Raw genomic sequence first — 53,984 nt, forward strand, 5'->3', positions numbered from 1 at the left:
ATTGTAGAGCGTCTTGTGCGGCCCATAGTCCTTCGGTGCATCACACCAGCGTAGCCCGTTGCGATTGACGAAAATGATGCCGCTGAGCACCCGCCGATCATCGACCCGAGGCTTGCCATGGCTCTTGGGAAAGAACGGTTGCAGACGCGCCATCTGCTCATCCGTCAGCCAGTACAGGTCGCTCATCCACTCTCTCCTCACGGAGCCTGAATCAGATCGCGCCTCCCACATCAATGGGTCCTGACCCTAGGGACGATCAAGCAGTAAGCGAGGCCTGCCGCCGGCCCGTGCTCTACTGCGCTGGCGTGTGCCACGCCGCTCCGCGGAACCCCGTCGCCGGGTTTCCGCCCGTGCGGGTGACGATCAGACTAGGCCACAAAGGGCCGCCCTCGCGGGCAGGCGTTGCTCATGCGGGGAACCGCTCCAATGCTTGAGCGCGGTTCTCCCGCCGCCGTCCTGATCGGCCGTTGGGGCATGGCGCTGTCCCTTGTCGTCGGCGCCGTCCTGGCCGGTCGCCTCATCCGTGCTTTCCCCTACCTGCTCCCCAACCGCCTTCCCGGCCTGGTCCTCTACGAGCTGGGGCCAGCGCTGATCCTCGGGGTGGCGATCGGGGCCGCCATCGCCATCACGCACGACTTGCGCCCCGGCATCCGGGCGCGGCTCGCGCTGTTCGCGCTCGCCGCGCTGGTCGCCGGCGCCGTCACGCTGGCCGTCGAGTTTGACGCAGCCTTGCAAGGACGTTGGCTATGAGGAAGCAGCAACGGTTCGTCGCCATCGAAGGGCCGGTCTCGTATATCATCGGTTTTCACGACACGACCGACGTAAGCGTGACCCAACACACGACCCACCGCGCAGACCCCGCCGTGCCCATTTCGCATCCCGGTGATACGATCCACCGGACCGGCCTGACCCGCGCGGAGACGCATACCTTCGTGAATACCTCCCGCGAGTTCGCGATGCTGTTCGAGGTCAACGGCCACACGCTCAAGCTGTGCGCGAGCGACTATATCGCCTTGGCCGTCGGCGACCGCGTTCGTGCCGTATGCGAGCCCATTCCGGACTGCCCCATGCTGGTCCGCGACTGGCATAATCAGACGCGGGGCATCCGCTTGCGCGACCTTCCCACCCCGCTCGCCAGCGTCGCGACGGAGATCTGCTTCAGCCTGATCCTGCTCGTCATCGGCTTGGGAGCGGTCTTCCTGTCGGGCGATGACGGGGACGCGCGCACCTTCACGCTGATCGGATGCGGCCTCGTCGCCTTTGCCGCGCTATGCGCCCTATCGGCCAATCGTGGCGCAGCGCGCACCGCCCGAACCCACGCCGAACTGGATCGCCTTACACGACGATGAGGTGTGCCACGTGGCACACCTATCTGCGCGGTGCGCCGCAACCTACTTCTTGGCAGGCGCCGGAGGCGGCGGCGGCGGTGGTGGGGCGACCGGAGCCCGTGGCGCCGGAACAACGCCCGTTTGAGGCTGCGACACGCCCCCCGGCGGCAACGGCGCGCGTGGCGGCGGCGCTATCCCCCTCGATCCGCCCGATCGGGATGGCGGCGGTGCTGGCGGAGGGGCTGGCTTCTCGCTCATTGATACTGACCACGTTCGCTGTGACAAAAGAGAACAAACATAGAAGAGCGGCGGGAAATGACCATAGCGCGAACCCGTTGAGACGTTCGGACCAAGCCGCTACCGGCGGGATATCGTCGTAGAGGGCAGCTCGCCGCGCATCGACCGCCTTACGCGCCGTCGCGAAGCTCACCGTCAGGGCAAGAAGCCCCAAAACATCGATCGCCCATCCGGCAACCAAGGCATACGGCCACACCGCCTTGGCAAGCGGAACCGCGCTTCCTACAAATGACACAGAAGCGGCAAATAGCGCCGTGTGTGCAAGTGCAACAAAGCTGTCGCGTGCAGCTTCGTTTTGAGCATGGGCGGTATCCAGAGCTTGCAGCTCATGCTTAAAGTCGTCGGGCGTTCGCTGATTCATTATCGAAATAGAACCATAATGGAGGATGTTGGAAATGGCTGATAAGAAAGTGCTCTTCATCGCGTTCGCCATCGAGGATGAACGGCAGCGTGACTTCCTCAAAGGGCAGTCGCTCCATCCGCGGCAGCCATTCGAGTTTATCGATATGTCGGTGAAGGAGCCATACGACAAAGACTGGAAGGATCGTGTCCGCACGCGGATCAAGCGCTCGCATGGTGTGATCGTTCTGGTCAGCAAGAACTCGGCAGCCTCGACGGGCCAGAAGTGGGAAATCCAGTGCGCCCAGGAAGAGGGCAAGCCGATCCAAGGCATCTACGCCTATAAGGATGATCGCGCCTCGATCGCGGGCGTCAGCACCGTTGCCTGGAGCGACGCCAACATCACCAACTTCATCGATTCACTCTGAGCCGGAGGCGACGGTGCGCAAGGCCCTGATCGTCGGTATCGACCATTACGAGAAAATCGGGAACCTCAGCGGGTGCGTGAACGACGCGCACTCGGTGAAGGCCATGCTCGAGCGCCACGCCGACGGCACCGTCAACTTCGCTACACCTAAGCTCCTGACCGGCACCGGTCCCGGCGATCTGGTCGATCGCGAGGAGCTGAAGGCGGCTGTCCGCGAACTCTATGCCGACGACGCGGACATCGCCCTGTTCTACTTCGCCGGGCATGGCTTCATCGAGGACACCGGCGGCTACCTCTGCACCAGCGACAGCCGCAGCGGCGACGATGGCCTGCCGCTTTCAGACATCATGACGCTCGCTGCCAATTCCGGGGCGAAGAACAAGATCATCATCCTCGATAGCTGCCATAGTGGCGCTGCCGGGGAACGTCCCACCCATCCCGCTGCGGAAATCCGCGACGGCATGACCATCCTCACAGCGTCCACCGCCGAGCAATATGCGATGGAGGTCGAAGGGGGCGGTGCCGGCGTGTTCACCAGCCTGTTCGTCGACGCGCTCGGCGGCGCCGCCGCCAACCTGCTGGGCGACGTCACGCCGGGCAGCGTCTATGCTCATATCGACCAGTCGCTTGGGCCGTGGAAGCAGCGCCCGGTGTTCAAGACGAATGTCAAAACCTTCGTGTCGCTGCGCAAGGCGGCACCCCCGATCGCGCTGACCGATCTTCAGGCGCTGGCGAAGCATTTTCCGACCGCCACTTACCAATTCCCTCTCGATCCGGCATTTGAGCCCGAGCGGTCGGAGGAGCAGAAGAACGACCCCTCCATTCCACCGCCGGACCCGGAGAAAACCGCGATATTCGCGGTGCTCCAACGGTATGTGAGGGTCAACCTCGTGCGCCCCGTCGATGCACCGCATATGTGGCACGCAGCGATGGGCAGCAAAGCCTGCGAGCTGACTGTATTGGGCGAGCATTATCGAAGTCTGGTGGAAAGCGGGCTGATCTAACATGGCAAAGCCTCTCGCCGCTGACGCCCGTAAGACCTTGGTCGAACGCCTCGCCGCGATCGAACATGAGCGCTGGTCGCATTGGCAGCGCTACATGCACGGCAAGGCGACCAAACAGGAGGACGGCTCGTTGCTGATCCCCGCCGATCTTGTCGAACGCTGGGAAAAGCAGATTGCGACCGACTATGCCGATCTTCCCGCCGATGAGCAGGAGAGCGACAAGGAGCAGGTGGAGCGATACCTGCCCATCATTGAGGACGCCTTTCGCTCAGGGGAGTAATCAGCGTCCGTTCTTGACAACACCAGGCTCATCGCTCATATCTGTTGACGGACGCGGCTCACGGGCTGCCCCAATTCCGAGGCCCACGCTTAGCGTGGGCTTTCGCGATTCTGGGGACCTGCATGCTGTATTTCGCTTATCTCGACGAGTTTGGCCACATCGGCCCGTATGTCGCGCGCGACGATCCCGCCTACAATGACAGTCCCGTTTTCGGGCTCGGGGGCATGATCCTCCCCTACTCATCCGTGCGGCAATTCTCGACCTGGTTCTACCAGCTCAAATGCAACATGCTGGCTTGGGAGATCGGGCAAAGCGGCCAGCATCCCGCGACATGGGAGAAGAAGGGCTCGGCCCTCTTCACCAGCATGAACGTCGAGAAATACCGGCAGGTTCGCACGGCGGCCAATCGCATCCTCAACAAGATCCGCGCAAGCGGCGGGCATGTCTTCTACGTTGGCCTCGAGAAGAACCGCCCCGTCGCGGAGTTTAAGGCGCAGGCGCTTTACCTCACGGTCCTGGGCGAGGCGATGAAGCGCCTCAACCAATATGCCGATCAGAACGACGCCGATATGGTCATCGTCATGGACGAGCATCAGGATCGCGACGCCATCCTGACTCGCGCGAGCCAAGCCATGTATGGTGGCCCCTCCCCCCGGCGTCGCATCATCGAGCCGCCCTTCCAAGTCGAGAGCGAACGCTACCAGACATGCCAGTGCGCCGACTGGCTATGTGGTCTGGTCGGCCGCGTCGGCGCCTATCAGGCGCGCCCCGACGAATGGGCTGACATGGCTTGGTCGCAGACCTACTTTCAGGACCGGCTCGACGCGGCATCGGTGCGAAGCTCGATCCGCCTGCAAACGGCCGCTACCGAGGTCGAAACGGTGGAAGCCCTACCCGCCGTCGTCGATACAGGTCTCGCACAGCCTGCACCGGGCAACGACGACACGCCGGCCTGACTCCGGCGGGTCAATCCGCCGGCATATCACTCGGCCGGGTCGGACGCATCGTTCCAGCGATGAAGAGGGGTGTGCCACGTGGCACAGCTACGCCAGCAAGGAACTGGTTCCCGAGCTGGGGCCGCGTTCGTCAGCTCGACGATCCAGCCACCCGTGTACGTGGGATCTATACGCCGCTTCGCAAAGCCATTCCCGTAAGGAGGACAAATGCCCGCAGGCCCTGGAACATCTTCCTCACCGCGTGAACTCGTCACCAAGGCGTTTGACTCCGCCTTCGTGATCGCCACCATATTAGCGGCCATCTATTTTGCCGGGTGGACCTACAGACAGGCCTATTTCGGCCGTTTTGCCATCGATCCGACCAATCTTGGCGGTTCGAACATTGCAGTTGCGGTGGAGGGCCTCGGTGCCATTATCACCACAACCGGCGCGTGGCTTACAGCGATCCTGCCGCTGCTGATCGTGACGGCGCTTACTTTGATTGCCGGCAAGCTCTTCGACCGCGCCAGGGCTGCATCGCATAGGCCGCCGTTTTTTGATCCTCTGACATTGTTTATGGCTCGGGTGGGGTGCGGGACCATTGTCATCCTCATTGTGGTCGCCGCTGGCCATGTTGCAGGTACGATCCGAGCGAAAGACCGCATAGGTAACATCACCCGAGGGGAGGTGTGGATTTACCATCTCGAAGGAAAGCAGGTGTCAGGTATCACGCTGGGGCAATCCAACGACATGACATGGGTTCTCACCAAAGAGGGTGTGCGGCCCCTCAAAACGGCAGAGATCCAGCTTATAGATGGCGCTCTATTCAACAGGGTTGCTACAGAACGCTAACGTCTAGGATCAGCGTGAAGCCGGGTGCGACCCTGCAAGCACCGCTCCTTTCGCTCTCTGCGCCGACCAAGCCGCCGTACCGCCGTCTCGGCCCTATTGGGTGACGATCCTCGCGTGAAAGGTGTGCCACGTGGCACACCTGATCGAAGCGCCTAGGGCGCGGCGTAAGCCCGTTCGCGCCGCTGCCCTCCCCCGGAGGCCATCCAGCGCCGGGGAACACCAAGGGCGGCTGCCCTTTCGTTCCCGAACGACAATCGACCGCCCGTGTAATCCGCCAAGCGTGGCACTCGACGCCCTGCAGGGCGTCGGCCACGCTAGGGCGGCTCGCCCGCGCCAGCGGTAGATTCTCGCCCTCCCTCCCCATCCCGTTCCTCGCCGGAAAGGCAGAGCCGGTTGCTGTTGCGACCGGCTTTCAGCCTCAGAGGAAAGGAAGACAATCATGGGACGGATCACCGACAACCGGGCCGACATCTATCAGGAAATCACCGATCAGATGATCGCCATGATCGAGGCGGGCACCCGGCCTTGGTCGAAATCGTGGAACGGCAGCACCGCACCCACCATCCCGCTGCGCTCGACGGGGGTTCCCTATCGCGGCATCAACGTCCTGACCCTTTGGGTTGCCGCCATGACGAAGGGCTATGCTTCCCCGCATTGGCTGACCTTCAAGCAGGCGCTCGCGCTCGGCGGCTGCGTCCGCAAGGGCGAGAAGGGCTCAACCGTCGTCTATGCCAACAAGATCGAGGTGAACGCCGACAGCAAGGCACAGGAGGGCGCAGAGCGAGGCGAGGATGGCAAGCGTCAGGTGGCGTTCCTCAAGCGCTACACCGTCTTCAATGCCGAGCAGATCGACGGCATCGAGGCGAAATATCCTGCCCCCTTGCCCGTCATCACCGCGACCAATCCCGACCAGCGCGACGCCGAACTGGACACGCTCTTTGCCCGCGTGCCCGTCACCCTCAAGCACTTCGGTTCCCAGCCCTATTATCAGCCGAGCGGCGATCATGTCGTCATGCCGCAGTTTGCCGACTTCCACACCAGCGACGACTATTATTCGACCCTAGCGCACGAGCTTTGCCATGCGACGGGGCACGTTGACCGCCTTGCCCGCCCCTCCCTCATTTCCACGAAGCGCGAGGACTATGCTCGCGAGGAACTGGTCGCCGAGCTTGGGGCCGCGTTCGTCAGCGCCACCATCGGCATCAAGCTCCACGATCGCGAGGACCACGCCGCCTATCTGGCGAACTGGCTTCAAGCGCTCCGCAACGACAAGAAGTGCATCTTCACCGCCGCACGGCTCGCGCAGGACGCGTCCGACTGGCTGTTGAGCCGCATGGCGGTCGAGACAGCGCCCGAACTGGAGGCGGCGGCGTGACCGCCGCCGACGATCCCGGCCCCGACGGGGGCCGGGGCGTGGCGGCGCGCATTGTCTTTGACCCGAGCGTCGCCACGGTGAGCGAGGAGGAGTTTAACGAGCTGGTCGCGATCATGCGCGATGGCCCAAATGCGAAGCCGCTGACCCCCGAAGCGCAATGGCGGCGCGACTATCACAAGGCGATGTTCCACCGCCGCCTTGTCGGCGTACAACCCGACCTGTTCGGCGGGAAGCCGGTAACGCATATGTACAAGGCCGCCCCCGGGCCAGTCAGCGACTGGAAACCGGAACCGGTCGAGGAGAAGCTGTCCCGGATCGCGCGCGATCCCCAAGCGACGTTCGGCATCGGCCGACCGGCTCTTTCGCCGGAGGAACTGGCCGTCGTCATCGACGGCGCAGCCAATTGGCTGCGGATCGCGCAGCGGGTCCGGATTGCGGGCGCTTTCGCATCCTATGACGGGCGCGCGGAACGCCGCATCGGTCGGAAAGGCGTGATCTGGCGCTTGTGCAGCCCGGTGTTTGCAGGCCACACCTATGTTTATCTCGATCCGACCGGCGCCGAGCGGGTAGAGAAGATCGTGATGGTGGAGCTGCGCGACGTCGAGCCGATCGATGATGCGCTGTTGGTCCCCGTCCCCTTCCACGCTTGAAGGAGCAGAAGCGAATAGTCATGAGCCCACCCCAACGCCGCCCCGCAATCCGGGCTGTCAGCTTCGAGGACGTTGGCGAGGCCATTGCCCGCCTGATCGTCGTCGCCGGGTCCGATACCGGCCAAGCCTCGCGTGCGGCCGACTTCCTGTTGGCATGGTGGGACGGCAGTGCATGGGGCCATTTTCCGGTCCTTCACCTCTGCAATTGCGATCCCGGCATCTCGGAAGACATGCTCATCGTCATGGCGCATCTGGCGGCCGAGCCGTCCGTCTATCCCGATGCTTGGGGCTACCGCGACGCGATGGCGGCGCTGGTCGAGCAGTGGCGGCCCGCATGACCCCGCTGCGCACCGCCATCGACATCATGACGGGCTTGCCCATCGATCGCGATACACGCCGCGCGCGGCTACTCGCCGCGCGCCGCAAGCCGGTCGGAAGCATCCCCCGGCGCGGCATCCTGTCCGGCCATTGGGATCGTGGCAATGTCGTCGGCGCGTTCCGGGGAGGACGCGGCAGCTTTATCGCGGACTAGCTGCGAAATCGCGCGCCGCTTCCCCGCCAAGCGAGCAAGCGGCGCGCTGGTTTGAGGTCAGGCGGTGAGGTGCTGGTAGAGGATCGTGCCGCCGATGAGGATGAGCGTCAGCCCGCCCAGCATCTCTGCATAGCGGCCGATATACCGTCCCGCGTGCTTGCCGAGCATGACGCCGATCGTGGCGACGACCGTGGTGATCCCGCCAATGATGAGGCACGCGGTCAGGATATTGACCTGCATGACCGCGAGACTGACACCCACCGCCGTTGCATCGATGCTGGTGGCGAGCGCGGTAACGACCAGTCGCCACACGCCGGTCTGAGCGCGCTGACCCGCGTCCACGTCGCTTTTCGTCGCTGCATGGATCATATGCCCGCCGACGCCGAAAAGCAGGAAGAAGGCTATCCAATGATCGACTGCCGCGATCCAAGTGCTCAGCGCCAGGCCGATCGCCCAGCCAATCGCCGGCGTGATCGCCTCGAAGAAGCCGAACACGGCGCCGACACGTAAGGCATCGCGCCAACGATTGCGCTGATTGGTCGCACCCTTCCCCACCGCCGCAGCGAAGGCGTCGACCGACAAGCTGGCGCCAAGAGCGCCGAGCGTTAGCAAACCCGTCATTGATATACGTCCAAGGGCCGTCAACCGAACGACGCAATCCACCTCCGGCCACGAGAGAGGTAGCGCATCGTTGGTCTCGCCGGGCAGATCAAAATCTGCTGCCATCGCCACGAACCGGAAGGTTCAAGGATGTTGACGATGGCCCCGCAACAGCGGGTAGCTACTCCCCAAGAGTGAGACGCCCGTATCCCCTGGGGGGCATATGTACAAGCCGAATCCGATCAACCCTGTCCGATTAGGCGATCACCAGTATTTGGATATCGCCCGGAACTGCTCCACCGCCACCTTTGTCCCCTCGCCCTCTTCGGCGTGAACCAAGCAGTGATCGATATGATCGTTGATGAGCGCGCGCTTGGCGCTGGCGATCGCGTTCTCCACCGCCTGAAGCTGCTGCGCGATATCGACGCACGGCCGTTGCTCTTCGATCATCCCGACGATGCTTTTCAGGTGCCCGGTCGCACGGTTGAGCCGCTTGATGATCGCGGGATGATTGGAATGATCGTAATGGGCCATGTCACCCTATAAGACAAACGGACGAACTTTGTCGAGCAACCCCCCGGGGGGATAGACTCTATCCCCATGGGGGGATATGGACCTGCCCGAACTTCACGTCCGATCGGTCGCGACCGCCGGGCTTGCCGGGACGCACCATGACCTCTTTCGCCGAACTCGTTCAACAGGGCAGCTCCAATCTCTGGCTGTTCATCCCGACCGCGCTGCTGCTCGGTGCGCTGCACGGGCTGGAGCCCGGCCATTCCAAGACCATGATGGCTGCGTTTATTATCGCAGTGCGTGGCACTGTTGGCCAAGCCGTCCTGCTCGGCCTGTGCGCGGCGCTTTCGCACACCGCGATCGTGTGGGGCATCGCGCTTGGCGGGCAATATCTCGGGCGCGGCATCAACACCGAAACGACCGAGCCTTACCTCCTGCTCGGCTCGGCCGTCATCGTTCTTGGCATCGGTCTATGGATGATTTGGCGCACGCGTGCCGATCAGAAGGCCGAAGCCGCGCACGATCACCACCACCATCACGGCGAGGACGAGATCCGCACGATCGACACCGGCCACGGCATGATGCGTCTGGAGATTTTCGAGGATGGCGTGCCGCCGCGCTGGCGGGCGAGCTTTGCCAAGGGTGGCTGGAAAGCGGCGGATGTTATCCTCACAACGGATCGCGGCGAAGGCCGTTCGCAGACATTCCGCTTCGTCGATCGGGGCGATTACATCGAAAGCGTCGAGGAGATCCCGGAACCGCACGCCTTCAACGCGCGCGTCTCGCTGGGCCACGGCGGCCACAGCCATGACTACGACCTCACATTCGCCGAACACGGGCACGATCACGGCCACGGGCATGATGGACTGAAGGTCACGGGCGACGATGCCTACATGAACGCGCATGAGCGCGCCCACGCCGCCGATATCAGCCGCCGGTTCGCCGATCGTCAGGTAACGACCGGCCAGATCGCGCTGTTCGGCCTGACGGGCGGGCTGATCCCCTGCCCCGCAGCCGTCACCGTCCTCCTGCTCTGCCTCCAGCTCAAGCGTCTCGCGCTCGGTGTCGTGCTGGTGAGCGCGTTCAGCGTCGGCCTTGCCGTGACGATGGTCAGCGCCGGCGTCATCGCATCGCTCAGCGTCACGCACATCCGCAAGCGCTGGTCAGGGTTCGGCGACTTCGCGCGCAAGGCGCCTTATGCGTCGGCGGGCCTGATGCTCGTGATCGCGGGCTACATGGCCTATTCCGGCTTGCAAGGCCTCAGTCGGATCGGCGCGATCTGATGCGATCGCCTTGCGTCGATCTATGTGGTTTCGATGCCCGCACCGGATGGTGCCGGGGGTGTGGCCGCACGCGCGACGAGGTCCGGCGTTGGCGTAACCTGCGACCTGGTGATGCACGCCGCGTCATGAGCGACCTGCCACACCGCTTGGCAAAGCTGACCGACCGTTCCGCAAAGGGGGGCACGTCCTGATGTCGTGTCTCGCCGCCAAGGCGCTGGTATAATGTCGAGCAGGCTGAAATAGCGTGAACGCTCGAATTGACCGGCAAGTGATTTCCTTGCCCCGTTTTTTGCGTCGGCTTACGCTGCAAATGATGGCGGTGCAGCGTTCCTCTGTTGCGATCCTAGGAGTCGTGTTGGCGCTGGCCGCTGTCCTCGGGCTTGTCGCAGTATCGGGATGGCATAGCGCCATGGTTCACGATCACGGCCCGGTTCAAGTCGCCATGGTCGATACCCATTCTGATGACGATCACGACCATGCGGTTATGATCGATCATGACGATCAGGCTCCGGCAAAGCAGGCCGACGGCGACGGGCCAGCTCACCTTCTTGCCCACGCCGCAGGCCACTGGGTTGCTTTCGATGGCGCGAGGGCTGCGCCGGTTGCGGCCATCGTCGCCGCTCGCGTGTGGTCGATATTAACTCCATCGCTCCCCAGCGGGATCGACCCATCTAAGCTTCTGCGTCCGCCTCGCGGTTGAGTCTCGCCGACGCCGCGCGCGTCGACTGACTACCCTAGAGGATCATGCACTATGAACGGCAGTTTTCGCCGGTCGCGCACCGTTGCGCTGACCGGCGCCTTTGCGGCGCTATCGCCCGTAGGTGCGGCGTGGTCGCAGACCGCACCCCCCTTTGCACAGCTTCTAAATCAGACGCGTGATGTGCCGCGCGTCCTGGCGCTAGAAGCAGACGTCGCCCGAGCACGCGGCTTGGCATTACAAGCGCGCGCCCGACCGAACCCCTCGATCAATGTCTATGCAGAGAATTTCGTGGGCGACCACGATCGCAATGCGCGCAATCAACAACAGACGACTTTCCAGGTCGATCAGCCTGTCGAACTGGGCGGCAAGCGATCCGCTCGGATCGCCGCCGGTGAAGCCGGGATCGTTGCGGCAAAGGCGCGCGATCGTGACGGCCGTCTCGTCTTTGCGACTGAGCTGGCGCGCGCTTATGCTGGTGCCGAAATCGCCGATCGTCGCATCACCATCGCCGAAGAAGAGGTTAAACAGGCGACCGATGTCTTGAGGGTTGCCCGCGCTTTGGTCGGCGCCGGCAAGGAAGCCCGTCTCCGGCAAGTGCAGGCCGAAACCGAACTGAACACGCTTCAGGCCGACCTCGAAAACGCGCGCGCTTTCAAGACGGTCGCGCTGGCACGTCTTTCGGCGCTCGCCGGTATGACCACCCCCTTCACCGGTCTTTCGGAGTCACTCCTCGATCGGCTCGATGCCAAGCCGGCTTTCGGTCCCATTGACGCGATGCAGGCGACGACGGTGCGGGTCGCGGAAGCCGAACAAGACGCCGCTGCGCGGGCGGTGACGGTGCAACAGCGCCTCGCCATTCCGAACGTCACTGCGCAGCTTGGAGTGCGTCAACTCCGCGTCGCGAGCGGCCCTGCCCTAGTCGCCGGCATATCGGTCCCGCTCCCCTTCTTCGATCGCAACCAGGGCAACATCGCGGCGGCACGCGCTGAGCTGCAAGGAGCAGAAGCGCGCGCCGCCGCGGCCCGGCTCGAAGCCGAGGCCGGGACACGCGCCGGTCTAGCGCTGGTCGAGGCAGCCGACGCTCGTGCCGCTGCCGCGCAGCGGACTTTGACAACCGCCGAAGAAGGCTACCGCCTCGCCCGCATCGCTTACGAGGCAGGTAAAAGCCCGCTGATCGAACTGCTCGCCGCACGTCAAAATCTCGGAGTCGCCCGCGGCCTCATCCTCGATGCCGCCGCAGCGCGCCTCGACGCCCGCGCCAATCTCGCCCGTCTGCAGGGCCTCACCATCACCGGAGAAGCGGTGCAATGACCGATAAAACTCGCCTCTACACCGGCGCCGCCATTGGCCTGGTCGCTGCCGCCGCGCTTGGATTCGGCGCTGCGCGCCTCACCCAATCGCCCGCCCCTGCCCCTGCTCCTACGGAGGCCGCAGCGCCAGCCAAGCCGTCGAACACGGTCGCGATGACGCAGCAGGCACTTTCGGCATCGCAGATCACTGTAGCCCCGGCGGCCTCCGGCGAGCTGGACGCCGCGATCCTTGCCTCCGCTACGGTCGAGGCGACGCCCGACGCCGAGGCGGTGCTGACCGCGCGCGCACCGGGCACGGTCAGCCGTATCATGGTCCGCATCGGCGATCTTGTGCGAGCCGGCCAGACGCTCGCTCTGGTCGAGAGCCGCGATGCTTCGCAGATCGCAGCCGATCGCTCGGCCGCGTCCGCGCGCGTCACTCTCGCCGCTCGCCAGCTCGAACGCGAACGCGGTTTGCTTGCCCAGGGCGTCACCCCCCGCGCTGACTATGAAGCCGCACAAGCCAATCTGGCGGTCGCCCAGGCCGATGCCCGGCGCGCTAGCGCCGCCGCAGGCGCTGCCCGCGTATCAGGTGACGGCCGATCGGTTGCGGTCGTCAGCCCCGTCTCGGGGCGCGTCACCAATGCTGGTGCCAATCTCGGCCAGTTCGTCGCGGCTGAAACCGAGCTGTTCCGCGTCGCCGACCCGCGCCGGCTTCAGATCACGGCTAGCGTTCCCCCCGCCGATGCAGGCCGGGTCCGAGAAGGTGACAGGGTGGAGTTGACCACCACCGATGGCCGCAAGATCGAGGGCCGCGTACGTTCGTCGACCGGCGTCGTCGATCCGCAATCGCGGACCGCGACCGTCGTCATCACGCCGACCTCTGGCGGCAGCACACTCGCCCCGGGCCAGCTTGTGCAGGCTCGTATCCTCGCCAGCGGCGGGGCCGCCAAGAGTGGCGTGATGGTGCCGCAAGACGCGGTGCAGACGCTTGGCAGCGATACCGTAGTGTTCGTCCGCACCGGCCAAGGCTTCCGCGCACAGCCGGTTCAGGTCGGCAGCCGATCAGGCGGGATGGTGGCGATCACCGGCGGCCTCGCCGCCGGCACGCAGATCGCCACCACCAACGCTTTTCTCCTCAAAGCGGAGATCGAGAAGGAGTCGGCGGAATGATCGGCCGCATCCTCTCCCTTTCGGTCCGGATGCGATGGCTTGTCGCCGTCCTGACCCTCGTCGTCATTGGCTTTGGTTTATGGCAGATCACCAAGCTGCCGATTGACGCTGTGCCCGACGTCACCAACCGACAGGTCCAGATCAGCACATTCGCCCCGACGCTTGGGCCGGTCGACATCGAAAAGCAGGTGACGTTCCCGGTGGAAACGGCGCTGGCCGGAATCCCAGGGCTTGAGATGACCCGCTCCATCTCGCGCAACGGCTTCAGCCAGGTAACGGCGGTCTTCACCGACCGCACCGACATTTACTTCGCGCGCCAGCAGGTGACGGAACGGCTCGCACAATCGCGCGACAGCCTGCCTTCCAACGCGCAGCCGATCCTAGCACCGCTCAGCACCGGGCTCGGCGAGATTTTCTTCTATTCGGTCGCCTTCCGTCACCCCGACGGCAAGGGCTTGAAGACGGTCGATGGGAAGCCGGGCTGGCAGTCGGACGGCAGCTATCTCACGCCCGAGGGCGAACGCCTGACCACCGAGCTGGCGAAGGCGGCATATCTCCGCACGGTGCAGGATTGGATCATCCGCCCACAGATGCGCGCCGTGCGCGGCGTCGCCGGGGTTGATTCCAACGGCGGCTATGTGAAGCAATATCTGATCGAGCCAAACCTGAACGCGCTCGTTAGCTATGGGCTGTCGGTGACGGAGTTGGCGGACGCGATGGAGCGGGCCAATCTCTCTGCCGGCTCCAATTACGTCCGCCGTGCCGGCGAGAGCTTCCTTGTCCGCGCCGATGCTCGCCTCAAATCGATCGATGACATTCAGGAAGCCGTCGTGGCAACCCGGAACGGCGTTCCCATCCGCGTCAAGGACGTGGGCCAGGTCGTGATCGGCGGTGCGGTCCGCACCGGATCCGGCAGTCGCATGGGATCGGAAGCGGTCATCTCGACCGTGCTGATGCTGGTGGGCGACAACAGCCGCATCGTCGCGACCGATGCCGCCGAGAAGCTGACGCAGATCAACAAGGCGCTGCCGCCCGACGTGTTCGCCGAGCCGGTCTACAACCGGTCCAAGCTGGTCAACGCGACGATCGCGACGGTCGAAAAGAACCTCACAGAAGGCGCGCTGCTCGTCATCGTCGTGCTGTTCCTGCTGCTCGGCAACATCCGCGCCGCGCTCATCACCGCTGCGGTCATCCCGATCACTATGCTGATGACGGCCGCCGGCATGAACGGGCTGGGCGTATCGGGCAACCTGATGAGCCTTGGAGCGCTCGACTTCGGGCTGATCGTCGACGGCGCCGTCATCATCGTCGAGAATGCGCTTCGCCGCCTCGCCGAGCGCCAGGAGCATGAAGGCCGGCTTCTCACCCGCGACGAGCGGATGGAGGAAACGACACTCGCGGCCAAGGAGATGGTGCGGCCGACCGTTTATGGTCAGCTCATCATCTTCCTCGTCTTCGTGCCGCTGCTCACCTTCCAGGGCGTTGAGGGCAAGACGTTCGCGCCGATGGCGATCACGTTGATGGTGGCGCTCGCCTCCGCTTTCGTCCTGTCGCTGACCTTCGTTCCCGCGATGATCGCGATCGTCGTCAAGGGCCGGGTCAGCGAGACGGAAGTGAAGCCGATCCGCTGGTTCAAGGAACGCTACGCCCCCGTGCTGGGCAGGGGCGTAGCTCGGCCGATGCCCTTCATTCTGGGCGGTGTCGGCGTGTTCGTCGCGGCAGTGCTGAGCTTTGGCTTGCTCGGCGAGGAGTTCATGCCGCAGCTCGACGAGAAGGACATAACCGTCACCAACTTCCGCGTGCCATCGGCGTCGATCGATCAGTCGACACAGATGCAGCTTCAGATCGAGAATGCATTGAAGACGCTGCCGGAGGTGGCGCTGGTCTTCTCTAAGAACGGCAACGCCGATCTCGGCACCGATCCGATGCCGCCCAATGCGTCGGATACCTATGTGATTCCAAAGCCAGAGGACGAGTGGCCGGCGGAGGTTAAGAGCAAGGAGGACATCCTTCGCCGCATCGAGGAGCGGATGAAACCGCTGATCGGCAACCGAACAGAGATTCAGCAACCGATCCAGATGCGCTTCAACGAGCTGATCGCCGGCGTTCGCGCCGACGTCGCGATCAAACTCTACGGCGATGACCTCGACGCGATGAGCGAACAGGCGCGGCGCATCGCTTCCGTCATGCGCACCATCCCGGGCGCTGGTGACGTGAGTGCCGAACAGACGTCCGGCGCGCCGACCTTCGACGTGCAGATCGATCGGCAAGCGGCGGGCCGTTATGGCCTGTCGGTTGAGGAGGTGGCGAACACGGTCTCGGCTGCGCTTGGCGGGCGCGAGGCCGGGTTGTTGTTCGAGGGAGACCGGCGGTTCGACGTCGTGGTCCGCCTCCCCGATGCGCAACGGGATGACCTTGAGACACTGGGGTCGATCCCGGTGATGCTGCCCACTGCCGAGGGTCAGGTGGCGCGCTCGATCCCGCTCAGCCAGGTCGCCCGGTTCAACTACACGCAGGGGTTGAACCAGGTTAGTCGCGAGAATGGCAAGCGGATGGTGGTCGTGCAGATCAACGTCCGCGGGCGCGATCTTGGCGGGTTCGTCGACGAAGCACAGGCGAGGATCGGCCAGATGCAGCTTCCCGCCGGCATGTATACTGAGTGGGGCGGCACCTTCGAGAGCCTGCAATCGGCTCGGTTGCGCCTGCTGATCGTCGTGCCGATCTGCTTTATCGCGATCTATGCCCTGCTCTACATGGCGCTCGGCAGCTTCGTGTCGGCGGCGATCGTGTTCTCGGCGGTGCCGATGGCGCTCGCAGGGGGCGTGTTTGCGCTGCTGCTGCGCGGTATCCCCTTCTCGATCACCGCAGCGGTCGGGTTCATAGCCCTATCGGGCGTTGCCGTCCTCAACGGCCTCGTGATGATGAGTGCGATCGGAAAGTATCGCGAAGACGGTGCGGCCGACGACGATGCGATCGTGGGCGGCGCAATGGAGCGCGTCCGTCCGGTGCTGATGACCGCGCTGGTCGCGTCTCTTGGCTTCGTGCCGATGGCGCTTGCGACCGGCACAGGAGCAGAAGTGCAACGCCCACTCGCAACGGTCGTCATCGGGGGGCTTATAACATCGACAATCCTGACCCTTCTTGTCCTGCCAGCCATCACAGCGTTGTCCATGCGATTGAGAGGCTCAAAGGCACAAGGTTCGACTGTCGGCACCACAAAGGCCCAGATTTGAGTCTACATGCGCACGTTCTGGTATCGTTGACCGGCATCAAGTTCAGTGTCGGTTCAAGTAGAAGCCCTAATATCAAATACGCCGTCGTTCGATCCTATCGTCCGATGGTAGGAGAGTAGACATGCGTAAGACATTTTGGATTGCAGCGGGGCTGCTGGCTTCGTTGGTCCCTGGTACTGCGATGGCGCAGCACCATGGTGGCCGTCATTCCACAGGTCATGGTAGCTACGGCGGACATGGACGTGTGGTCGTGTCAAATCACGGCTATGGCTATGCGCAGCCCTATTATGGTGGCGGCTATTATGCCGACTCTCCGCGATACCAGTCTCGCCACTACGTGCGCGATCGGCACTATGATCGTCATTCCCGTCCGAGGCATTACCGCCGCCATCATTGACGGCGGTAAGGCTTCGGGCCGCTACTTGCGGGTTTCGCGCCGGGCAAGCCACGCCCGCATCTCGGCGATCTCGCGCCGCTGCGTCGCCACTACTTCGGCTGCAAGCCGGCGAACAGCGGGATCGCGCCCGTACCTCAATTCTATCTCGGCCATCGCGATCGCGCCTTCATGATGGGGGATCATCGCGCGCATGAAGTCGGCGTCGGCATCACCAGTGAAGGCCACGTCCATAGCGCCATGCATCTTGGCGTTCGCGGCCCGGTAGGCTCTGGTTGCGGGCGTGTCGGCCCGCTTTCCCGCATCAGCTCCCCGGGTCACGCTCGTACCGTGTTGAGCGTGCTGTGCGCTCGCAGCAGGTGGCGTCAGTCCAGCGGCCGTTGCGACCATCAGCGCGAGCGTGCCGTTAATTCCGATCATCACGTTCCTTCTCCAGTGTAGCATCATGTCCGCGCTGGCGTCCGGCTCTGGCCGGAGGTTGCCGGCGCGCAGCCGCATCGAGCTCGGCCACGGCCTGGGCCGCGGCCTCGCAGTCGCTGCCGGTTTCCTGGCCCCGCTCGCAGCGGGTGACAACCAGCCTCGCCTCTTCCGCGTGGAAACGGAAATAGCCAGCATCCCGTGGTTTAATCAGTCCGCATCCAGTCAGAGCGATGGTCGCGACAGCGGCAATGAGCGCGCGTTCCTTGAGGTTTGTCATTCTGTTCACCCGCTCGTTGTTCATGGAAATCACAAAGCGATGCCAAAGCGCCGGAGTGCGAGAACCATCGCGATATAGAGCAGGACGGTCAGGCAGCATCCGGCGGCCAAGGCTGGCCAAAAGCCAATTCCGTGACGCAAAAGGACTGGTATCAGTAGGAATAGCGGCAGCGAGGGGAGTACGAACCAGAAGGTCGCCTGCGCATGGGCCGCCATGTTCATCGCATCAGGCCGGTCGTGCCACAGCCATATCATGCCAAGGACCGAGACGACCGGTAGCGACGCAATCAGCGCTCCGAACCCGGGATAGCGCTTCGCCACTTCCGACGCTGCCGCGATTAGTATGCCCGAGACGATGGCCTTGACTGCAAGATAGTACATAGGATGCTTCGCTTACCTTGTGGCGGTGGATCTTGATGATGCGGCCCAGCGCCACTTCCCCCCGTTGCGACGCCATGCGCGAAACCCGATGCGGTAAAGCCTCCCGATCCACTTGATGAGAATGAACGTGGTTCCTCGCGGGACCAGGCCAAGGGCACTGGCGTAGCGCGTGACGAAGACCAGCATCGAAGCTGCCGTAAGCCAAAGTCCGGCGGGAAAAACGGGAGACGAGCCATTGACATTCATCAATGGCGATCCCCGGATCGCCCGAAGGTCGCGACCCGCCAGAGATACCAAATGACGGCCAGCAAGAGCACGGCGTTGCTGACCGGTTCGATGACGCTCGCCACCTGATTATAGCGTTCGCCCAGCTCGTAGCCGGCTAGCACGAGGATCACGGTCCATATTGCCGAGCCGGCAAGCGTGGAAAGCAGGAACGGACCGAGGGGCATTCCGCTGACCCCTGCTGGCACCGAAATCAACGTCCGGACTCCCGGGACCATTCGTCCGAACAGAACCGCCCAACGGCCATAGCGGTCGAACCAGCGATCGACATGATCGATCTCGTCCGCCGTCAACGTCAGCCATCGACCGTGGCGAGAAGCAAAGCGCTTCAACCGATCGATGCCGATCCAGCGCCCGACATAGTACCATAGGATCGCTCCTGCGGCCGATCCGAGGGTGCCAGCGATAACGACCACCCACAGCGAGCCGCGCCCCTGCGCGGCCGTGTAGCCCGCAAGGGGCAGGATCACTTCCGATGGAATCGGCGGAAAGACGTTCTCGGCCAGCATCAGCAGGAAGACGCCAAAGCCGCCGAGTGCCGATAGGATCGATGTTATGATGTCGAACACAAGACAGCCTCGTCAGATGATCCAATAGAAGATGGCGCAGAACACGAGGATGAGGGCGAGGACCGATCCTACGATCGCGTTTTCCAGTCGCGGGCACTCGACGTTCCTGATCCGCGCGGCGACCTGCCAAGCGGGGCGGATCGGACACCGCCACGACCCAGCGACAATTCGATCCAATTCCGCGTCCGACAGCCCGAAGAATGCTTTGGCTTCACGGCGCGATCGACCCGCCAGCCCCATCACACGCAGCACCACATCGTCCCATGCGACATCGATCGCGCTCGGCCGATCGATCATCGGGCCGCGCGCGTCACCGCCTGCCCAAGAGGGAGGCAGCAGGCCGATGATCTGGTGAGGATTGCGCTCCAACAGCGTCGCCCAGCGCAGCAAGCGGTGTTGGCGGTCCCGCGCCGGGATAGTCCGCGCCGGCGCCCAACGTCGGGTGAGGGCTTGCACTGGATGTGTCCATCGGCTCGCCTGAGAGGTCGTCATGGACTTGCCGGAGTACAGGCGTCGCCATTGGTAGCGCGCTTGAGCGGACGAGAACAGCGCAGGGTCAGGAAGGTGGTGCAGCTCAGGATGAAGGCGATATCGTATAGGCCGTAGCCGACGGCCGCCCCGAGCGCGCCAGTCGCCCACAGGCTGGCCGCTGTTGCCGTACCCGAGGCTTTGCTACCCTTCTTCAGGATCGCGCCGCCCCCAATGAAACCGACGCCTGTAATCAGACCTTCGAGCAACCTGGCCTGCGCCGGGGACGTGCGGCCGAGGATCGCGATGCCTACCAGCACGAAGCCGCAACTGGCGATGGCAACCAACGGGAATGTGCGGATGCCTGCGCTACGGGCGTCCTTCTCGCGATCCCAGCCAACCGGAAGGGCAAGCGCGTAGGCGACGGCGAGACTGATGATATGGGTGGTTATCTCCCACCATGAGCTTTGAAACATGCCGGCCTGCCTGTTCTACGCGATCGCTCCAAATCGGAGGTTAAAAACGAATGTTGGGCCGAGCGCCTTGAAGGCGCTCGTGATTAAGGCGAGGATCGTGAACATCTGCGAACCTACCGGTGCAGACATGCGATGATGGCGGCCACGACGGCGGCGGTTTCCGCAACGTCGCGCACCCTGACCGTGTCGAGGCCGATCTCGACGGCGGGATAGTCATTTCCACCGGGGAAGATCGCATCGCCGATGAACAACATGCCGTCGAGCGGCACGCCGCTTTCGGCGCTCAGGCGCTTCAGGCCGTAGCCTTTGTCGACCCCTGCCCTCGTCACGTCGATCGATGTCGTACCGCCAAGATTGATCGAGAGGCCCGGCAGCACTGCGCGCAAGGTCGCCTGCAATGCAGTGCGTTTTTTCCGATCCCGGTCCCATCCCTCCTTTTCCTTCAGCGGCGCCGCCTGCCCCAGCCCCGAAAAGGTAATCTGGCTGCCGCGATCCTCGATCCGCTCGCCCCATATGCGTTCATCGGCGAGGCCGGCATCGGCCAGCGCCCGGTCGAAGGCCGCGCGGATCTTCGCCTTCTCCGCATCGTCGAACAGCTCGGCATAGACCACGCACCAAGCCCCATCGATGAAGCGATAGAGCTTGGTGCCGGTGGTCGGCATCAACCAGAGGCGGTCGAGCGCTGCGTCCGCAGGCAAGCGCGACGCGACCTGCTTTTCGAATTGTGGCCAGTCCCCGCCCGAGATCACCGCCACATCGGTAACGGCGAGCAACCGGGCGATGATCGCGGCCATATCCTCCGATAACGGGCGTTTGCTCTCCGCGAGCGTGCCGTCGAGGTCGAAAGCGACCAGCCACTTCATGCCGCGTTCCCCGCCGGGTCGCGGTAGGCGAGCAGCCGGAGCGCGTTGATGACGACGAGCAGTGTCGATCCCTCATGGACCGCCACCGCTGGCCCGATGCCGAGGCCGAGGATGGTGGCAGGCACGAGGAAGGCGACGACGCCCAGGCTGACGAACACGTTCTGACGGATGATGCCGCGCGTATGACGGCTCAGGCCGACCGCGAACGGCAAGTGCGCCAGGTCGTCGGCCATCAGCGCTACGTCGGCCGTCTCGAGCGCTACGTCCGACCCCGCCGCGCCCATTGCGATGCCGACCGTGGCGCTCGCCATCGCGGGCGCGTCGTTCACGCCGTCGCCGACCATCGCGACCTTGTCCTCGCCGGCAAGCTTCTTGATTGCGGCCACCTTGTCTTCGGGCATGAGGTCGCCCCACGCCTCATCGATTCCGACATCGTTGGCGATCGCTTCGGCGACCTTCTGGTGATCGCCGGAGATCATTATCATCCGCGACACACCCATCTCGTGCAGCCGGCGCAGCGCGGTCTTGGCCGCTTCGCGGGGCGTGTCCATCAGGCCGATCGCGCCTAGGTCGCGGTCTCCCTTGCGGACGACCATCGTCGTGCGGCCGTTCTCGCGCAGCTTCGCGATCGCGTCCTGCGCCCCCTGCCCCAGCGCCGGTATGCCCTCGCCCCCAAACATCTCGGCCTTGCCGATCCACACCGTCTCGCCATCCACGCTCGCGGTGACGCCACGACCGGTCAGGCTCTTGAGGTCGCCAGCGGTGGGCAACGGGCGCCCATTCAGGCGTTCGCGGCCGTCGTTGACGATCGCTTGGGCCAGCGGGTGATCGCTCAGCGCCTCGACAGCGACGGCCAGCGACAGCAGCTCGCCTTCGTCGGTGCCGTCGACGGGCACGACATCGGTGATGCGCGGGCGCCCTTCGGTCAGCGTGCCGGTCTTGTCGAAGGCGATCGCCTTCAACGAGCCGAGGTTTTCGAGCGGCGCACCGCCCTTCACCAGCACACCGCCACGTGCCGCGCGCGCGACGCCGGACAGGACCGCGCTCGGCGTCGCGATCGCGAGCGCGCAAGGGCTCGCTGCGACCAGTACCGCCATCGCGCGATAGAAGCTGTCGCGGAACGGCTCGTCGATGACCACCCAGGCGAACAGCAGCAGCACCGACAGGATCAGGACGGCGGGCACGAAGATGCGCTCGAACCGATCGGTGAAGCGCTGCGTCGGCGACTTCTGCGTCTCCGCCTCGCTCACCATCTTCACCACCTTGGCGAGCGCGGACTCGTTGGATCGGCGCGTCACCTCGATCTCGATCGCGCCGCCGCCATTGATCGTGCCGGCAAAGACGCGGCTCTCCGCCTCGACCGCATCGGGCTTGGCGCGGGCGGCTGCCGCGTCCGCGACCGGCACCTTGTCGACCGGGATGCTCTCGCCGGTCACCGGGGCTTGGTTGATCGCGCTCGTGCCCGTGATGACGAAACCATCGGCGGGAAGGCGTTCGTTTGGTCGGACGATAGCAATATCCCCGACAACCATCTCCTCGACCGGGATTTCGCTGGTCTGCCCGTCACGTCGCACGGTCGCGGTTTCGGGCGCGAGCTTCGCCAGCGCCTCGATCGCCTTCTTGGCGCGTCCCATCGCGTAATGCTCAAGCGCATGGCCAAGGCTGAACAGGAACAGCAGCAGCGCGCCTTCGGCCCATGCGCCCAGCGCAGCGGCGCCGGCGGCAGCAACCAACATCAGCGTGTCGATCTCGAACTTCTTCAGCCGAAGATTGTCGATTGCCTCGCGCAGCGTGAAGAACCCGCCGAAGAAATAGGCTGCGATGTAGCAGGCGGTCGGCAGCCAGTCCGGTGCACCGGTGGCCAGCTTCTCGATCGCGTAGCCAATTCCCAGCAGCGCGCCGCAAGCGAGCGCAAAGATCAACTCGGTGTTGGGACCAAGAAAATCGGCATGGCTATGGTCGTGACCGTCGCCAGGACCGTGTTTCTCCTCGCCCGCCCCGTGCCCACCGGGACCATGGTCATGGCCGGCATGGTCGTCGGCGGCGACCCGCTTGCCCACCCGGACCTTCAACTTGCGAAGCGCCGAACGCACCTCCTCTTCGGTGGCCTCGCGGCGGTCATATTCAACCCGGACAGACCCACTGGTACTGGCACTCGCCTGCACCACGCCCGGCAGCGCGCATAGCGCGTCACTGACGGTGCGCGCCCGACGCTCGTGGCTGATCCCCGTCACCTGCCAGATCGCATGGCCGTAGCGTTCGGTGATTTCGGCGCCCGCGGCGCGCACCATCTCGCGCAAGCGCGGCAGCGGCAGCTTGGCAGCGTCGAAATGGATGCACAGGGCCGCCGGCGTGTCGCCGTCGAGGCAGATCACATGCGCCCGCTCGACGCCTTCGCGCTTTGACAGGGTTGATACGAGACGGTCCAGGCAAGCGTCGGCCGCGTCAGGAAGGTCCGGCAACAATACTGGAATATCGAGTTCGAGCTTGTCGTTCATGACGACCTCCTTTCGCTTTTCTTGGTTTCGGCGCGCGCGTCGCGCAGGATTTCGACACCGCCCTTGATGGCGATGATGGCGGTAGCGAAGCCGACCAGAAGGTCCGGCCAGTTGGTGCCCAGCCACAGCACCAGCACGCCCGCGATCAGGATGCCGCCATTGGAAATGAAGTCATTGAAGCTGAAGGTGGTGGCGGCCCGTAGGTTAACGTCCGGATCCTTGAGCCGCTGGAGCAGCCGCAGGCAGAGGTAGTTTACGACGCCGGCGATCGCCGACATGACCATCATGGTCGGTCCGATCGGCTCGCTCCCCTGCACATAGCGTCGCCCGACATCGATCAGGATGCCGCCCGCAAAGATCAGCAGCATTACCCCCGATGCGATCGCGGCGCGCGTCTTCCACGTCTTACCGTGGGTCAGCGCGACGAGGCTGAGAGCGTAAACGGCGGTGTCGGACAGATTGTCGACGCCGTTGGCGATGAGCGCACTTGAATCGGCGAACGCGCCGGATACGAAAAAGCCCGCTGCGATTGCTGCGTTCAGCAGCAGCACGATCCAGAGCGTGCGACGCTCCTGCGTGCCCGCGTTGTCGTTGCTCGCATTCATCCCATGATCTCCTCGAGCGTCAGGAGGGCGAGGAACCCTACGAAGAACATCGAGCTGATGAGCGGGGTGTCAGGCTTCTCGTGCGCCTCAACCAGCAGCTCTTCCGTGACGAGGTAGAGCAGCGCCATCAGCCCAAAGCTCAGGAAGCCAGCGACCATTACCGGCGAGAGCGTGGCGACAGGAACGGCAGCGAGCGCGCCGATCGGCAGCAGCAGCGCCAAGGCCGAGACGATCACGATGATGCGCAGGCGCGAGCGATAGGTTTCCGCCAGCTCGTTGGTCAGTGTCAGACCCAGGAAGAGCACTTCGAGTGTCAGCGCGATCGTCAGCAGAAATCCCGCCTTCTCGCCCGCGACGAACGCAAGGCCGAGCACCAGGCCATCGACCAGGATGTCGATGCCGATCGCGGCGAGCAGCGCCATCGGCCCCTTGAAGCGGGCCTCGAAAGCCTTGAGACCCAGCATCGTTACGACGCCCGCCGCCCCGCCGATCAACGTCGCGCTGGGCGAAGCCTCATGCTTGACCTGCGGCAGGATTTCAGTCGCTGCCGCCGCGAACACGACGCCGGCAGCAAGATGCTGTAGCCCCGCCACGAGGCCAGGATTTAACTTTGTGCGGCTCGCGATGATCGCGCCGATTACGACCGCCAGCACAGGCGCAAGCGTGTAAAGCAGTGCCTGCATATCCTATGATCCCTCCGGGGTTCGGTGACAGACGTGGATTTTCCCGCGCCGCATGAAGGCGATCGCCCCGCCCGCCACGACCGCCCGTGACTGGTTGCCGCGAAATTCATCACCGGTTCGCTGGGCGCGCAGGATCTCGGTCCTGCCCTTCGGCAGCCAGGTGACGGCCATCTTCAGGCCGTCGTCGATGAAGTCGACATCGGCGCGGGTGCCGTCGTCGCAATACATGATGCGCTGCGCGATCAGCCTTGGCGTCACACGCTTGTCATGAGCCGGTTCGACAGGTTCGCTCGGAGCCGGGTTGCACGCCCCTACAATCACGCCGGTGACGAGAACGGCGCCAACGCGCGCGATCGTGAGCCCGGGCAGATGCAGCAAGGCGCGCATGCCCATCACCACAGCACCCCGTGATCAGGTGTCAGCGGCTCGGGGGCCGGAAGTCCCGCGGTTTGGAGAAGGTCGATCTCGATCGTGCGGCACATGGCCGTGAGCGGGACATCGTGGACGCTATTGGCGAACGGATCGGTCAGATCCTCGCCGATGCTCAGCACCGCGAGGAAGACGAGTCCGATCAGCGTCGATCCGATCGGCGTGGCAAGGCCCAGGGATTCGACCAGCGCGATCGGGAGCAGCACGCAGAACACACGCGTGAAGAGGTTCGGGAAGAACCGAAAGCCATTGGGCAGCGGCGTGTTCTTGATCCGCTCCATGCCGCCCTGCGCATTGGCGATGTCGATCAGGACGCGCTCCACAGTTGCCTGCTGGATCTCGGTGATCCGACCTTCCGCGAGCGCGTCAGCGTAAATGCCCGATATGTCCTCCAAGAGCGCATTGGCAGGGTTCAGGCGAGTGACCGCCATATCGGCGACCTCCGTTCCGGCGACCCGGGCAATTTCTTCATAGGGCGACTGTCGGCGAAGCTGGCAGCGCATCGAGTGCGCAAAGGCGATCTGCCTCAGGATGATGTGGTGCCGTATCTCACTGCCCTCGGGTTCCCCCTTGGTCAGGCTGCGCGTGATCCGGGCCAGACTGCGCGAGGAATTGATGAGCGCGCCCCAAAGAGTTCGCGCTTCCCACCAGCGTGCATAAGCGGCGTTGGTCCGAAACCCCATGAAGAGCGCGATGGCAGTGCCGAACAGCGCCGTCGGCAAAGGCGGTTCCTTGATCGGGGTCATCATGTGGAATGCCGTCACCGCCACGTCCCACACGAACAGGATCGTGAGGGGCTTCCAAACCTCGACAATAATCTGCGTAAATCGTGGCCTTGTGCCGACAATCATACCAATACCGCCTTAGTTATCTCCGCGATCGTCATCCGATCGGCATGTTCATGATGTCTCGATATGCAGACAGCAGCTTGTTCCGGACTTGCAGCGTCGCCTCGAACGTAATGGATGCACGGCTCTGGATGAGCGCGACGGTCGCAATGTCGGTGGTTTCGCCCCGTTCATATGCTTCGGTGACGACATCCTCCTGCTCCTGGGTCTCGTTGACCTTCGCCACCACGGCATTGAGGGTGTCGGCAAAGGTTGAGGCTGGAGCGGTCGGCGTCACGCCGGGCGGTGCCGTCGGCTGCGCCTCGCGCAAGGCGCGGCTTCGCGCGATCACTTCGGCGCGAATGGCCATCACATTCGAGATCGACGTGTCAGACATCGTTTCTCTCCCGTTGCAGTGCGACGTGTCGGAAGACAGGACGGTTCATCGGGTGCCCTCCCGTTCGCAGGTCCGCGTGCGGCCTTCGCCTTCCACGATGGTGAGCTGCGACCCCTTGAAGGTCGCGGTGGCTGTCTCGCCGACATATTGGAGGCCCTGCGCTGGCGCGGTCAGCGTCATGGGCACGGCGCTGCTGGAGCGCCGCAAATCGATCTGCAGGCCGTTGTCCTTGTAGTCGACGAACAGCGGTTCCCCGTCGGAACAGCGATAGGGATGGCGCCCCATTTCCCCGGTCGCCACGGCGCTGTCGGACGAATGGATTTGCTGCTCCGTTGGCGGGGCTGGCGGCTTGCTTTCCGTGCAAGCCGCCAGCCCGATAACGAGGATGAGGGCGGGCAGAACCCGCTTCAACGGCGTCATCGCGCCTTCCTCCTGTACCGGGAGGGGACGCGCTGACGATTGATCCCACGGGCAGGCTGACCCACCCGCCAGCGCAGATAGGTTGCGAGGCGATCGTCAGCCTCGATCATCAGGGACCGCAGGCGACGCAACATCATCGCCGCGAACGGCAAAGACAGCGCCCCGCGCAGCGTGCAGCTATGTGTTAGCCTGGTGCCACCGTCGTCCCCTGCCAGCTCGTACCGCTCTTCGAGCGTGAACAGATAAGGGATGCCGCAGGACCAAGCGAAGGCGTGCGGCTTATCGAATCGATCAATCCGTGCTGGCGTCCGAATTGGTCGGGTGATGCCCTGGATCGCGAAGGTACATTCCGTCTCGCCAAGCTGGCACGGGTTGTCGAGGAATACGAGCGGACTCCAAGCCCGACGATGATCCGGATCGGTGATCGCCGACCAGATCCGCAGTGGCCCGCCGTGAAGCATTGAGCTGGTTATGGTGCGAGGCATATCCCCATCTCCCAGAGATGAGCGGGGCGATCGCGGATCGCCCCGCTCACCCTTCAGGCCAAGTCGTTCACGAAGGTCTGACCGTGGTCGTCCCCTTCATGCTCCTCATTGTAGTGCTCGGGCTTCTCGATCACTTTCTGCCCGAACCGGGCGTAGAGCGTCGGCAGCACGAACAGCGTCAGCAGCGTTGCCGAGATCAGGCCGCCGATGACGACGGTCGCCAATGGCTTCTGCACCTCCGCGCCCGCGCCTTCGCCAAGCGCCATCGGCACGAAGCCGAGGCTGGCGACGAGCGCGGTCATGACGACGGGCCGCAGACGCTGCATTGCGCCGACATGGGCCGCCTCTTCGCGCGATAGCCCCGACCGGATCAGGTCCTGGATCGAGCTGACCATCACGAGGCCGTTGAGGACCGCGATGCCCGACAAGGCGATGAAGCCAACCGCCGCCGAGATCGAGAAGTCCATGCCCCGCAGGAACAGCAGCAGAACGCCGCCCACCAGCGCGAAGGGCACGCCGGTGAAGACGATCGCGGCATCGCGGACCGATCCCAATGCCCCGTAGAGGAGCAACAGGATCAGGATGAAGCAGGCCGGAATGACCAGCTTCAGACGTTCGCTTGCCGATTGCAGGTTCTCGAACTGGCCGCCCCATTCGAGATAGGCACCAGCGGGCAGCCGAACCTGGCTACCGATCGCCGCCTGCGCGTCCGCAACGACACTGCCGACGTCGCGACCGCGCACATTGGCTTGCACCACCACGCGACGCTTCCCGTTCTCGCGGCTGATCTGGTTGGGACCATCGACCACCTTGATGTCGGCGACGCTCGAAAGCGGCACATAGCCACCCCCCGCCAACGGCACCTGCACCTGTTCGAGAAGGCCGATGTCCGCCCGTTGCGCTTCAGAGAGCCGTATCACGACCGGAAAGCGCCGATCGCCCTCGAAGATCTGGCCCGAGGTGCGCCCGCCGATTGTCGCGGTGACGATGTCCTGCACATCTTGGGCAGTGACGCCCAGACGCGCCATTGCGTCGCGATTGACGCGAATGTCGAGCATGGGCAGGCCCGTCGTTTGCTCGACCTTCACGTCCGCTGCGCCCTGCGTCTTGCGCAGCACCGCAGCAACCTGCTCGGCCGTCCGGTTCATTTGTGTGAAGTCGTCGCCGAATACCTTCACCGCGATATCGCCGCGAACGCCGGCGATCAGCTCGTTGAAGCGCATCTGGATGGGCTGGGTGATCTCATAGGCATTGCCCGGGAACTTCGCGAGATTACCCTCGATCCGACTTACCAGCTCCTCCTTGGGAAGGTCGGGGTTCGGCCAGTCCTTCCGCGGCTTCAGGATGACGAACATGTCGGTCGCGTTCGGCGGCATCGGGTCGGCCGCCAGCTCGGCGGTGCCCGTCTTTGAATAGACGAACGCCACCTCCGGTTGCTTCGACATCATCCTCTCGATCGGCACCTGCATCGCCTGACTCTGCTGGACCGACGTTGCCGGGATGCGGAGCGACTGGATGAGCAGATCGCCTTCATCGAGCTGCGGCAGGAACACCGAGCCGAGCGTGGTGAAGGCAAGCGCCGCCACCACAAGGCTGCCGACACCCGCCCCGATCGTCAGGGTCGGGCGCTTCATCGCCCGGTCGAGACCGGGTTCGTAGCGCTTCTTCAGCCATGTGATGATGCGGCCGTCCTTCTCCTCCACCTTTTTGGACAGCCAGATCGCGATCATGGCGGGGACGAAGGTGAGCGACAGGATGAAGGCGAAGCCGAGCGCGATGATGACGGTGAGCGCCATCGGCACGAACGTCTTGCCCTCCACGCCGGTCAGCGTGAGTAGCGGCACGTAGACGAGGATGATGATCGCCTGTCCGTAGACCGAGGGCCGGATCATCTCGCGCGCGGCGGCTGCCACGGTCGCGAGCCTTTCCTTGACGCTCAGCAATCGGCCTTCATGATGCTGTTGCTCGGCAAGCCTTCGCAGCGCGTTTTCAACGATGATGACGGCGCCGTCGACGATCAGACCGAAGTCCAAAGCCCCAAGGCTCATCAGATTGGCCGAGACCCCAGCGCGCAGCATACCAAAGCCTGTCAGCATCATGGTGATCGGGATGACCAACGCCGCGATCAGGGCCGCACGGAAGTTGCCGAGCAGCAGGAAGAGCACGACGATGACCAGCACCGCGCCTTCGGACAGGTTTTTCGCGACCGTCTTGATCGTCGAATTGACCAGCTCGGTGCGGTTCAGCACCGGCTGAATTACGACGTCAGGAGGCAGCGAAGCGTTGATCGTCTTCAGTTTCTCAGCGACCGCGGTCGACACGATGCGGCTGTTCTCGCCGATCCGCATGATCGCCGTGCCGACGACGACTTCGGTACCGTTCTCCGATGCCGAACCCATGCGGATCGCCTGACCCGTCTTCACAGTCGCAACTTGTTCTACCGTGATCGGCACGCCGTTACGTGTCGCGATCACGGTCCTGGCCAACTCGCTGGCATTGCGAACGAGCGCATCCGAGCGAACAGCCAGACCTTCGCCATTGCGATTGACGAAGCCACCGCCGACGCTGGTGTTATTGCGCTCCAGCGCATTTCCCAGGTCCGTCAGCGTGATGCCGAGCGAGGCCAGCTTCTGCACGTCGGGCACGACGAGGAACTGCTTGGCGTAACCGCCAATCGAGTCGACACCGGCGAGGCCCGGTGTGGTCTTCAGAAGCGGCGTCACGATCCAGTCCTGCGCGGTGCGCAGGTAGGTCGCCTTGTCCTCTTCGGTCGTCAGTCGCTCGCCCTCTGGCGTGATGTAGCTGCCATCGGGCTGTTGGCCCGGTTCACCGGGCTTGTGCTTGTCGTCCTCGCGATGATCGAGACGAACGGTGTACATGTACACCTCGCCCAGGCCTGTCGCGATCGGACCCATTTCAGGGTTCACGCCGTCGGGCAGATTCTCTTGCACGCCCCGCAGACGCTCGCCCACCTGCTGGCGGGCGAAATAGATGTCCGTCGCGTCCGAAAAGACCGCCGTGATCTGCGCGAAGCCGTTGCGGCTCAACGAGCGCGTATATTCCAGGCCGGGGGTGCCGGCGAGCGCGGTTTCGATTGGAAACGACACCTGCTTCTCGACCAGCTCGGGCGAGAGGGCAGGCGCGCGGACGTTGATCTGGACCTGATTGTTGGTGATGTCCGGCACCGCGTCGATCGGTAGCCGGTAGAGGGAAAAGGCGCCGATGGCGGCGACGATGACGGTGAGGAGCAGGACTAGCCAGCGCTTCTCGACCGCCCAGGTTACGATACGGGCGATCATGGCTTAATCCTCGTGGCTCGCTTCGCCCTTGCCGATCTCGGCCTTGAGCGTGAAACTTCCGGTGGTGGCGATCTGTTCGTTGCCGGTCAGGCCCGACCGGACGATCACCGTGTCGCCCGACGCATCGCCGAGCTGGACCGGGGTCGCCTTGAAGCCGGTGGGCGTGCGCACGAACACGACCGACTTGCCCTCGAAACTCTGGACCGCCGTCGTCGGCACGCGGACCGCCCCGCTCCCGCCGCTGCCCGTGAGCTGCACGGCTGCCGTCACAGGCTCGCCGACCCGCCATTCGCCACCGCGATTGTCGAGGGTGGCGAGCGCAGGCACGAGCCGCGTCTGCGGATCAAGCGCCGGCGACACGAAGGTCACGCGGGCGGTCGCCTGACGGCCTGCCGCCTTCACCAGCACCGTATTGCCGGGACGCACCCGGCCCGCATCCTCGGGCTTGAGATTAAGCGCGATCGACACCTGGCTCAGGTTGGCGATGCGATAGAGTTCGGCATCCGCCGCGACCGTTTGTCCCAGCGTCACGGGGCGCGCAATGATCTGGCCCGAGATCGGCGCGGCAATGCCGAGCCGGTTGAGCCCGCCGCCGCCGACACCCGCCGCCGAAACCATGCTCTGCGCCTGCGTCAGGGCGATCCGCGCCTCCGTCGCCGCTGTGCGGGCGGCGATCAGATCCTGTTCAGGGGAGACTCTCTGCGCGAACAGCCGCTGTTCGCGCGCGAGGTTCGAATTAGCGAGCTGAAGCCGCGCCCGCGCCGCCTCGACCTCGCCCTTGATCTGCGCCGCCTCGCGGCTTTCGATGACCGCAATGGTCTGGCCGCGTCCGACCGATTGGCCGAGGTTACGGGTGAGCGCGACCACGCGTCCCGCAATTGCGGCCGAGACGACCTGCGTTCCCTGTGGGTCGCCCTCGATGATCGCGGGCAGCTCGATCGTCCCGGCCCCGCCGATGATCGGCCGTCCGACCTGGACGCCCGCTGTGGCGATCTGGTCGGCACCCAATGTGACGACGCCTTCACCGGCATGACCGCCTTCAGCACCGCCCTTTTCCGTGCCCGCTGCCGTCTCATTGGCAGCTGCGCCTTCGGCAGTTGCCTCGTTTCCGCCATCCTTGCCGCCGCAGGCAGCCAAGAGCAGGGCGAGCGACGCCGCGCCCGCGAGATAAAAGCTCTTCATCACTGATTCCCCCCATTGGGCGCACGAGCGGTCAGTCGCTCCACTTGCGCGCGGGCATTCTGGTAATTGGCAAGCGCGTCGATCGCGGCGACCCGCGTTTCGGCGAGCGTGCGTTCAGCATCGAGCAATTCGAGCTGGCCGAACTTGCCCTCGCGATAGCCGATCCGCGCGATGCGGGCGGCCTCCTGTGCAGCCGCCAGCGCCGGCCCCGACGCCGCACGAGCCGTCGTTGCGGCATTGGCCGCCTGCGCCTGCGCGTCCGTGATCGCCTGTTCGATGTCGAGCGCGGTCACGCGGCGCTGCGCATCCGCCTGGGTCCGCTGCGCGGTCGCCTGCGCAATCGCGGCGCGACCATTGTTGAACACCGGGATCGGGATCGACACGCTGAACACCGCCGCCATGTCGTTGGTCGCTTCCAGGCGGCGGATCGACGGCCCGACGTTCAGGTCAGGCACGCGATTGGCGCGCGCGAGCCGCACGCCGGCTTCGGCAATGGAGAAATCCGCGTTGGCTGCCGCCAGCGCGAGTGTGCCGGTCGTGTTGACCGGTGCCAACGGCCCATAGACGTTCACATCGGGAAGGCGATCGAGCAGCGTGTCATCGAGCAGGCCGTCGATCGGCCGTCCGATCCGACGCGCCAGATTGGCGCGGGCCGCCTCGGCCAAGCGAAGCTGCCGCTCCACATTGGCGTCGGCATTGATACGCGCGACATCCGCGCGCTGTTGCTCGAGTGGCGATGCCCGCCCTGCCTGCACGCGAACGCTCGCGGCCCGCAGCGCATCGCTGGCGATCCGGGCCTGATCGCGGGCTGTCATTACCCGGCGATCGGCCGCGACCGCTTCGACATAGAGCTGCGTTACCTGAAGCCGGACATCCGCCGCGATGATCGCGGCCTGGATCTCGGCCCGGGACAATTGCGCATTGGCGACCGCGACGCGGGCGCCGCGCTTGCCGCCTAGCTCGATCGGGATCGCAAAGCCGACCGTGGTTTCCGCGCTGCGGACCCCCCGATACGGCCCGGAGCCGATGACATTCTCGACTTGGCCTTGAACCACCGGATTGGGCCGCAAGCCGGCGACTGTGCGACCTGCACGGGCCGCGTCGATTCCAGCTGTCGCCGCTTCCGCAGCAGGGGCCGAACCGCCCGCTGCACTGACCGCTTGGTCAAGCGTGTAGACCGGCGCATCCTGCGCAACAGGCGCGGACGGTCCGACCTGCGCCTGCGCCATCGTGGCGCAAGACGCTGCGGCCAGCATGGCCGCGAGGATACGATTCATGAAAATAGGACTCCTGACGATGATCGACAGGGGCGCGCCAACGCACGCCCAAATCGGACGTCAGGCTTGGGGGGGCCTCAAATGGACCATGCCGGTGCGGCCGTCGAGCGACGCAGAGGCGGAGATTGTCGGCTTGGGCACTGTGAGGACGGGGGTATATTCCATCGTCGTGCGCGCAGGCGCGCCGACGTCGTGTCCGTGACAATAATTGTGATGATGCGGGACATTCTTGTCCGAGTCCGATGGCACCTGATCGATGTCACCGGCGGTATGGACCGTGAACTCAACGCCCGCGATGCTTCCCCCCGCCAGATCGGCGGCATGGGCCATGCCGGAGAAGCTGGTCAGGACCAGCATCAGGCATGTCAGGAAAGGCAAAAAGGCTCGCACTAGCTTGCCTCTATCACGGAAGGGTTTTCATGTCATTGCACTAATTCGAACCAAGGGTCACTGAGCCGGAACCCGAGCGGGATCGGTCGCGCCCGTTCCAGGCGAACCCGACCGCAATGGCGACCGCCATCAGGAGTTGCGCCAGCACCGATTGCCAAGTGGGAAACACGCCGAGCATCGACAGCCGTGGCACGTCCGCGAGCGGTGCGATGTTGATAAGGCCGGCTTCCTGGAGCGCGGCGACGCCTTTACCCGCCAGCACGACGGTCAGGACCGCCATGAGCCAGGAGCTATAGCGGAAGAACTGCGCGATCGGCAGCTTGCGACTGTAGCGAAGCATGGCCCAAGCGATCAGGCTGAGCAGTCCAATCGCCGACCCGGCCCCCGCGAGAAGCATCCCGTTGTCACCTTGCGCCGAAAGCGCGGCATAGAACAGGATCGTCTCGAAGACCTCGCGATAAACTACGACGAACGCCAGCCCGAACAGGAACCAGCCCGACCCGCCCGAGAGCGCCCGCGACATCTTCTCGCGAATATAGCGCTGCCACTGATCGGCCTGCGCCTTGCCGTGCATCCAAATCCCGACCGAGAGCAGCACGACCGCGGCGAACAGCGAGCCAAACCCTTCCGTCAGCTCCCGGCTCGCACCGCTGATCCCGATCGCATAGGTGGCGACCGCCCAGGTGATCCCGCCCGCGATGATCGCGCTGACCCAGCCGCCATGCACGTACCGCAGCGCCTCGCCGCGCTCGGCTTTACGCAGGAACGCGATCATGGCGACAACGATGAGCAGGGCTTCGAGCCCTTCACGCAGCAGGATCGTGAACGCGCCCAGGAACGTGGACGCTTCGGTGGCGGCATCAGGCGCGAGCGCCGCTTCCGCATCGTCGAAAAGGCCGCCCAGTACTGCGACCTTCTCCGCGAGATCATCGGGCGACGCGCCCCGGTCGATCGAGGCGCGGAACTCCCCCATCGCGCCCTCGATTCGACCCATCAGCGTCGCGTCGCGCGCGGTGAGTGTTGGCTCGATCGGCTCGAACCCATCGAGATAGGCCGACAGCGCCAGCTCTTTCGCCATGCGCGCATCGCCGCGCCGCGCAGCCGCCACGCTTTCGGCGAGTTTGGCGCGGGCGACCGCGAGCGAGCCGGGAGCCTGTTGTATCACCTGTTCGGGATGACGACGCAGGAACGCGAGCACGGCGTCAGCCTTGGCGTCGCCGATCGCCGCGCCGAGCGCGGCCGGGGTGAGCGCGACCAGGGTTTTCAGGTCCGGAATGCGCCGGCGAAGGGTCGGGTCGGATTTCCAAAGCCGCTCGCCTTCGCGCGCCTGCGCATCCGTGAAGGCGAAGCTCCCGGCTCGGAATGCTAACGCCCAGCGCTGATCGTTGGGCAGATCGGCGAAGCTCTGCATCGCGGTCCCGTCGATGCCTTGCGTCACCACCTGATAGAGCGCGAACACGCTGCGCTGGCGCGCGCGCTCGGCATCGGTGAAAGCAATCGGGGGCGTAGCGAGCTTGGCGGCGTCAGGGCCACGGCCGTTGCCCGTCATCCCGTGGCAGGACGCGCAGGATTGTCGGAACAGTGCATCGCTGGAGACGAGGTTCGGAGCCTTATCGGGCGCGAGCGGCACCGGGTAGGCGCGCAGCAGATCGGCCGCGAGCCCGTGCGCCAGTGTTGCCACCTGTTCAGTCGATCCCTTTTCCGCGATTACCGCTTGGAGGTTGGCGGCCCGCTGAATGAGGGCTTGGCGCTCCGGCTTCGCCGGCAGGCCTTGAAGCCGTGTCGAGACCGACGCGGCAAACTCATTCATTTCGGCGTATTCCGACGCGCTCTTGATCCGACCGTTCGCGACCGCGCCTCCATAATCGACGGCCATATAGTCGAGCAGCCGCCATGCGGTTTGCACGTCGCCGGGTTCGGCGAATGCCGCAGCAGGGATCAGCAGCGCAGCGAGCGCGGCGAGCAGCCGCAGCGAGAGCATTGCCCGGATCAAGGTGAGCAGACGCACTACCGCTCTCCCAGTTCGCGCCGAGCGCCAGTGACGATTTCATAAGCGGAGTGGAGGAACAGGAGGGCGATGAGGCCGGCGACGGCGAGGTCCGGCCAGGCGCTTCCTGTCCACGCCACCAGACCGGCCGCGGCGATCACCGCGACATTGGCGAGCGCGTCGTTGCGGCTGAACAGCCAGATCGCGCGAACATTGGCGTCCCCTTCCCGGAAACGCGCAAGCACCAAGGCGGACACGACATTGATCGCGAGCGCGACAACGCCGATTGTGCCCATCAGTTCGGCATCCGGCGCGGTTGCGTTCAGGGCGCGCCAAATCGCGAAACCGATTACGCCCACGCCAAGCGCACCGAGAAACAACCCCTGCGTCAGCGCGACCTTTGCCCTCGCCCGTGCGGACCAGGCAAGCGCGAGAAGACCGATAAGGCTGATCGACCCGTCCCCGAGAAAATCGAGGGAATCCGCTTTCAGCGCTTGGCTATCGGCGATGAACCCGCCGAACAGCTCGGCGACTCCGAAGCCGAGGTTGAGCACCACGACGGTCAGCAGCGCACGGCGATAGGCCGGATCGGTTTGCGCGCGCGCGGGCTCCCCGTGGCACCCGCAGCTTTCGGTAGAAGCATTCATGCGGCCTTCCTTACCACCTCCAGTCGCTGTAGAAGCAAGCGAAATGTGCGACACGTTCGCATAAGCAAGGATGGCATGATGAAGCCGGTGATGATTGGGCAGCTCGCCAGCGAGACCTCGACGAAGGTGACGACGATCCGCTTTTATGAGTCGATCGGGTTGCTCCGATCCGCCCCTCGCACGGCGTCGGGTCGCAGAACCTACGATGCCAGTGACATTGAGCGTTTGCACTTCATCCGCAACGGTCGCCGGCTTGGCTTCTCCGTCGACGAGATCCGTTCGTTGATGGGGCTGGCGCAGAACCCGGACCAGGATTGTGGTGCCGCCTCAGCTATCGCTGCTCAGCACCTCAAGGATGTGGAGGAGAGACTGGCGCAACTCGCGGTGTTGCGGGATGAGTTGGCAATGCTCAGCCAGAGCTGCACCAAGGCGCGCATGGCCGATTGTCGGATCATGAAGGCGATCGGCAAAGGCCACCCTCAAGCCGATCAATAATAATCGGCCAGCCTGAGCTCGCGCACATCACCCGAGGCCATCGTCAGCTTTACGAGGGTGCCAGCAGGCCGGGAGCGCACTTGCCAGAGCTCCCCACGCGTATAGTTCGCATCGATCGAATGGCCGTTCACCGCCACGATCCGGTCGCCGACCGCCCAGCCAGCCTTTTCCGCGGGACTGTTCGCCGCCACATGAACAACGGTGAGCGCCGTTGGTGAGGCTGCGAGGCCAAGGCCGCTACGGTCCTTCAGCATCGGCAGGCGACGACGAGGACCGAGTGGCCGGAGCCACACGAATCCGGCGGTCACGTCGAACACCACGTCGAATTGAGCGATCAGCGGTAGGCCGACATTGCCAACCGTGCTGGTGGAGAGCCAAGCTCTCATCCCGAGTGTGGGGACGTTCGAGACGCCAAGCCCTTCGATGTTGATGTTCTGGATCGTGAAAGCATCGTTGATACGCACACCATCGACGCCGCCGATCGCCGCGGTCGAGACGAGCTTCCCGTTCAACAGCCCTTGATCGCGGGCATAGGCCGACGAGAGCATCAGCGCGGCCGAGCTGCCAAGATCGATCATCAAGGGCACGGGAGACAGGCCCTCGACGGAGGCCCGGATGAACAGCTCCTGCTTGGCACCGCGTCCGAGCGCGACAGCGCGCCAGTCGGGGCCGGCGAGAAACGTGCCTGACTTGACGACCGCCATACGCCTGTTCGCGAAATCGAGCGCGATGCAGCTGCCCGTGAACATATCGGCACCGAGGAGAACGTCGATCGGTCGTCCGAAGGCCGCCGACACTGAACTCAGATCACCAACAACGGCAAAGGGTAAGCGACGGGTTTCGCGGGCGAGCTGTACGTCGATGTCGCGGACCAGCAGCACCGGGGCCTTGGCGCTCAGCCCGCTAATCATGCGCCGCTCACCATTGTTCAAGCCGAGCTTCGCCGCGAGCGCCGTGCTCATGATCGACGCGCCGCTGCCACTGTCGAGCACCGCCCGCGCCGGCACTCCGCGCACTTGTGCCGAAACAAGGAGGGTATCACCCGTGCCGACTTCCAGCGGCTCCCATTCGAGGTGAGCCGCGCCGAAGTTCCACGAGGCCGCAGACCGGGAAGTCTGTCGCGCGAGCGTTGGAGAACCGAGCACCAAGCCGGTTCCACAGGCCACCAACCGCGCCACTAATGAGCGTCGAGACATACCGATTGCTTCAACACGGGCCGTCAAAAAGCCACCTCCAGCCCCCCGTCCGCAGGAGAGCAAATTGCGGTTACATGCTCTAGCAACTGGAGGAGCAAGGGTTTTTGAAGCGCCCGAAATGCTATCCTGTTCAAATGCCCTCTCGAAAATGAGCAGTTGAGGCAGGTCAGGAACCGGTCGAATAAGACCGAAGTAGGCAATTTCGCTTGCGCGACCTTGGCGAGCAGGACCCCAGTTCACGAAGAAACGTGAAGCTATCGCCTCACCCGCAGCAGCCCGCCACAGTCCCGTTTGCTTTCGCTTCCTGGATCGGAGGGCATGGGACATCGCCAAATGAGCAGAACACGCAGCAGTCGCCAGCCAGGGGCCGCAGCACCACCGCGCAATGCCGGCAATCATAGAAGAATTGGCAGGCGTTGGTGGGCATCCTTTCGGTGGCCACCCCGCCGCATTTGGGACAGGTCAGGGTTGAGGTGAGCTGCATCAGGAAAGCGCGTTCATCAGCGGCGCTTCTAGGAGGTCCCAGGCGAACGCGATAAGCGTCAGAACCGTTCCAATCGCGAGCAGGATAGGTGTCGCGCGCGAGGGCAGCGGCATTGTGCAGGACCGGTCCCCAGCACAGGACCTCCGCCGCTGCGCGTAGGCCCACCACCCAGCAGCCAAGCCGATGAGGGAGGTCGCCGTTAGCGGCCACCGTAGTGGTATCAGCGCGGCGAAGTTGCTGGACAGGCCCGCCCCCAGGCCGAGCGCCGCGAGTGCGAGGGGCAGGACGCAGCATGACGCCGCAGCTAGAACAGCGGCTAAGCTCGCAAGCGCGCCGAGGGCGGATAGCCCCGTGTCGGCGCGACGTCGTGACGTTGGTGCGCCTAGGGGTTCACGCGGGATGGTCTCTTGGTTCATCTATCGCCTCTAGCGGGTTAGCCCGTTATGCATCCTGTAGTGACTACAGGAGCAAGCAATATATGCGCGTTGAGGAAAGCATCACGATCGGCGAGCTGTCTCGCCGGACTGGCGTGAATATCGAGACGATCCGGTACTTCGAGCGCGTTGGTGTTCTCGCAACGCCACCCCGCACAAGCGGCGGGCGGCGGGTATATGGGACCGGTCACGTCCGCGCACTTGGGTTCGTCCGTCGCGCGCGCGAACTCGGCTTCTCCCCGGCCGAGGTGCGCGCGATCCTGTCTCTTGGCGGTTCTGCGCAGGCGTCATGCAGTGAGGTCCGCGAGATCGCGGCTCACCATCTAGAGCGTGTGCGCGCTAAGATGGAGGATCTGGCGCAACTAGAAAGCCTGCTGGCTGCGACCATCGACCGTTGCGAAGGCGACGGGGCGGCGAGGTGCGCCGTGATCGACTTGCTGAACCAACATTCGACTGCGTAGATGTCGCATCGCACTCCGTACTCGCGCAAACGGTCGATAACGGAGCCGATCACCATCACCACGGCACGCGGCCCTAGCCACCTATGTGGACGTTGCGCATCACGAAGCCGCTTTTCGGAAGCGCTGGCAGCCTGGCGAAATCGATGCTCAGGTCTTGGTCCGGTACGTCATAGCGCATCGCGTTGACGAGGAGGTGTGCCGCCACCTTCATGATCGCGAGGACGATCCATTCGCCGGGACAGCGATGGCCGAGATAGTGATCGCCGCCGCCCTGCGGAATGAAGGTGAAGGAGTCTTCGTCCCAAGCCCTGAAACGCTCAGGGCGAAACTCCTGGGGGTCGGCCCAGGTCGCTGCGTCGTGATTGCTCCCATAAAGGTCTAGCACCACTTGACGCCCTTCCGGAAAGGCCATCCCCTCCCACTCGAAATCTTGGCTCGCGCGCGCCACCACAGCGGGAAAGAAGGGATAGAATCGGCGGACCTCTTGGACGAAGAGCTCGGCATAGTCCGGCTGCTGAACCAAGGCCGCCCTGATCCCTGAACAGGTTTGCAGCGCGTGGGCGACGAAGGTGATGTACACTGCGATCGCGACGGTCGGGCGAAGGACATTTACCAGTTCGACCGCTGCGACGTGCGGCGAAAGAAGATCGTCGTGCCGGTCGCGATGCCAGGCTATCGCGTAAGCCGCGGTCCCCGAGCCCGAGCCGATGCTCCCGGCCCGAATGCCTTCAATGATCCGCTTCGCCCATGCGTCGACGCGACGACGGGCCAGCCGTGACCAAAGATGCCTTGGGCTCGCCGAGCCGGCGGCGTCGAACAGCGCCCGCAGCTCGCCCGCGCGGTTGCCGGCTTCATCGTCCGGAAGAGGAACTCCCGCCCAAGCGCATACCGCTCGCGTCAGCGGCTCATGCAACTCGTCATAGAAGACGATCTCTCCTTTGCGCGTCCAGCCCGGCACCGCCCTGCGCCACTCGGCCTCGAACAATTGCGCCAGCGCCCGCACGCGCTCTGGTGTCATCAGGCCCATGAACATCTGCTTGCGGTGCCGATGGGTCTCGCCGTCCAGACCCTGAACGCCGCCTTGGCCCAGCAGTGTCTTCTGAATAGCGACCGGCATGGCACCTTCGCGCTCGAAGCGGGTCGTATCGTAGAAGATTTCGGCGGCCTTGGCCCCCTTAAGGCAGTTGGTCTTTTTCAGCAGGAAACGGGATTCAAAAGCGTTTGCGCCTAGGCGCTGGCACTGCCTGGAGATGAACCGATAGGGATCGGCGAGGAGAGAAAGGGTTTCGTCCGGGCCTTTCGTGTGTGGTGTCTTAGGCATGACCGGTCCGGTGATTGTTGGGTCTCCTTTGATTAACTCGGAGGAATATCACGGGTTGCAGGCTCACGACAGGTGACGAACGAGGACGATCAGGGCGGAGCAGGCGCGGCCGAGGCGTTCGAGGCCATGCGCGGCGAGCTGGCGCTGCGCCGTGGAGGGCTTGGCGGCCGAGCGCGGCGATCGACATACCCGACCATACCGAGACGCTTGGCGTGCTCCAGCAGAACGTGAACACGGCAGGCGAGAACGTCGCGCGCATCGGCCAATTCCTGAAAGCGGCCCCGGCGCTGGCGATGACGCCGGAGCAGATGGCGCAGCGCATCGCCGCGGCGGGCAGCGCCGCCCGGCGCGAGGATCAGGCGGCGCTCGCCAAGGCGGGCGAGGACAAGGCCCGCATCATGGCCGATCTTCGCGCCATCGCCGGGTCCGCATGGACACGCGCCGACCAGAAGAATCGGCAGCTATGGTTTGCCCTGGGTGGGGTGGCGGCCGGCATCCTCGCATGGGCGATCGTGCCGGGCCTGGTCGCGCGCGAGATCGCACCGGCGAGCTGGCAATGGCCCGAGCGCATGGCGGCGCGGACGCTCGACTTGCCCCGCTGGGAAGCCGGGCAGCGTATGATCCAGAGCGCCAGTCCCACCGCGTTCCGCGCCATCGTCGGGGCCGACAGGATCGTGACGGCCAACCGCGCGGCGATCGAGGGGTGCGGCAAAGCCGCAGCGCGAAACGCGTGAAACGGTGCGACGCACGATCACGCTCAAGTGGAGTAAAAGTTAGCCGCGCAAGTTATTCAGCCAAGCGTTCGATGATCGGACAATCAGGCCGATCATCGCCATGACAGGCTTGGGCGAGCCCGGTAAGCGAGCGGCGCATGGCGTCCAAGACGCGGACCTTGCGGCCCAGTTCGGCAGCGCGGGCTTCCGCCAGCGTCTTCACTTCCGCGCTCGACCGATCGCGATCCGACCACAGCCCCAGCAGCGTGCGGATTTCCTCGATCGGGAACCCCAGGTCGCGCGCGTTGGCGATAAATCGCAGCCGATGAACGTCAGCGTCGGCGTAGTCCCGGTAGTTCCCGCGCCGTGGCGGCGCGGGCACCAAACCAATCTTTTCATAGTGGCGGATCATGCGTTGGGAGACGCCGCTGGCGTCCGACGCCGCTCCGATGTTCACAGCTTTACCGCGTTGAGCCGCAGTGCGTTCAGGACCACGGTGAAGGACGAGAGCGCCATCGCTGCACCGGCCAGCATCGGCGACAGCAGGATACCGGCAACCGGGTAAAGCACGCCGGCCGCAACCGGCACGCCGATTCCGTTGAACAAGAACGAGAAGAACAGGTTTTGGCGGATATTTCGCATCGTCGCGCGAGCGAGCTTGCGGGCGCGCACGATCGCCGAGAGATCGCCGCGCGTGAGCGTCATGCCGGCGCTTTCGATCGCCACGTCTGTTCCCGTTCCCATCGCCAAGCCGACATCCGCGGCGGCGAGCGCCGGGGCGTCGTTGATCCCATCGCCCGCCATTGCGACCCTTGCGCCGCTCGCTTTCAGCTCGCCGATGATACGCGCCTTGTCTTCCGGCAGCAGATCGGCGCGCACGTCATCAAGACCGCCCACGGCGCGCGCGACAGCATCGGCCGTCCCACGATTGTCGCCGGTGAGCATGACGACCCGCAGGCCCTCCTTGCGAAGCGCGGCAATAGCGTCGCGCGCCGATGCGCGCACCGGATCGGCGACTGCGAGCAGACCGGCGAGCGCCCCGTCGATCGCGACGAGGATGATGCCCGCGCCTTCGCCACGGTGACGATCGGCCGCGGCGTCGACCGGCTTGAGATCAGCGCCGATCCGGCTCATTTGCACCGCATTGCCAATCACGACCGAGCGGCCGCCCACCGTGGCGCTGACACCCAGCCCGGTTTGCGAGGCAAAGTCCGCGACTGTGCCGAGCTGCAATCCTCGTTCTTTGGCGGCAACGACGATTGCGTGCGCGAGCGGATGTTCGGATTGGCCTTCGACGGCCGCGGCAAGCGCGAGCATGTCGTTCTCTCCGACCGCGCTGACCGTCTCGACCGCGATCAGCTTGGGCTTGCCTTCCGTGAGCGTACCCGTCTTGTCGATGACAAGGGTATCGACCTTTTCCAGCCCCTGTAAGGCTTCCGCGTTCTTCACCAGCACGCCGGCCTGAGCGCCGCGTCCCGTGCCGACCATGATCGACATGGGCGTGGCGAGCCCGAGCGCGCACGGGCAGGCGATCACCAGCACTGCGATGGCGTTAAGCAGGGCATGGCCCATGCGCGGCTCAGGGCCGACCAGCGACCAAGTGATGAAGGTCGCAATCGAGATCAGCACGACGAGCGGCACGAACCATCCTGAAACCCGATCGGCGACCGCCTGTATCGGGGCGCGGCTTCGCTGCGCTTCCGCGACCATGCGGACGATACGCGCGAGCATCGTGTCCGAACCAACCGCGCGGGCTTCCATCACCAGGCTGCCCGTCCCGTTGACGGTGCCCCCGGTAACGATCGCCTCGACTTCCTTGAGGACCGGCGCGGGTTCGCCGGTGAGCATGGCTTCGTCGACCGACGAACGACCCTCGACCACGACGCCATCGACCGGGATGGCTTCACCGGGGCGGACCCGCAGCCGGTCACCGGTTGCCACGTCGGCAAGCCCGACTTCTTCTTCAGAACCGTCAGGCTGCAAGCGTCGCGCCGTCTTGGGGGCGAGATCCATGAGAGCGCGGATCGCGCGCCCTGTCGCCGCCCTAGCGCGCAGTTCGAGCACTTGCCCGAGCAGCACCAGTGTCACCACGACGCCGGCCGCCTCGTAATAGACGGGAACCATGCTCCCATGCGTGCGGAAGGTCGCTGGGAAGATGCCCGGCGCGAGCGTCGCGACCACGCTATAGAGGAAGGCGGCACCTACGCCGATCGCGATCAGTGTGAACATATTGAGATGGCGGGTACGAAGCGATGTCCACCCCCGCTCGAAAAACGGCCAGCCCGCCCACAGCACGATCGGCGCGGTGAGTGCGAGCTGGACCCAAGGCGAGGCCGCAGGGCTAACCACATGCAGGCCTAACATTTCCGCGAACATCGAGACGACGAGCAGCGGGATCGTGAGCGCGCCCGCCACCCACAGTCGGCGCGTGAAGTCGACCAGCTCAGGGTTGGGAGTATCGTCGAGCGACGGTTCTTCGGGTTCGAGCGCCATGCCGCAGATTGGGCAAGTTCCCGGCCCTTCCTGGCGAATTTGCGGGTGCATCGGGCACGTCCACATCGCCCCCGGCGTCGCCATCGGCTCCGGTTTCGGCTTATCGCTCAGATAGGCGTCAGGATTGGCGACAAACTTGCTCCGGCACCCTGCGCTACAGAAATGATAGGCATGACCAGCGTGCTCGGCATGGTGTGTCGTTTTTGCGGGATCGACCGTCATGCCGCACACCGCGTCGATCACTGCTGCTGCGGCATCGTTGTCCTTACTGCCCGAGCAGCAGCCGCCCGCTTCGGTGTGATGATGTTCGTGCTCGATCTTTGCGGGAGCGGCCGAGCCGCCCCCGCAACAGGATGAGGGCGTGGAGACCGATTCAGGCGCAGGCTTCGAACAGCCGCAACGCCCGGCTTGGGAATGGTAATGAGGGTCGTTCATGGCAAGACTCCTTCGACCCGAGAGCATGTAGGGTATGACACCGTGTTAGGGTCAAGGCCCTGTCGGCACCGCTGGCGTGTATGTTGAATCTACGCGCGGGAGCGGCGTTGCCCTCATATTGCGGGGGCCAGCTCTACACCCTCGACGCCATAAGGGCCGCAGCTTAGGTCTATTACTAGCTCGCCAAACGCGGGCCGGGGGCAATCGGGGACATATGGCAGCGCAGATCGACAGTCTTTCTACTGGCACCGACCATGACGGCCTGGTGCGCCGCTTAATTGCCCGCTGGCGTGACGATCAGGGCGCGACCTATCGGAGCTGGTTTCTTTGGGACGAGCGGTTGAAGAACTTCCGATCAATCCGGCGCGGCATCACCCAGGTTGTCGGCGAGATCGAGCGCGGCACGTTCGGCGTCGCCTACCGCGGATCGTCGCTCGAAACCGTCGTCCATTCCGTCGCCGAGCAGCGGCAAATCTTCAAGGGCGCGGACCATGCGTTCCTCTGGAAGCCGAAGCTCCGCATCCCCGACATTTACGAGAGCCCCGACAATCAGCGCGCGTTCGGCCGCTTGCTCGACGCCTGTTCCTGTTGCGACACGGCCGAGGAGATCATCAGCCATATCCACGCGATCGACCGTTTGAAGATCAAGGGGCTGGGTCCGGCGGTCGCCAACCTCCTCTACTTCCTTCACCCGACGCTGGTGCCGCCCTTCAACACCGCAATCGTTAAGGGCTACAACGCGCTGACGGGGGCGAATGTGAAGCTCGGGAGCTGGGAGCATTTTCTGGCGATGCGGACCGGCATCCTCGATCTCAACGACCGCTTCCGCGAGCTGCTATCGAATGATTTAGGCGCGATCGGCGGTCTGTTGTTCGACATCGGCTCCGATCGCTATCCGGCTCCGCCCCTCGACGTGAGCGGCGCGACGCTGGCGAGCTGGGGGCAGCGGCTTGAGGCGGCGCGCGAGGAAGCGCGCACGCTCAGCAAGGCCGCTCAGCGCGAGGGCGAGAACGAGCGCACCCATACCGAAATCCAGGCATGGCTTCGCGATCTAGGGTTGGCGCTCGGCTATGACGTATGGATCGCCGCGAACGACCGCAGCCGCGCCTTCGACGGATCACCCTTGGGCGCAGGATGCCTTGAGCGCCTGCCCGACACGATCGCGACGTCGAAGGGCGCTGACTCGATCCGGCTGATCGACGTGCTGTGGCTTGAGAAGGCCGGCGATCATGTCGCCGCGGCGTTCGAGGTGGAGCATTCGACCTCGATCTATTCGGGCATCGTCAGGATGCTCGACCTGGCCTTGAGCGGTGGCGACCTTCACGCGACCGCGGGGCTGTTCCTTGTCGCGCCCGACGCGCGCGAGACGGACGTTCGCGCGCAGTTGCAGCGGCCCGCGTTCAGCCGCGTAGCCGACCTCGACATATCCTACCTGCCCTATGGCGAGCTGGAGAAGAACCGGGAGGCCATCGCGCGGTTCGGATCGGGACTGAAAGCGATCAAGGCCGTTTCCAGCAAGCTCGCCTAGCCCGCTCCGCGCAAGGGATGATCCGGAGAGCCGCGTATCCTCTAGCATGTAGAGGAGTGCTGCCGTGACGATGCCATCCCCGGCCCCCTGGCTCGACGCCGTGCTGATCGGGTGGTTCGTGCTGACCGCCCTTTCGGTCGCTTACGTCGCGTGGGATGCCTTCACCCGCAACCCCGAGCTGCGCGTGATGAAATGGGGGTGGCTGTTGGTCACGCTCTATGGTGGCCCGATCATGGCCGCGGCCTATGTCCTGTCCTGCCAGGAGCCGGCGAACGAGCGGCACGAGGATTTCGTTCGACCGCTCTGGAAGCAGGCGTTCGGCTCGGCCATCCATTGCATGGCGGGCGATGCAACCGGCGTCATCGCCGCAGCCGCGATCACCACGGCGCTCGGCCTGCCGATGTGGCAGGACGTGATCGCGGAATATGTGTTCGGCTTCGCGTTCGGACTGCTGATTTTCCAGGCGCTTTTCATGCGCGACATGGCGGGCGGTTCCTATTGGGGCGCGCTTCGCATGTCGTTCATCCCCGAATGGCTGTCGATGAATGCCGTCATGGCCGGCATGATCCCGACGATGGTGGTGTTGATGAGCCGCGACATGGCCGCGATGCACGCCAGCTCGCTCCGCTTTTGGGGCGTCATGTCGCTGGCGACACTCGTCGGGTTCGCAGTCGCCTATCCGATCAACCTTTGGCTGGTTGGCGTGCGCTTGAAGCACGGCATGGGCACGGTGCGCGCGCTGGGGCATGGCGGACACGAAGTCGGCGCGGACCGGCAATCGGCCACGCCGATGCCGGACATGGGACACGACGCAATGGCAGGGATGAGCGGCATGGCGGCCGGCGCGCGCGTGACCGGACCTCAGATCGCCGCGATGACAGTGTTGACGCTCATCATGCTTGGCGCGGGCATCATCGTTGCGACGCTGTTCGGTCGGTGGGCCATGTAACTTGCCGCGAACGACGGAGATCGCGGCAAGGGGTGATCGCGCGGCGCGCGTATCTAGGAACAGGCGGGGGCTCATACGGAGATAATGCGATGCACCAGATCGACCCCGGCATGAAGGCGTGCATGGACGCCTGCCACGAATGCCATGTGACCTGTCTTCACATGGCGATGAACCATTGCCTCGAAATGGGCGGCCAGCACGCCGCGCCCGAGCATATGAAGATCATGGCCGACTGCGCGCAAATTTGCGCGGTTGCGATCGACTTCATGGCGCGCAAGTCCGCCCACCATCAGCATATCTGCCGCGAGTGTGCCGAGATCTGCCGGGCTTGCGCAGCGAGCTGCGAGGCCCTGGGCGGCATGGAGGATTGCGTGGCAGCGTGCCGGAAGTGCGCCGATTCCTGCGATCGGATGGCGGCATAGCGGGGCTTGCGCGGGCGGTCGCCCGCCCGCGCAGCTATCTGCATATCAACGGCCCATGCTCGCGATCACAGCGAACAGCTCGGCCGTGAACTTGGTCAGGAGCTCGGTCGCTGCGCTCCCGAAAATCACCAAACATACGCCTAGCGCGATCAGCTTAGGCACGAAGCTCAGCGTCTGTTCGCTAATCGACGTCGCCGCCTGGATGATGCTGATTATCAGCCCGACGATCATCATCGGCACGAGCAGCACCACGCAGATCAGGCCGGCCACGGCCAGCATCCTCCCCGTCTCGTCGAGCAGGATCGACTGATCCATCAGGCGCGGCCCCGTGAACGGCCGGGGACCGCGAGGGCTCCCCGGCCGCGCATCACATCGCCGATGCAGGCGGCGCGAGCGTCCCGAGCCAGGCGATCAGCCCGAGAACCGCGATGACACAGGCGGTTTCGATCGCCAGACTTGTCCGCAGCGCGCCGAGGGCGCCCTTGTGATCGTCCGCTGCGATCGACCGCTCGAATGCCGGCGTGAGCCGGAAGCGGTTGAGCGAGGCGAGCCCTAGCATGGCGACGAACAGCGCCAGCTTTGCGATCAGGAGCTGACCATAGAGCGTCGCAGGAAGCGTGGCGAGGTTGCCGATCCCGACCAGCATCCAGCCGTTGACCAGGCCGGTGACGAGGATCGTGCCGACCACAACCGTCCCGATCGCGCCGAACCCGTGCAGCGCGCGGTGCGTCAGCCCCAGATGCGCCGCGTCTACGCGCGCCGCGGGTCGGGAGACGAGCAGGAGCAGCCCCAGTAGTGCGCCAACCCAAGCGCCCGAGGCGATCAGATGGAGAATGTCGACGATGAGGTGGACCCAGCCCATCACGGCTTCGTCCATCGCGCCGTGTCCGGTCCACGCCAGCGTTGCGAGTGCCACGGCCGAGCAGAGCGCGACGATGCTCAGCCAGATGCCGCGCCCGCCCGCGACCAGCGCTGCCAGCGCCGCGAGGGCCACCATGACCATGCGCAGCTTCCATGCTGCTCCGATCGCAGAGCCGGTGAGCAGCGCGCCGACTGCTTCACGGTCGATCGGCCAGGCCGGCGTTCCGGCCATTGAGGAGGCCATCAGCACGACCCAGGCGCCTGAAAACAACAGGCTCAGGCCAGCGCTGGCGATGAACCAGGGACGCAGCGCGAGCGCGTCGCCGCGCTCGCGCGCCCGCAGCCCATAAAGGCTGAATGCGGCAAGGCCGAACAGCGCAGCCAGCGTCACGTAGAGCGCGAAGCGGACGCCGATAAGCGACCAGTCCCCCATCGCCTCACTTCACCGCGAAGACGTAGGTTCCTGCGACCTTGTGGGTGTCGGTCGAGACGACATTCCACGCGACGCTATACCGACCCGATGGGAGCGGCGATTTCGGGGTGATGACGAGGGTCCGGCCATCGGACGAGAGCGCGGAGGCGCTGGCCATCTTCATGGCTGCCATGCCGGGCATCGCTGCCATCGTGAGATCGGCCTTGGAGAAGGCTGGCATCAGCTTCTCGCTGAAATGAAGTTCGATACGAGCGGGCTTCGCGACCGTCGCATTGGCGGCCGGCGATGCCGACACCAGCTTAGGATGGGCGTTCGCCGTTCCGGCGAACATGACGAGAGCGGCAGCAGCAGTCAGAACGGATAGGCGGCGCATAGGGGGCCTTTCGACAGGAGGGTTCCTGTCCTTCATTACGCGCCCCGATCGACCACCCCTCACGGATGGATTTGAGGGATGGGCGCGTCGCTTGCGTAATCCATGCTAGAGGGGTGGAGTGAACGACATGGACCTCGACGCAGTATTGATGAGGCTGGCGCAAGCACCCGTGCCCGCGAGCCTTGATGGCATGGAAGATCGCGTGCTGGCGCGGGTCGCCGCACGTCCAGCGGCGCGCGCCGGCTTAGGCGTTGGGGCAATGACGATCGCTGCGGCGCTCGTCATGGGCATCTTCGGTGCCGGTGTGCCCGCGAAGGAAGCCAGCGCGGCTTCGCTATCGCCCTTGGGGCCGGTGTCGCCGCTCGCGCCCTCCACGCTGCTCGTCGGCGTGCAATGAGCGGCCGCATCCGCCTTCTGCTTGGCATTGTCGCGTGCTTCATCGCCGCGATCATCGGTGTGTTCGTGGGGCGGGCGCTACTTCCGCCACGTGCCCAGCCCGGCTCGGAGCTGCACGACGTGCTGCATCATAAGCTGGCGCTGGACGCCAACCAGGAAGCGCGACTTGAAGTGCTGGAGCAGCGTTTCGCCGTGCAGCGGCGCGCATTCGAGCTGGAATTGCGGGCGAACAATGCCCGGCTCGCTGAAGCGATCGAGGCCGAGCATGGCAACGGGCCGCGCGTCGCCGCAGCGGTCGACCAGAGCCACGCCGTCATGGGCGAGCTCCAGAAAGCGACGCTGGCGCACATCTTCGCCATGCGCCAGCTCTTGCGGCCCAATCAGACCGGCCAGTTCGATCAGGCCGTGGTGAAGGCGCTCACCGACGACGCACGTTGAGGTTCGGCGCGTGAGCCTCGACTGGACCACGCTTACGGACGGCGAGCTGGCGACCCTCAGCATCGCCGGGCGCGAAGCCGCCTTCGCCGAGATCATGCGCCGCCATCGGCAGTCAATCTTCCGCATGGTGCGCGCGTGCGTCGGCGAGGCCGACGAGGCGCTGGACCTTCTGCAGGAGACCTTCGTCGCGGCGCATCAGGCCCTGCCCCGCTACGACGGCGATCGATCGATGCGCGCGTGGCTATCGACGATCGCGATCAACAAGTGCCGCGATTGGGGGCGCAAGCGCACCGTGCGGCGCTTTCTGGCGTTCGCCGCACCGATCGGCCCGGAAGCCGAAGCCATTGCAGACGACCAGGTGGCGATCGACGACGCGACGGGCGACCGACAGGAACTCGACCGCGTGACGCGCGCCATTGCGGGCTTGCCGACCGCATTGAAGGAATCCTTGGTGCTGCGCACGATCGAGGGGTTGAGCCAGGCTGAAACCGCGGCAGTGTTGTCGATCAGCGAAAAGGCGGTAGAAACCCGCCTCTATCGCGCGCGATCGAAGTTGCTGGAGCGATTGGGCGGGCGCTGAGGGATAGCGCCCTGAGCTGCGTATCAAGGCTAGAGGGACACTCCCGTTCGAGAGCCTTGAGGACCGTATGAGCCGCACTATCGATCGCCGCCAGATGCTTCGCGGCGCCGCCCTTGCTGGCGGTGGCATGGCGCTGACCGCCTATATGCCCGCGTGGGCGCAGCCTGTCTCGGGCGGGATCGTCAAACCGCTGCCGACCGTCTCGGGCACTGACATCGCGCTGACGATCGACAGTTTCAGACTTCCCGTCGACGGCAAGTCGACGCCCGCAATCGGCGTCAACGGCACGGTGCCGGCCCCTCTCATTCGCTTGAAGGAGGGGCAAAAGGTCCGCCTCTCCGTCACCAACAATCTCGACGAGGACAGTTCGATCCACTGGCATGGGCTGCTCGTGCCGTTCGCGATGGACGGCGTGCCCGGCATCAGCTTCCCCGGCATCAAGGCGCGCTCGACCTTCATCTACGAGTTCCCGATCATCCAGTCGGGCACCTACTGGTATCACAGCCATTCCGGCGAGCAGGAGCAGGGCGGACTTTACGGGCCGATCGTGATCGACCCGGCCGGTGCCGATCCGATCGCGTTCGACCGCGAGCATGTGATCGTGCTGTCCGACCACAGCCAGATGACCGGCGAGCAGATTTTCCGGAAGCTGAAGCAGATGGGCGGCGCCTATTTCAACTATCAGCGGCCGACCCTCGCGGGCTTGCTCGCGGGTCGGGAAATGCCGCTCAAGGACCGGATCGAGTGGGGAAAGATGCGAATGGACCCCGCCGACATCGCCGACGTCACCGGCTCGACCTATACCTTCCTGGTCAACGGCTACGGGCCGTATGACAACTGGACGGGGCTGTTCAAGCCGGGCGAGCGGGTCCGCTTGCGGATCATCAACGCCGCGGCGCAGACCAACTTCAACGTCCGCATCCCCGACCTGCCGATGACCGTCGTGCAGGCCGATGGGCAGAATGTCCGTCCGGTGAAGATCGACGAGTTCCAGATCGGCGTTGCCGAGACGTTCGACGTGATCGTGACGCCCGAGGACCGGGCCTACAGCTTCGTCTCCGAGGCTATCGATCGCTCCGGCATGGGCCGGGCGACGCTCGCCCCGCGTGAGGGGATGGTCGCCCCGGTCCCGCCGCTTCGTCCGCGCACGCTGCTGACCATGACCGATATGGGCATGGACATGGGGAGCATGGGCGGGATGCAGGGCATGTCCGGCATGAAGGACGAGAGCCCGGTCGCCACGCGCGGGCCGGACCCCACCTTGATGCAGAACGCCTCGCGCAATCTTTGGAAGCTGACGGGCTGGAAGGGGCCGACCGATCACGGGACGGTCGCGGCAGGCGCAGCGATGGCGGGCATGTCCGGCATGTCGGGCATGGACCACAGCCAGATGGGCGGCGCTGTAATGCCCGGGATGGACCATAGCCAAATGGCAGCGGGCGGTGCTGGCATGGCCGGCATGGACCATAGTGCCATGTCGGGCGGATCGGGCCAGGCTGGCGGCATGGCCGGGATGGACCACGGGTCGGGTGGCGGCATGAACATGAACATGCGCGACCCGAAGAATGCGCCGGGCGTGAAGATGGGGCCGGGCGTGCAGACCATCTCCCCGATGCCGAAGGACCGTAGCGGTGAACCGCCCCAGGGTCTGGAGGGCCTGGATCACCGCGTCCTCACCTATCGCGACCTCGTTTCGCTCGCGCCCAACCCCGACGTGCGCGCGCCGTCGCGTCAGTTCGAGATCCATCTGACCGGTAACATGGAGCGCTACATGTGGGGCTTCGACGGGCAGAAGCTGAGCGATCCCGCCGACCCCATCCCGTTCCGCAAAGGCGAGCGGGCGCGGGTGACGTTGGTCAACGATACGATGATGCCGCACCCCATCCATCTCCACGGCCATTTCTTCGAGCTGGTGACGGGGCACGGCAATCATGCGCCGCGCAAGCACACCGTCAACGTGCCGCCTGGAGGCAAGATGACCTTTGATCTGACCGCCGATGCACCCGGCGATTGGGCGTTCCACTGTCACAATCTCTACCACATGACCGCAGGCATGATGCGCGTCGTCACCGTTCGCCCGTTCGCGGGAGAGGCGGCATGAACCGGCTGACCGCGGCGCTCGCCGCCGCCACCATGCTCGGCATCGCCGGTCCTGTCGCCGCTCAGTCGATGCAGGGCATGGATCATTCGGCAATGCCGGGCATGACCATGCCGATGCCTGCGAAAAAGAAGCCGGTGGTGAAGCCCACGGCCAAAGGCAAGCCGGCCAAGACTAGGTCAGCTCCTGCGAGGCGACCATCAGCTTCGACGACGAAACGCCGCGCCGCGCCAACGGCCGGCATGAATGGTATGGATCACGGGACCATGCCGGGCATGGATCACTCGTCTATGCCCGGCATGGACCATGCGGCTCCGCAGGGCTCACAGCAGGGCATGGAAGCCATGCCGGGGATGCAGATGCCCGGAAACGGCCAAACGGTCCCTCAGGGCTCCCAGCAGCCGATGCAGGGCATGGACCATTCGGCGATGCCGGGGATGACCATGCCAGCCGACCAGCACAGCGGCCACGACATGCAGGGCATGTCGGGAATGGCCGGAATGCCAGGCATGGCGGCCGATGGGGTGCAGCAGACTGGCACCGCGCTTCCCGCAGGAAACGCCCCCGCCCCGCCCCTGCCGACCGACCATGCGGCCGACAGCGTTTACGGCGCGGACGCGATGGCGATGGGTCGCCATCACCTTCAGCAGCATCACGGCGGTCAAAACTTCAGCCAGGTGCTATTGAACCTCGCTGAGTATCAATTCCGCAACGGTCGTGACGGCTATCGCTGGGATGGCGAGGCGTGGTTCGGGGGTGACATCAACCGCCTCTTCATCAAGTCTGAGGGCGAGGGAGCCTTCCGCGAGGGCATCGAGAGCGCCGAGGTGCAGGCGCTCTATAGCCGGACCATTGGCCCTTATTTCAATCTACAAGCGGGTGTCCGCCAGGATTTGGGGCCGTCCCCGAAACGCACCTATGCGACCGTCGGGCTGGAGGGGCTGGCACCGGGCTTCTTCGAGCTAGAGGGCGCGGTATTCCTGTCCAACAAGGGCGACCTGCTAGGGCGGCTTGAGGGCTATTACGACCAGCGCATCACCCAGCGGCTGATCCTGCAACCGCGCGCCGAGCTCAATTTCGCTGCGCAGGACGTGCCGGAAAACCGGATCGGATCGGGCCTATCCAACGCCGAGCTTGGATTGCGGCTGCGTTATGAGATCCGGCGCGAGTTCGCCCCCTATGTCGGCGTGTCATGGGATCGCCGCTTCGGCGACACCGCCCGCTACGCGCGCGCCGATGGGGATCGCGCAACGTCCAAGAGCATCGTCGCCGGCGTTCGTGTCTGGTTCTGATCGATGGAGGAACAGATGGCTCAAGACGGCAGGCGCTCGATAAGGCAGCACTTCCCGAGCCTGCCGTTCGTAGGCGCCCTGGCGATCGTCCTGGCGCTGGGCGCAGCCGCGTTTATCTACCTTGGCGTGTATAACATCGCGGCCGACGAACCGCACACGCCGGCGGTCTATTCAATGCTCGAACGCCTGCGCGATCGGTCGATTGAGGCACGCGCGCGCGGCATAACACCCCCGGCCGATCTGGCATCGGCGCAGCGCGTGTCAGTCGGCGCGGGCCTTTACGGAGAAATGTGTTCCGGTTGCCATCTCGGCCCCGGCGTCGAGAAATCCGAGATGAGCCAGGGCCTCTATCCACAGGCGCCGGAACTCGCGCGCGCTCAAGATCTCACCCCCGCCCAGCAATTCTGGATCATCAAGCACGGGGTGAAGCTCAGCGCCATGCCGGCATGGGGCAAGACGCATCCCGACCCCCTAATTTGGAATATGGTCGCGTTCGTCCGCAAGCTCCCCGGCA

General features: G+C 64.7%; 63 protein-coding genes and 1 riboswitch (1 of these 64 running past the window's edge). Of the genes, 28 read left to right on the forward strand and 35 right to left on the reverse strand.

Annotated elements, in window-relative coordinates:
- A partial coding sequence (locus COA17_RS15930) for a transposase (RefSeq protein WP_141397027.1) occupies positions 1-186 on the reverse strand: 186 nt, incomplete at its 3' end.
- Positions 187-426: 240 nt separating this feature from the next.
- Here COA17_RS15930 and COA17_RS15935 point away from each other — a divergent pair.
- Together COA17_RS15935 and COA17_RS15940 are read left to right on the forward strand one after the other, a co-directional pair.
- Entirely contained in the window at positions 427-750 is a 324-nt protein-coding gene (locus COA17_RS15935; protein WP_170172305.1) for a hypothetical protein, read from the forward strand.
- Entirely contained in the window at positions 747-1,349 is a 603-nt protein-coding gene (locus COA17_RS15940; RefSeq protein WP_018251247.1) for a hypothetical protein, read from the forward strand. Before COA17_RS15935 ends, COA17_RS15940 begins: the two co-directional genes overlap by 4 nt.
- Positions 1,350-1,368: 19 nt before the next feature.
- On the opposite strand, the gene COA17_RS19105 is transcribed toward COA17_RS15940, so the two are convergent.
- Positions 1,369-2,046: a hypothetical protein gene (locus tag COA17_RS19105; RefSeq protein WP_125972932.1), complete on the reverse strand. Its 678-nt coding sequence runs from the start codon at positions 2,044-2,046 to the stop codon at positions 1,369-1,371.
- On the opposite strand from COA17_RS19105, the gene COA17_RS15945 reads away from it, so the two are divergent.
- The 9 genes from COA17_RS15945 (at position 2,021) to COA17_RS15985 (ending at position 8,019) form a co-directional block, all read left to right on the forward strand.
- Positions 2,021-2,392, forward strand: a complete 372-nt coding sequence (locus tag COA17_RS15945; RefSeq protein ID WP_018251246.1) for a TIR domain-containing protein — start codon at positions 2,021-2,023, stop codon at positions 2,390-2,392. The two genes, COA17_RS19105 and COA17_RS15945, sit on opposite strands and share 26 nt — an antisense overlap.
- A 13-nt stretch (positions 2,393-2,405) precedes the next feature.
- Positions 2,406-3,395, forward strand: a complete 990-nt coding sequence (locus COA17_RS15950; protein WP_018251245.1) for a caspase family protein — start codon at positions 2,406-2,408, stop codon at positions 3,393-3,395.
- 1 nt (position 3,396) lies between these two features.
- Entirely contained in the window at positions 3,397-3,675 is a 279-nt protein-coding gene (locus COA17_RS15955) for a hypothetical protein (protein WP_018251244.1), read from the forward strand.
- A 122-nt stretch (positions 3,676-3,797) separates the two neighbouring features.
- Positions 3,798-4,631, forward strand: coding sequence for a DUF3800 domain-containing protein (locus COA17_RS15960; RefSeq protein ID WP_018251243.1), 834 nt, complete (start codon positions 3,798-3,800; stop codon positions 4,629-4,631).
- 207 nt (positions 4,632-4,838) lie between these two features.
- Positions 4,839-5,462: a hypothetical protein gene (locus COA17_RS15965; RefSeq protein ID WP_056432825.1), complete on the forward strand. Its 624-nt coding sequence runs from the start codon at positions 4,839-4,841 to the stop codon at positions 5,460-5,462.
- Between the two features lie 439 nt (positions 5,463-5,901).
- Positions 5,902-6,837 carry an ArdC family protein gene (locus tag COA17_RS15970; RefSeq protein ID WP_042469543.1) on the forward strand — a complete coding sequence of 312 codons (936 nt, stop codon included), beginning with the start codon at positions 5,902-5,904 and terminating at the stop codon, positions 6,835-6,837.
- Positions 6,834-7,487 (forward strand): hypothetical protein, encoded by a 654-nt coding sequence (locus tag COA17_RS15975; protein WP_018251240.1) that lies wholly within the window; start codon positions 6,834-6,836, stop codon positions 7,485-7,487. The genes COA17_RS15970 and COA17_RS15975 overlap by 4 nt, the downstream gene beginning before the upstream one ends.
- A gap of 20 nt (positions 7,488-7,507) precedes the next feature.
- Entirely contained in the window at positions 7,508-7,825 is a 318-nt protein-coding gene (locus tag COA17_RS15980; protein ID WP_018251239.1) for a DUF7673 family protein, read from the forward strand.
- Positions 7,822-8,019 (forward strand): hypothetical protein, encoded by a 198-nt coding sequence (locus COA17_RS15985; protein WP_018251238.1) that lies wholly within the window; start codon positions 7,822-7,824, stop codon positions 8,017-8,019. Before COA17_RS15980 ends, COA17_RS15985 begins: the two co-directional genes overlap by 4 nt.
- A 57-nt stretch (positions 8,020-8,076) precedes the next feature.
- Here the strand turns inward: COA17_RS15985 and COA17_RS15990 are convergent, their stop codons facing one another.
- Together COA17_RS15990 and COA17_RS15995 are read right to left on the reverse strand one after the other, a co-directional pair.
- Complete coding sequence (locus COA17_RS15990; RefSeq protein ID WP_241217812.1) at positions 8,077-8,601, reverse strand: manganese efflux pump MntP; 525 nt, start codon at positions 8,599-8,601, stop codon at positions 8,077-8,079.
- Positions 8,602-8,644: 43 nt separating this feature from the next.
- Positions 8,645-8,815, reverse strand: a riboswitch (yybP-ykoY riboswitch).
- 68 nt (positions 8,816-8,883) lie between these two features.
- Complete coding sequence (locus tag COA17_RS15995) at positions 8,884-9,153, reverse strand: metal-sensing transcriptional repressor (RefSeq protein ID WP_007406864.1); 270 nt, start codon at positions 9,151-9,153, stop codon at positions 8,884-8,886.
- A gap of 137 nt (positions 9,154-9,290) precedes the next feature.
- Between COA17_RS15995 and COA17_RS16000 the strand changes: the two genes are divergently transcribed.
- Together COA17_RS16000 and COA17_RS16005 are read left to right on the forward strand one after the other, a co-directional pair.
- Positions 9,291-10,415: a nickel/cobalt efflux transporter gene (locus tag COA17_RS16000; protein WP_007406849.1), complete on the forward strand. Its 1,125-nt coding sequence runs from the start codon at positions 9,291-9,293 to the stop codon at positions 10,413-10,415.
- Positions 10,415-10,606 carry a DUF1289 domain-containing protein gene (locus tag COA17_RS16005; RefSeq protein WP_037569978.1) on the forward strand — a complete coding sequence of 64 codons (192 nt, stop codon included), beginning with the start codon at positions 10,415-10,417 and terminating at the stop codon, positions 10,604-10,606. The genes COA17_RS16000 and COA17_RS16005 overlap by 1 nt, the downstream gene beginning before the upstream one ends.
- 152 nt (positions 10,607-10,758) lie before the next feature.
- On the opposite strand, the gene COA17_RS16010 is transcribed toward COA17_RS16005, so the two are convergent.
- A complete protein-coding gene (locus COA17_RS16010; RefSeq protein WP_043058994.1) occupies positions 10,759-10,971 on the reverse strand; it encodes a hypothetical protein in 213 nt (70 codons plus the stop codon).
- Positions 10,972-11,166: 195 nt separating this feature from the next.
- Here COA17_RS16010 and COA17_RS16015 point away from each other — a divergent pair, with 195 nt between their 5' ends.
- Genes COA17_RS16015 through COA17_RS16025 form a run of 3 tightly spaced genes read left to right on the forward strand, consistent with a single transcriptional unit; the run spans position 11,167 to position 16,810 of the window.
- The gene (locus COA17_RS16015) at positions 11,167-12,426 is read left to right on the forward strand and encodes a TolC family protein (protein ID WP_007406848.1); all 1,260 of its coding nucleotides are present in this window, start codon (positions 11,167-11,169) and stop codon (positions 12,424-12,426) included.
- Positions 12,423-13,577 (forward strand): efflux RND transporter periplasmic adaptor subunit, encoded by a 1,155-nt coding sequence (locus COA17_RS16020; RefSeq protein WP_007406857.1) that lies wholly within the window; start codon positions 12,423-12,425, stop codon positions 13,575-13,577. The genes COA17_RS16015 and COA17_RS16020 overlap by 4 nt, the downstream gene beginning before the upstream one ends.
- Positions 13,574-16,810, forward strand: a complete 3,237-nt coding sequence (locus COA17_RS16025) for an efflux RND transporter permease subunit (RefSeq protein WP_018251231.1) — start codon at positions 13,574-13,576, stop codon at positions 16,808-16,810. The genes COA17_RS16020 and COA17_RS16025 overlap by 4 nt, the downstream gene beginning before the upstream one ends.
- A 418-nt stretch (positions 16,811-17,228) precedes the next feature.
- Here COA17_RS16025 and copM read toward each other — a convergent pair whose 3' ends face one another.
- The 21 genes from copM to COA17_RS16130 form a co-directional block, all read right to left on the reverse strand.
- Positions 17,229-17,624, reverse strand: a complete 396-nt coding sequence (gene copM / locus COA17_RS16030) for a CopM family metallochaperone (protein ID WP_050794225.1) — start codon at positions 17,622-17,624, stop codon at positions 17,229-17,231.
- Positions 17,611-17,925 (reverse strand): hypothetical protein, encoded by a 315-nt coding sequence (locus tag COA17_RS16035; protein ID WP_206379108.1) that lies wholly within the window; start codon positions 17,923-17,925, stop codon positions 17,611-17,613. Before COA17_RS16035 ends, copM begins: the two co-directional genes overlap by 14 nt.
- Before the next feature lie 5 nt (positions 17,926-17,930).
- Positions 17,931-18,281, reverse strand: a complete 351-nt coding sequence (locus COA17_RS16040) for a DUF3147 family protein (protein ID WP_018251229.1) — start codon at positions 18,279-18,281, stop codon at positions 17,931-17,933.
- Positions 18,282-18,526: 245 nt separating this feature from the next.
- Complete coding sequence (locus COA17_RS16045; RefSeq protein ID WP_007406854.1) at positions 18,527-19,135, reverse strand: DedA family protein; 609 nt, start codon at positions 19,133-19,135, stop codon at positions 18,527-18,529.
- 12 nt (positions 19,136-19,147) lie between these two features.
- On the reverse strand, positions 19,148-19,525 hold the full coding sequence (locus COA17_RS16050) for a hypothetical protein (RefSeq protein WP_007406863.1): 378 nt from the start codon (positions 19,523-19,525) through the stop codon (positions 19,148-19,150).
- A 98-nt stretch (positions 19,526-19,623) separates the two neighbouring features.
- On the reverse strand, positions 19,624-20,079 hold the full coding sequence (locus COA17_RS16055) for an MgtC/SapB family protein (protein WP_018251228.1): 456 nt from the start codon (positions 20,077-20,079) through the stop codon (positions 19,624-19,626).
- A 113-nt stretch (positions 20,080-20,192) separates the two neighbouring features.
- Positions 20,193-20,942 carry an HAD-IIB family hydrolase gene (locus tag COA17_RS16060; protein WP_007406852.1) on the reverse strand — a complete coding sequence of 250 codons (750 nt, stop codon included), beginning with the start codon at positions 20,940-20,942 and terminating at the stop codon, positions 20,193-20,195.
- Positions 20,939-23,440: a heavy metal translocating P-type ATPase gene (locus tag COA17_RS16065; protein ID WP_096613822.1), complete on the reverse strand. Its 2,502-nt coding sequence runs from the start codon at positions 23,438-23,440 to the stop codon at positions 20,939-20,941. The genes COA17_RS16060 and COA17_RS16065 overlap by 4 nt, the downstream gene beginning before the upstream one ends.
- Complete coding sequence (locus COA17_RS16070; RefSeq protein WP_007406859.1) at positions 23,437-24,045, reverse strand: cation efflux transmembrane domain-containing protein; 609 nt, start codon at positions 24,043-24,045, stop codon at positions 23,437-23,439. The genes COA17_RS16065 and COA17_RS16070 overlap by 4 nt, the downstream gene beginning before the upstream one ends.
- A complete protein-coding gene (locus tag COA17_RS16075) occupies positions 24,042-24,728 on the reverse strand; it encodes a ZIP family metal transporter (protein ID WP_007406853.1) in 687 nt (228 codons plus the stop codon). Before COA17_RS16075 ends, COA17_RS16070 begins: the two co-directional genes overlap by 4 nt.
- A 3-nt stretch (positions 24,729-24,731) precedes the next feature.
- Positions 24,732-25,115, reverse strand: a complete 384-nt coding sequence (locus tag COA17_RS16080) for a hypothetical protein (protein ID WP_007406861.1) — start codon at positions 25,113-25,115, stop codon at positions 24,732-24,734.
- Between the two features lie 5 nt (positions 25,116-25,120).
- Positions 25,121-26,008 carry a bestrophin family protein gene (locus COA17_RS16085; protein ID WP_007406841.1) on the reverse strand — a complete coding sequence of 296 codons (888 nt, stop codon included), beginning with the start codon at positions 26,006-26,008 and terminating at the stop codon, positions 25,121-25,123.
- 31 nt (positions 26,009-26,039) lie between these two features.
- On the reverse strand, positions 26,040-26,381 hold the full coding sequence (gene fliE, locus COA17_RS16090) for a flagellar hook-basal body complex protein FliE (RefSeq protein ID WP_007406845.1): 342 nt from the start codon (positions 26,379-26,381) through the stop codon (positions 26,040-26,042).
- A gap of 45 nt (positions 26,382-26,426) precedes the next feature.
- On the reverse strand, positions 26,427-26,801 hold the full coding sequence (locus tag COA17_RS16095) for a hypothetical protein (protein WP_007406844.1): 375 nt from the start codon (positions 26,799-26,801) through the stop codon (positions 26,427-26,429).
- Positions 26,798-27,286 (reverse strand): SRPBCC family protein, encoded by a 489-nt coding sequence (locus COA17_RS16100; RefSeq protein ID WP_043060768.1) that lies wholly within the window; start codon positions 27,284-27,286, stop codon positions 26,798-26,800. The genes COA17_RS16095 and COA17_RS16100 overlap by 4 nt, the downstream gene beginning before the upstream one ends.
- Before the next feature lie 53 nt (positions 27,287-27,339).
- The gene (locus COA17_RS16105) at positions 27,340-30,585 is read right to left on the reverse strand and encodes an efflux RND transporter permease subunit (protein WP_007406862.1); all 3,246 of its coding nucleotides are present in this window, start codon (positions 30,583-30,585) and stop codon (positions 27,340-27,342) included.
- A gap of 3 nt (positions 30,586-30,588) precedes the next feature.
- Positions 30,589-31,767 (reverse strand): efflux RND transporter periplasmic adaptor subunit, encoded by a 1,179-nt coding sequence (locus COA17_RS16110; protein WP_004212877.1) that lies wholly within the window; start codon positions 31,765-31,767, stop codon positions 30,589-30,591.
- A complete protein-coding gene (locus COA17_RS16115) occupies positions 31,767-33,044 on the reverse strand; it encodes a TolC family protein (RefSeq protein WP_013039111.1) in 1,278 nt (425 codons plus the stop codon). Before COA17_RS16115 ends, COA17_RS16110 begins: the two co-directional genes overlap by 1 nt.
- 60 nt (positions 33,045-33,104) lie before the next feature.
- A complete protein-coding gene (locus tag COA17_RS16120) occupies positions 33,105-33,401 on the reverse strand; it encodes a hypothetical protein (protein WP_007406840.1) in 297 nt (98 codons plus the stop codon).
- A gap of 73 nt (positions 33,402-33,474) precedes the next feature.
- Positions 33,475-35,442 (reverse strand): cytochrome c/FTR1 family iron permease, encoded by a 1,968-nt coding sequence (locus COA17_RS16125; protein WP_018251218.1) that lies wholly within the window; start codon positions 35,440-35,442, stop codon positions 33,475-33,477.
- Complete coding sequence (locus COA17_RS16130) at positions 35,442-36,068, reverse strand: cation efflux transmembrane domain-containing protein (RefSeq protein ID WP_004212870.1); 627 nt, start codon at positions 36,066-36,068, stop codon at positions 35,442-35,444. Before COA17_RS16130 ends, COA17_RS16125 begins: the two co-directional genes overlap by 1 nt.
- Before the next feature lie 78 nt (positions 36,069-36,146).
- Here COA17_RS16130 and COA17_RS16135 point away from each other — a divergent pair, with 78 nt between their 5' ends.
- Positions 36,147-36,563 carry a MerR family transcriptional regulator gene (locus COA17_RS16135; protein WP_004212867.1) on the forward strand — a complete coding sequence of 139 codons (417 nt, stop codon included), beginning with the start codon at positions 36,147-36,149 and terminating at the stop codon, positions 36,561-36,563.
- On the opposite strand, the gene COA17_RS16140 is transcribed toward COA17_RS16135, so the two are convergent.
- From COA17_RS16140 to COA17_RS16150, 3 genes are all read right to left on the reverse strand, one after another.
- Positions 36,557-37,759, reverse strand: a complete 1,203-nt coding sequence (locus COA17_RS16140; RefSeq protein WP_081614886.1) for an aspartyl protease family protein — start codon at positions 37,757-37,759, stop codon at positions 36,557-36,559. The two genes, COA17_RS16135 and COA17_RS16140, sit on opposite strands and share 7 nt — an antisense overlap.
- A gap of 262 nt (positions 37,760-38,021) precedes the next feature.
- On the reverse strand, positions 38,022-38,243 hold the full coding sequence (locus tag COA17_RS20100) for a GDCCVxC domain-containing (seleno)protein (protein WP_081609171.1): 222 nt from the start codon (positions 38,241-38,243) through the stop codon (positions 38,022-38,024).
- Complete coding sequence (locus tag COA17_RS16150) at positions 38,243-38,659, reverse strand: mercuric transporter MerT family protein (RefSeq protein WP_017980799.1); 417 nt, start codon at positions 38,657-38,659, stop codon at positions 38,243-38,245. The genes COA17_RS20100 and COA17_RS16150 overlap by 1 nt, the downstream gene beginning before the upstream one ends.
- 62 nt (positions 38,660-38,721) lie before the next feature.
- Here COA17_RS16150 and COA17_RS16155 point away from each other — a divergent pair, with 62 nt between their 5' ends.
- Positions 38,722-39,138, forward strand: a complete 417-nt coding sequence (locus tag COA17_RS16155) for a MerR family transcriptional regulator (protein ID WP_017980798.1) — start codon at positions 38,722-38,724, stop codon at positions 39,136-39,138.
- A gap of 73 nt (positions 39,139-39,211) precedes the next feature.
- Here COA17_RS16155 and COA17_RS16160 read toward each other — a convergent pair whose 3' ends face one another.
- On the reverse strand, positions 39,212-40,459 hold the full coding sequence (locus COA17_RS16160) for a cytochrome P450 (RefSeq protein ID WP_096613824.1): 1,248 nt from the start codon (positions 40,457-40,459) through the stop codon (positions 39,212-39,214).
- Positions 40,460-40,671: 212 nt separating this feature from the next.
- Between COA17_RS16160 and COA17_RS16165 the strand changes: the two genes are divergently transcribed.
- Positions 40,672-41,193 (forward strand): DUF6118 family protein, encoded by a 522-nt coding sequence (locus COA17_RS16165; protein ID WP_017980796.1) that lies wholly within the window; start codon positions 40,672-40,674, stop codon positions 41,191-41,193.
- Positions 41,194-41,245: 52 nt separating this feature from the next.
- Here COA17_RS16165 and cueR read toward each other — a convergent pair whose 3' ends face one another.
- Positions 41,246-41,629 (reverse strand): Cu(I)-responsive transcriptional regulator, encoded by a 384-nt coding sequence (gene cueR / locus COA17_RS16170; RefSeq protein WP_017980795.1) that lies wholly within the window; start codon positions 41,627-41,629, stop codon positions 41,246-41,248.
- Positions 41,626-43,983, reverse strand: a complete 2,358-nt coding sequence (locus tag COA17_RS16175) for a heavy metal translocating P-type ATPase (RefSeq protein WP_371262954.1) — start codon at positions 43,981-43,983, stop codon at positions 41,626-41,628. The genes cueR and COA17_RS16175 overlap by 4 nt, the downstream gene beginning before the upstream one ends.
- A 331-nt stretch (positions 43,984-44,314) precedes the next feature.
- Here COA17_RS16175 and COA17_RS16180 point away from each other — a divergent pair, with 331 nt between their 5' ends.
- The 3 genes from COA17_RS16180 (at position 44,315) to COA17_RS16190 (ending at position 46,999) form a co-directional block, all read left to right on the forward strand.
- Positions 44,315-45,628, forward strand: a complete 1,314-nt coding sequence (locus COA17_RS16180) for a hypothetical protein (protein WP_017980793.1) — start codon at positions 44,315-44,317, stop codon at positions 45,626-45,628.
- Positions 45,629-45,698: 70 nt separating this feature from the next.
- The gene (locus tag COA17_RS16185; RefSeq protein WP_017980792.1) at positions 45,699-46,577 is read left to right on the forward strand and encodes a DUF4396 domain-containing protein; all 879 of its coding nucleotides are present in this window, start codon (positions 45,699-45,701) and stop codon (positions 46,575-46,577) included.
- Positions 46,578-46,666: 89 nt separating this feature from the next.
- Complete coding sequence (locus COA17_RS16190; protein WP_017980791.1) at positions 46,667-46,999, forward strand: four-helix bundle copper-binding protein; 333 nt, start codon at positions 46,667-46,669, stop codon at positions 46,997-46,999.
- 45 nt (positions 47,000-47,044) lie between these two features.
- On the opposite strand, the gene COA17_RS16195 is transcribed toward COA17_RS16190, so the two are convergent.
- The 3 genes from COA17_RS16195 to copC are packed head-to-tail and all read right to left on the reverse strand — an operon-like array spanning position 47,045 to position 48,666.
- Complete coding sequence (locus COA17_RS16195) at positions 47,045-47,314, reverse strand: flagellar biosynthetic protein FliQ (protein ID WP_017980790.1); 270 nt, start codon at positions 47,312-47,314, stop codon at positions 47,045-47,047.
- Between the two features lie 52 nt (positions 47,315-47,366).
- Positions 47,367-48,293, reverse strand: coding sequence for a copper homeostasis membrane protein CopD (copD, locus tag COA17_RS16200; RefSeq protein ID WP_017980789.1), 927 nt, complete (start codon positions 48,291-48,293; stop codon positions 47,367-47,369).
- A 4-nt stretch (positions 48,294-48,297) separates the two neighbouring features.
- Positions 48,298-48,666: a copper homeostasis periplasmic binding protein CopC gene (gene copC / locus COA17_RS16205; protein WP_020486671.1), complete on the reverse strand. Its 369-nt coding sequence runs from the start codon at positions 48,664-48,666 to the stop codon at positions 48,298-48,300.
- A gap of 127 nt (positions 48,667-48,793) precedes the next feature.
- On the opposite strand from copC, the gene COA17_RS16210 reads away from it, so the two are divergent.
- From COA17_RS16210 to COA17_RS16235, 6 genes are all read left to right on the forward strand, one after another.
- A complete protein-coding gene (locus tag COA17_RS16210) occupies positions 48,794-49,063 on the forward strand; it encodes a hypothetical protein (RefSeq protein WP_020486670.1) in 270 nt (89 codons plus the stop codon).
- The gene (locus COA17_RS16215) at positions 49,060-49,500 is read left to right on the forward strand and encodes a periplasmic heavy metal sensor (RefSeq protein WP_017980786.1); all 441 of its coding nucleotides are present in this window, start codon (positions 49,060-49,062) and stop codon (positions 49,498-49,500) included. Before COA17_RS16210 ends, COA17_RS16215 begins: the two co-directional genes overlap by 4 nt.
- 10 nt (positions 49,501-49,510) lie before the next feature.
- The gene (locus COA17_RS16220) at positions 49,511-50,080 is read left to right on the forward strand and encodes an RNA polymerase sigma factor (RefSeq protein ID WP_018251214.1); all 570 of its coding nucleotides are present in this window, start codon (positions 49,511-49,513) and stop codon (positions 50,078-50,080) included.
- Between the two features lie 67 nt (positions 50,081-50,147).
- Positions 50,148-52,181 (forward strand): copper resistance system multicopper oxidase, encoded by a 2,034-nt coding sequence (locus COA17_RS16225; protein WP_018251213.1) that lies wholly within the window; start codon positions 50,148-50,150, stop codon positions 52,179-52,181.
- Positions 52,178-53,470, forward strand: a complete 1,293-nt coding sequence (locus COA17_RS16230; RefSeq protein ID WP_043060765.1) for a copper resistance protein B — start codon at positions 52,178-52,180, stop codon at positions 53,468-53,470. The genes COA17_RS16225 and COA17_RS16230 overlap by 4 nt, the downstream gene beginning before the upstream one ends.
- A 15-nt stretch (positions 53,471-53,485) precedes the next feature.
- Positions 53,486-53,984, forward strand: partial view of a c-type cytochrome gene (locus COA17_RS16235; RefSeq protein ID WP_024310687.1) — the 5' portion only. Its footprint extends 86 nt past the window's final position; only the first 499 of its 585 coding nucleotides appear in the window; the start codon lies at positions 53,486-53,488; its stop codon lies beyond the right edge, outside the window.

The organism is Sphingomonas ginsenosidimutans (genome assembly GCF_002374835.1).
In the GTDB taxonomy this organism is placed as follows: Bacteria; Pseudomonadota; Alphaproteobacteria; order Sphingomonadales; family Sphingomonadaceae; genus Sphingomonas; species Sphingomonas ginsenosidimutans.

What these genes read in the sequence shown, in the direction of transcription:
- COA17_RS15935 (WP_170172305.1), top strand. Translation starts at nt 427, where the DNA reads ATGCTTGAGCGCGGTTCTCCCGCCGCCGTCCTGATCGGCCGTTGGGGC.
- COA17_RS15940 (WP_018251247.1), top strand. Translation starts at nt 747, where the DNA reads ATGAGGAAGCAGCAACGGTTCGTCGCCATCGAAGGGCCGGTCTCGTAT.
- COA17_RS15945 (WP_018251246.1), top strand. Translation starts at nt 2,021, where the DNA reads ATGGCTGATAAGAAAGTGCTCTTCATCGCGTTCGCCATCGAGGATGAA.
- COA17_RS19105 (WP_125972932.1), bottom strand. Translation starts at nt 2,046, where the DNA reads ATGAAGAGCACTTTCTTATCAGCCATTTCCAACATCCTCCATTATGGT.
- COA17_RS15955 (WP_018251244.1), top strand. Translation starts at nt 3,397, where the DNA reads ATGGCAAAGCCTCTCGCCGCTGACGCCCGTAAGACCTTGGTCGAACGC.
- COA17_RS15960 (WP_018251243.1), top strand. Translation starts at nt 3,798, where the DNA reads ATGCTGTATTTCGCTTATCTCGACGAGTTTGGCCACATCGGCCCGTAT.
- COA17_RS15965 (WP_056432825.1), top strand. Translation starts at nt 4,839, where the DNA reads ATGCCCGCAGGCCCTGGAACATCTTCCTCACCGCGTGAACTCGTCACC.
- COA17_RS15970 (WP_042469543.1), top strand. Translation starts at nt 5,902, where the DNA reads ATGGGACGGATCACCGACAACCGGGCCGACATCTATCAGGAAATCACC.
- COA17_RS15980 (WP_018251239.1), top strand. Translation starts at nt 7,508, where the DNA reads ATGAGCCCACCCCAACGCCGCCCCGCAATCCGGGCTGTCAGCTTCGAG.
- COA17_RS15985 (WP_018251238.1), top strand. Translation starts at nt 7,822, where the DNA reads ATGACCCCGCTGCGCACCGCCATCGACATCATGACGGGCTTGCCCATC.
- COA17_RS15995 (WP_007406864.1), bottom strand. Translation starts at nt 9,153, where the DNA reads ATGGCCCATTACGATCATTCCAATCATCCCGCGATCATCAAGCGGCTC.
- COA17_RS16000 (WP_007406849.1), top strand. Translation starts at nt 9,291, where the DNA reads ATGACCTCTTTCGCCGAACTCGTTCAACAGGGCAGCTCCAATCTCTGG.
- COA17_RS16005 (WP_037569978.1), top strand. Translation starts at nt 10,415, where the DNA reads ATGCGATCGCCTTGCGTCGATCTATGTGGTTTCGATGCCCGCACCGGA.
- COA17_RS16015 (WP_007406848.1), top strand. Translation starts at nt 11,167, where the DNA reads ATGAACGGCAGTTTTCGCCGGTCGCGCACCGTTGCGCTGACCGGCGCC.
- COA17_RS16020 (WP_007406857.1), top strand. Translation starts at nt 12,423, where the DNA reads ATGACCGATAAAACTCGCCTCTACACCGGCGCCGCCATTGGCCTGGTC.
- COA17_RS16025 (WP_018251231.1), top strand. Translation starts at nt 13,574, where the DNA reads ATGATCGGCCGCATCCTCTCCCTTTCGGTCCGGATGCGATGGCTTGTC.
- copM (WP_050794225.1), bottom strand. Translation starts at nt 17,624, where the DNA reads ATGATCGGAATTAACGGCACGCTCGCGCTGATGGTCGCAACGGCCGCT.
- COA17_RS16035 (WP_206379108.1), bottom strand. Translation starts at nt 17,925, where the DNA reads ATGAACAACGAGCGGGTGAACAGAATGACAAACCTCAAGGAACGCGCG.
- COA17_RS16040 (WP_018251229.1), bottom strand. Translation starts at nt 18,281, where the DNA reads ATGTACTATCTTGCAGTCAAGGCCATCGTCTCGGGCATACTAATCGCG.
- COA17_RS16055 (WP_018251228.1), bottom strand. Translation starts at nt 20,079, where the DNA reads ATGTTTCAAAGCTCATGGTGGGAGATAACCACCCATATCATCAGTCTC.
- COA17_RS16060 (WP_007406852.1), bottom strand. Translation starts at nt 20,942, where the DNA reads ATGAAGTGGCTGGTCGCTTTCGACCTCGACGGCACGCTCGCGGAGAGC.
- COA17_RS16065 (WP_096613822.1), bottom strand. Translation starts at nt 23,440, where the DNA reads ATGAACGACAAGCTCGAACTCGATATTCCAGTATTGTTGCCGGACCTT.
- COA17_RS16070 (WP_007406859.1), bottom strand. Translation starts at nt 24,045, where the DNA reads ATGAATGCGAGCAACGACAACGCGGGCACGCAGGAGCGTCGCACGCTC.
- COA17_RS16075 (WP_007406853.1), bottom strand. Translation starts at nt 24,728, where the DNA reads ATGCAGGCACTGCTTTACACGCTTGCGCCTGTGCTGGCGGTCGTAATC.
- COA17_RS16080 (WP_007406861.1), bottom strand. Translation starts at nt 25,115, where the DNA reads ATGCGCGCCTTGCTGCATCTGCCCGGGCTCACGATCGCGCGCGTTGGC.
- COA17_RS16085 (WP_007406841.1), bottom strand. Translation starts at nt 26,008, where the DNA reads ATGATTGTCGGCACAAGGCCACGATTTACGCAGATTATTGTCGAGGTT.
- fliE (WP_007406845.1), bottom strand. Translation starts at nt 26,381, where the DNA reads ATGTCTGACACGTCGATCTCGAATGTGATGGCCATTCGCGCCGAAGTG.
- COA17_RS16095 (WP_007406844.1), bottom strand. Translation starts at nt 26,801, where the DNA reads ATGACGCCGTTGAAGCGGGTTCTGCCCGCCCTCATCCTCGTTATCGGG.
- COA17_RS16100 (WP_043060768.1), bottom strand. Translation starts at nt 27,286, where the DNA reads ATGCCTCGCACCATAACCAGCTCAATGCTTCACGGCGGGCCACTGCGG.
- COA17_RS16105 (WP_007406862.1), bottom strand. Translation starts at nt 30,585, where the DNA reads ATGATCGCCCGTATCGTAACCTGGGCGGTCGAGAAGCGCTGGCTAGTC.
- COA17_RS16110 (WP_004212877.1), bottom strand. Translation starts at nt 31,767, where the DNA reads ATGAAGAGCTTTTATCTCGCGGGCGCGGCGTCGCTCGCCCTGCTCTTG.
- COA17_RS16115 (WP_013039111.1), bottom strand. Translation starts at nt 33,044, where the DNA reads ATGAATCGTATCCTCGCGGCCATGCTGGCCGCAGCGTCTTGCGCCACG.
- COA17_RS16120 (WP_007406840.1), bottom strand. Translation starts at nt 33,401, where the DNA reads ATGCTGGTCCTGACCAGCTTCTCCGGCATGGCCCATGCCGCCGATCTG.
- COA17_RS16130 (WP_004212870.1), bottom strand. Translation starts at nt 36,068, where the DNA reads ATGAATGCTTCTACCGAAAGCTGCGGGTGCCACGGGGAGCCCGCGCGC.
- COA17_RS16135 (WP_004212867.1), top strand. Translation starts at nt 36,147, where the DNA reads ATGAAGCCGGTGATGATTGGGCAGCTCGCCAGCGAGACCTCGACGAAG.
- COA17_RS16140 (WP_081614886.1), bottom strand. Translation starts at nt 37,759, where the DNA reads ATGTCTCGACGCTCATTAGTGGCGCGGTTGGTGGCCTGTGGAACCGGC.
- COA17_RS20100 (WP_081609171.1), bottom strand. Translation starts at nt 38,243, where the DNA reads ATGCAGCTCACCTCAACCCTGACCTGTCCCAAATGCGGCGGGGTGGCC.
- COA17_RS16150 (WP_017980799.1), bottom strand. Translation starts at nt 38,659, where the DNA reads ATGAACCAAGAGACCATCCCGCGTGAACCCCTAGGCGCACCAACGTCA.
- COA17_RS16155 (WP_017980798.1), top strand. Translation starts at nt 38,722, where the DNA reads ATGCGCGTTGAGGAAAGCATCACGATCGGCGAGCTGTCTCGCCGGACT.
- COA17_RS16160 (WP_096613824.1), bottom strand. Translation starts at nt 40,459, where the DNA reads ATGCCTAAGACACCACACACGAAAGGCCCGGACGAAACCCTTTCTCTC.
- COA17_RS16180 (WP_017980793.1), top strand. Translation starts at nt 44,315, where the DNA reads ATGGCAGCGCAGATCGACAGTCTTTCTACTGGCACCGACCATGACGGC.
- COA17_RS16185 (WP_017980792.1), top strand. Translation starts at nt 45,699, where the DNA reads ATGCCATCCCCGGCCCCCTGGCTCGACGCCGTGCTGATCGGGTGGTTC.
- COA17_RS16190 (WP_017980791.1), top strand. Translation starts at nt 46,667, where the DNA reads ATGCACCAGATCGACCCCGGCATGAAGGCGTGCATGGACGCCTGCCAC.
- COA17_RS16195 (WP_017980790.1), bottom strand. Translation starts at nt 47,314, where the DNA reads ATGGATCAGTCGATCCTGCTCGACGAGACGGGGAGGATGCTGGCCGTG.
- copD (WP_017980789.1), bottom strand. Translation starts at nt 48,293, where the DNA reads ATGGGGGACTGGTCGCTTATCGGCGTCCGCTTCGCGCTCTACGTGACG.
- copC (WP_020486671.1), bottom strand. Translation starts at nt 48,666, where the DNA reads ATGCGCCGCCTATCCGTTCTGACTGCTGCTGCCGCTCTCGTCATGTTC.
- COA17_RS16210 (WP_020486670.1), top strand. Translation starts at nt 48,794, where the DNA reads ATGGACCTCGACGCAGTATTGATGAGGCTGGCGCAAGCACCCGTGCCC.
- COA17_RS16215 (WP_017980786.1), top strand. Translation starts at nt 49,060, where the DNA reads ATGAGCGGCCGCATCCGCCTTCTGCTTGGCATTGTCGCGTGCTTCATC.
- COA17_RS16225 (WP_018251213.1), top strand. Translation starts at nt 50,148, where the DNA reads ATGAGCCGCACTATCGATCGCCGCCAGATGCTTCGCGGCGCCGCCCTT.
- COA17_RS16230 (WP_043060765.1), top strand. Translation starts at nt 52,178, where the DNA reads ATGAACCGGCTGACCGCGGCGCTCGCCGCCGCCACCATGCTCGGCATC.